This window comes from Novosphingobium mangrovi (assembly GCF_022818885.1).
GTDB lineage: Bacteria > Pseudomonadota > Alphaproteobacteria > Sphingomonadales > Sphingomonadaceae > Novosphingobium > Novosphingobium mangrovi.
The window spans coordinates 164578-221565 of sequence record NZ_JALHAT010000003.1 but is presented as its reverse complement, the minus strand read 5'-3'; the positions used below and the strand labels follow the sequence as shown (position 1 = coordinate 221565).

Annotated in this window: 48 protein-coding genes, 4 pseudogenes and 1 other annotated feature (2 of these 53 cut by a window edge); of the genes and pseudogenes, 22 read left to right on the top strand and 30 right to left on the bottom strand. The window is 65.6% G+C overall.

Annotation, left to right across the window (positions count from 1 at the left end; translation table 11 throughout):
* The 10 genes from MTR65_RS03330 to MTR65_RS03285 form a co-directional block, all read right to left on the bottom strand.
* On the bottom strand, positions 1 to 903 hold the 5' portion of the coding sequence (locus MTR65_RS03330) for a TIGR03087 family PEP-CTERM/XrtA system glycosyltransferase (protein ID WP_243797036.1). 312 nt of this gene lie to the left of the window's left edge; only the first 903 of its 1215 coding nucleotides appear in the window; it begins with the start codon at positions 901 to 903; the stop codon falls past the left edge of the window.
* A 5-nt stretch (positions 904 to 908) separates the two neighbouring features.
* A complete protein-coding gene (locus MTR65_RS03325; protein WP_243797033.1) occupies positions 909 to 1985 on the bottom strand; it encodes a FemAB family XrtA/PEP-CTERM system-associated protein in 1077 nt (358 codons plus the stop codon).
* A complete protein-coding gene (locus tag MTR65_RS03320) occupies positions 1982 to 2860 on the bottom strand; it encodes an XrtA system polysaccharide deacetylase (protein ID WP_243797031.1) in 879 nt (292 codons plus the stop codon). Before MTR65_RS03320 ends, MTR65_RS03325 begins: the two co-directional genes overlap by 4 nt.
* Positions 2857 to 4140: an XrtA/PEP-CTERM system-associated ATPase gene (locus MTR65_RS03315; RefSeq protein ID WP_243797029.1), complete on the bottom strand. Its 1284-nt coding sequence runs from the start codon at positions 4138 to 4140 to the stop codon at positions 2857 to 2859. The genes MTR65_RS03320 and MTR65_RS03315 overlap by 4 nt, the downstream gene beginning before the upstream one ends.
* Before the next feature lie 20 nt (positions 4141 to 4160).
* Entirely contained in the window at positions 4161 to 5876 is a 1716-nt protein-coding gene (locus tag MTR65_RS03310; RefSeq protein WP_243797026.1) for a preprotein translocase subunit YajC, read from the bottom strand.
* On the bottom strand, positions 5876 to 7054 hold the full coding sequence (locus tag MTR65_RS03305; protein ID WP_243797023.1) for a P-loop NTPase family protein: 1179 nt from the start codon (positions 7052 to 7054) through the stop codon (positions 5876 to 5878). The genes MTR65_RS03310 and MTR65_RS03305 overlap by 1 nt, the downstream gene beginning before the upstream one ends.
* Positions 7051 to 8571: an XrtA system polysaccharide chain length determinant gene (locus MTR65_RS03300; protein ID WP_243797019.1), complete on the bottom strand. Its 1521-nt coding sequence runs from the start codon at positions 8569 to 8571 to the stop codon at positions 7051 to 7053. The genes MTR65_RS03305 and MTR65_RS03300 overlap by 4 nt, the downstream gene beginning before the upstream one ends.
* 16 nt (positions 8572 to 8587) lie before the next feature.
* Positions 8588 to 9229 (bottom strand): XrtA/PEP-CTERM system exopolysaccharide export protein, encoded by a 642-nt coding sequence (locus MTR65_RS03295; RefSeq protein ID WP_148626490.1) that lies wholly within the window; start codon positions 9227 to 9229, stop codon positions 8588 to 8590.
* Between the two features lie 180 nt (positions 9230 to 9409).
* Positions 9410 to 10636 carry a pyridoxal-dependent decarboxylase, exosortase A system-associated gene (locus MTR65_RS03290; protein WP_243797017.1) on the bottom strand — a complete coding sequence of 409 codons (1227 nt, stop codon included), beginning with the start codon at positions 10634 to 10636 and terminating at the stop codon, positions 9410 to 9412.
* Positions 10633 to 12195 carry an acyl-CoA ligase (AMP-forming), exosortase A system-associated gene (locus MTR65_RS03285; protein ID WP_243797015.1) on the bottom strand — a complete coding sequence of 521 codons (1563 nt, stop codon included), beginning with the start codon at positions 12193 to 12195 and terminating at the stop codon, positions 10633 to 10635. Before MTR65_RS03285 ends, MTR65_RS03290 begins: the two co-directional genes overlap by 4 nt.
* Positions 12196 to 12219: 24 nt before the next feature.
* On the opposite strand from MTR65_RS03285, the gene MTR65_RS03280 reads away from it, so the two are divergent.
* Genes MTR65_RS03280 through MTR65_RS03265 form a run of 4 tightly spaced genes read left to right on the top strand, consistent with a single transcriptional unit; the run spans position 12220 to position 15049 of the window.
* Complete coding sequence (locus MTR65_RS03280) at positions 12220 to 13251, top strand: GNAT family N-acetyltransferase (protein WP_243797012.1); 1032 nt, start codon at positions 12220 to 12222, stop codon at positions 13249 to 13251.
* Positions 13252 to 13291: 40 nt separating this feature from the next.
* A complete protein-coding gene (locus tag MTR65_RS03275; protein WP_148626486.1) occupies positions 13292 to 13555 on the top strand; it encodes an acyl carrier protein in 264 nt (87 codons plus the stop codon).
* 19 nt (positions 13556 to 13574) lie between these two features.
* Positions 13575 to 14258 (top strand): alpha/beta hydrolase family protein, encoded by a 684-nt coding sequence (locus tag MTR65_RS03270; RefSeq protein ID WP_243797010.1) that lies wholly within the window; start codon positions 13575 to 13577, stop codon positions 14256 to 14258.
* On the top strand, positions 14255 to 15049 hold the full coding sequence (locus MTR65_RS03265; protein WP_243797007.1) for a hydrolase 1, exosortase A system-associated: 795 nt from the start codon (positions 14255 to 14257) through the stop codon (positions 15047 to 15049). Before MTR65_RS03270 ends, MTR65_RS03265 begins: the two co-directional genes overlap by 4 nt.
* Positions 15050 to 15111: 62 nt before the next feature.
* On the opposite strand, the gene trxB is transcribed toward MTR65_RS03265, so the two are convergent.
* Positions 15112 to 16083, bottom strand: a complete 972-nt coding sequence (trxB, locus tag MTR65_RS03260) for a thioredoxin-disulfide reductase (protein ID WP_243797005.1) — start codon at positions 16081 to 16083, stop codon at positions 15112 to 15114.
* 195 nt (positions 16084 to 16278) lie between these two features.
* Between trxB and MTR65_RS03255 the strand changes: the two genes are divergently transcribed.
* Entirely contained in the window at positions 16279 to 17157 is an 879-nt protein-coding gene (locus MTR65_RS03255) for an alpha/beta fold hydrolase (protein WP_243797002.1), read from the top strand.
* Positions 17158 to 17272: 115 nt separating this feature from the next.
* Here the strand turns inward: MTR65_RS03255 and MTR65_RS03250 are convergent, their stop codons facing one another.
* The 5 genes from MTR65_RS03250 to MTR65_RS03230 form a co-directional block, all read right to left on the bottom strand.
* Positions 17273 to 17515: a hypothetical protein gene (locus MTR65_RS03250; RefSeq protein WP_243797000.1), complete on the bottom strand. Its 243-nt coding sequence runs from the start codon at positions 17513 to 17515 to the stop codon at positions 17273 to 17275.
* 31 nt (positions 17516 to 17546) lie between these two features.
* A complete protein-coding gene (locus tag MTR65_RS03245) occupies positions 17547 to 17690 on the bottom strand; it encodes a hypothetical protein (protein WP_226635759.1) in 144 nt (47 codons plus the stop codon).
* A 553-nt stretch (positions 17691 to 18243) separates the two neighbouring features.
* Positions 18244 to 19083 carry an S-formylglutathione hydrolase gene (gene fghA, locus MTR65_RS03240; protein ID WP_243796998.1) on the bottom strand — a complete coding sequence of 280 codons (840 nt, stop codon included), beginning with the start codon at positions 19081 to 19083 and terminating at the stop codon, positions 18244 to 18246.
* A 13-nt stretch (positions 19084 to 19096) separates the two neighbouring features.
* On the bottom strand, positions 19097 to 19474 hold the full coding sequence (locus MTR65_RS03235) for a VOC family protein (RefSeq protein ID WP_226635763.1): 378 nt from the start codon (positions 19472 to 19474) through the stop codon (positions 19097 to 19099).
* A gap of 14 nt (positions 19475 to 19488) precedes the next feature.
* Positions 19489 to 20601 (bottom strand): S-(hydroxymethyl)glutathione dehydrogenase/class III alcohol dehydrogenase, encoded by a 1113-nt coding sequence (locus MTR65_RS03230; protein WP_148626479.1) that lies wholly within the window; start codon positions 20599 to 20601, stop codon positions 19489 to 19491.
* A gap of 155 nt (positions 20602 to 20756) precedes the next feature.
* Here MTR65_RS03230 and MTR65_RS03225 point away from each other — a divergent pair, with 155 nt between their 5' ends.
* A complete protein-coding gene (locus tag MTR65_RS03225) occupies positions 20757 to 21662 on the top strand; it encodes a LysR family transcriptional regulator (protein ID WP_243796996.1) in 906 nt (301 codons plus the stop codon).
* Here the strand turns inward: MTR65_RS03225 and MTR65_RS03220 are convergent.
* Positions 21652 to 23166 carry an EAL domain-containing protein gene (locus tag MTR65_RS03220; RefSeq protein ID WP_243796993.1) on the bottom strand — a complete coding sequence of 505 codons (1515 nt, stop codon included), beginning with the start codon at positions 23164 to 23166 and terminating at the stop codon, positions 21652 to 21654. The genes MTR65_RS03225 and MTR65_RS03220 overlap by 11 nt on opposite strands.
* A gap of 245 nt (positions 23167 to 23411) precedes the next feature.
* Positions 23412 to 24575: an isovaleryl-CoA dehydrogenase gene (locus MTR65_RS03215; RefSeq protein WP_243796990.1), complete on the bottom strand. Its 1164-nt coding sequence runs from the start codon at positions 24573 to 24575 to the stop codon at positions 23412 to 23414.
* A gap of 170 nt (positions 24576 to 24745) precedes the next feature.
* On the opposite strand from MTR65_RS03215, the gene MTR65_RS03210 reads away from it, so the two are divergent.
* Positions 24746 to 25480, top strand: coding sequence for a DUF2238 domain-containing protein (locus MTR65_RS03210; protein ID WP_243796987.1), 735 nt, complete (start codon positions 24746 to 24748; stop codon positions 25478 to 25480).
* A gap of 10 nt (positions 25481 to 25490) precedes the next feature.
* Here the strand turns inward: MTR65_RS03210 and MTR65_RS03205 are convergent, their stop codons facing one another.
* Positions 25491 to 26264, bottom strand: a complete 774-nt coding sequence (locus tag MTR65_RS03205; protein ID WP_243796985.1) for an enoyl-CoA hydratase/isomerase family protein — start codon at positions 26262 to 26264, stop codon at positions 25491 to 25493.
* Between the two features lie 295 nt (positions 26265 to 26559).
* Between MTR65_RS03205 and MTR65_RS03200 the strand changes: the two genes are divergently transcribed.
* Both MTR65_RS03200 and MTR65_RS03195 read left to right on the top strand, forming a co-directional pair.
* Positions 26560 to 27390 (top strand): sulfite exporter TauE/SafE family protein, encoded by an 831-nt coding sequence (locus tag MTR65_RS03200; RefSeq protein ID WP_243796983.1) that lies wholly within the window; start codon positions 26560 to 26562, stop codon positions 27388 to 27390.
* 61 nt (positions 27391 to 27451) lie between these two features.
* Positions 27452 to 28597 (top strand): pyridoxal phosphate-dependent aminotransferase, encoded by a 1146-nt coding sequence (locus tag MTR65_RS03195; RefSeq protein WP_243796980.1) that lies wholly within the window; start codon positions 27452 to 27454, stop codon positions 28595 to 28597.
* On the opposite strand, the gene MTR65_RS03190 is transcribed toward MTR65_RS03195, so the two are convergent.
* Entirely contained in the window at positions 28585 to 29493 is a 909-nt protein-coding gene (locus MTR65_RS03190) for a LysR family transcriptional regulator (protein WP_243796978.1), read from the bottom strand. The two genes, MTR65_RS03195 and MTR65_RS03190, sit on opposite strands and share 13 nt — an antisense overlap.
* Positions 29494 to 29720: 227 nt before the next feature.
* Between MTR65_RS03190 and MTR65_RS03185 the strand changes: the two genes are divergently transcribed.
* Genes MTR65_RS03185 through MTR65_RS03170 form a run of 4 tightly spaced genes read left to right on the top strand, consistent with a single transcriptional unit; the run spans position 29721 to position 34286 of the window.
* Positions 29721 to 31628 carry an FUSC family protein gene (locus MTR65_RS03185; RefSeq protein ID WP_243796976.1) on the top strand — a complete coding sequence of 636 codons (1908 nt, stop codon included), beginning with the start codon at positions 29721 to 29723 and terminating at the stop codon, positions 31626 to 31628.
* Complete coding sequence (locus tag MTR65_RS03180; RefSeq protein WP_226635779.1) at positions 31625 to 31846, top strand: DUF1656 domain-containing protein; 222 nt, start codon at positions 31625 to 31627, stop codon at positions 31844 to 31846. Before MTR65_RS03185 ends, MTR65_RS03180 begins: the two co-directional genes overlap by 4 nt.
* Positions 31843 to 32814, top strand: a complete 972-nt coding sequence (locus MTR65_RS03175; protein ID WP_243796974.1) for an HlyD family secretion protein — start codon at positions 31843 to 31845, stop codon at positions 32812 to 32814. The genes MTR65_RS03180 and MTR65_RS03175 overlap by 4 nt, the downstream gene beginning before the upstream one ends.
* Complete coding sequence (locus MTR65_RS03170) at positions 32811 to 34286, top strand: efflux transporter outer membrane subunit (protein ID WP_243796971.1); 1476 nt, start codon at positions 32811 to 32813, stop codon at positions 34284 to 34286. The genes MTR65_RS03175 and MTR65_RS03170 overlap by 4 nt, the downstream gene beginning before the upstream one ends.
* A 21-nt stretch (positions 34287 to 34307) precedes the next feature.
* Here the strand turns inward: MTR65_RS03170 and MTR65_RS03165 are convergent, their stop codons facing one another.
* From MTR65_RS03165 to MTR65_RS03150, 4 genes are all read right to left on the bottom strand, one after another.
* Positions 34308 to 34856, bottom strand: coding sequence for a superoxide dismutase family protein (locus tag MTR65_RS03165; RefSeq protein ID WP_243796968.1), 549 nt, complete (start codon positions 34854 to 34856; stop codon positions 34308 to 34310).
* 87 nt (positions 34857 to 34943) lie between these two features.
* On the bottom strand, positions 34944 to 36224 hold the full coding sequence (locus MTR65_RS03160) for an FG-GAP repeat domain-containing protein (RefSeq protein WP_243796966.1): 1281 nt from the start codon (positions 36222 to 36224) through the stop codon (positions 34944 to 34946).
* A 32-nt stretch (positions 36225 to 36256) separates the two neighbouring features.
* Entirely contained in the window at positions 36257 to 37438 is a 1182-nt protein-coding gene (locus tag MTR65_RS03155; protein WP_243796964.1) for a TolB-like translocation protein, read from the bottom strand.
* A 15-nt stretch (positions 37439 to 37453) separates the two neighbouring features.
* Positions 37454 to 38431: a sugar phosphate isomerase/epimerase family protein gene (locus MTR65_RS03150; protein WP_243796962.1), complete on the bottom strand. Its 978-nt coding sequence runs from the start codon at positions 38429 to 38431 to the stop codon at positions 37454 to 37456.
* A gap of 166 nt (positions 38432 to 38597) precedes the next feature.
* Between MTR65_RS03150 and MTR65_RS03145 the strand changes: the two genes are divergently transcribed.
* The 5 genes from MTR65_RS03145 to MTR65_RS03125 all read left to right on the top strand — a co-directional run bounded on the left by MTR65_RS03145 (position 38598) and on the right by MTR65_RS03125 (position 47406).
* On the top strand, positions 38598 to 39218 hold the full coding sequence (locus MTR65_RS03145) for a TetR/AcrR family transcriptional regulator (RefSeq protein WP_243796959.1): 621 nt from the start codon (positions 38598 to 38600) through the stop codon (positions 39216 to 39218).
* Between the two features lie 130 nt (positions 39219 to 39348).
* Positions 39349 to 40806 (top strand): Wadjet anti-phage system protein JetA family protein, encoded by a 1458-nt coding sequence (locus tag MTR65_RS03140; protein ID WP_243796957.1) that lies wholly within the window; start codon positions 39349 to 39351, stop codon positions 40804 to 40806.
* Entirely contained in the window at positions 40803 to 41588 is a 786-nt protein-coding gene (locus MTR65_RS03135; protein ID WP_243796954.1) for a DUF4194 domain-containing protein, read from the top strand. Before MTR65_RS03140 ends, MTR65_RS03135 begins: the two co-directional genes overlap by 4 nt.
* Positions 41585 to 45007, top strand: a complete 3423-nt coding sequence (locus MTR65_RS20220; RefSeq protein ID WP_243796951.1) for an SbcC/MukB-like Walker B domain-containing protein — start codon at positions 41585 to 41587, stop codon at positions 45005 to 45007. Before MTR65_RS03135 ends, MTR65_RS20220 begins: the two co-directional genes overlap by 4 nt.
* Positions 45008 to 45288: 281 nt before the next feature.
* Positions 45289 to 47406, top strand: a complete 2118-nt coding sequence (locus MTR65_RS03125; RefSeq protein ID WP_243796949.1) for a TonB-dependent siderophore receptor — start codon at positions 45289 to 45291, stop codon at positions 47404 to 47406.
* 452 nt (positions 47407 to 47858) lie between these two features.
* Here the strand turns inward: MTR65_RS03125 and MTR65_RS03120 are convergent.
* Positions 47859 to 48863 (bottom strand): annotated as a pseudogene (locus MTR65_RS03120) (IS110 family RNA-guided transposase).
* A 96-nt stretch (positions 48864 to 48959) separates the two neighbouring features.
* Positions 48960 to 50146: pseudogene (locus MTR65_RS03115) on the bottom strand (IS3 family transposase).
* Positions 49794 to 49919, bottom strand: a sequence feature (AL1L pseudoknot). It overlaps the preceding pseudogene by 126 nt.
* A 138-nt stretch (positions 50147 to 50284) precedes the next feature.
* Between MTR65_RS03115 and MTR65_RS20300 the strand changes: the two are divergent.
* The 3 genes and pseudogenes from MTR65_RS20300 to MTR65_RS03100 all read left to right on the top strand — a co-directional run.
* A pseudogene (locus MTR65_RS20300) lies at positions 50285 to 50428 on the top strand (hypothetical protein); the annotation flags it as partial.
* 193 nt (positions 50429 to 50621) lie between these two features.
* Positions 50622 to 51665 (top strand): recombinase family protein, encoded by a 1044-nt coding sequence (locus MTR65_RS03105; RefSeq protein WP_327194311.1) that lies wholly within the window; start codon positions 50622 to 50624, stop codon positions 51663 to 51665.
* 59 nt (positions 51666 to 51724) lie between these two features.
* Positions 51725 to 52585, top strand: a complete 861-nt coding sequence (locus MTR65_RS03100; RefSeq protein ID WP_243796939.1) for a helix-turn-helix domain-containing protein — start codon at positions 51725 to 51727, stop codon at positions 52583 to 52585.
* 316 nt (positions 52586 to 52901) lie between these two features.
* Here MTR65_RS03100 and MTR65_RS03095 read toward each other — a convergent pair.
* Positions 52902 to 53261, bottom strand: a pseudogene (locus MTR65_RS03095) (transposase family protein); the annotation flags it as partial.
* A gap of 93 nt (positions 53262 to 53354) precedes the next feature.
* On the opposite strand from MTR65_RS03095, the gene MTR65_RS03090 reads away from it, so the two are divergent.
* Positions 53355 to 54383, top strand: a complete 1029-nt coding sequence (locus tag MTR65_RS03090; protein WP_243796937.1) for an acyltransferase family protein — start codon at positions 53355 to 53357, stop codon at positions 54381 to 54383.
* 175 nt (positions 54384 to 54558) lie between these two features.
* On the opposite strand, the gene MTR65_RS03085 is transcribed toward MTR65_RS03090, so the two are convergent.
* The 3 genes from MTR65_RS03085 to MTR65_RS03075 form a co-directional block, all read right to left on the bottom strand.
* Positions 54559 to 55371, bottom strand: coding sequence for a DNA adenine methylase (locus MTR65_RS03085; RefSeq protein WP_243796935.1), 813 nt, complete (start codon positions 55369 to 55371; stop codon positions 54559 to 54561).
* A 151-nt stretch (positions 55372 to 55522) separates the two neighbouring features.
* Positions 55523 to 56572: a phage portal protein gene (locus MTR65_RS03080; protein ID WP_243796932.1), complete on the bottom strand. Its 1050-nt coding sequence runs from the start codon at positions 56570 to 56572 to the stop codon at positions 55523 to 55525.
* On the bottom strand, positions 56569 to 56988 hold the 3' portion of the coding sequence (locus tag MTR65_RS03075) for a terminase large subunit domain-containing protein (protein ID WP_472977678.1). Its footprint extends 1449 nt past the window's final position; the window shows 420 of its 1869 coding nt (coding positions 1450–1869); the start codon falls outside the window, past its right edge; the stop codon is at positions 56569 to 56571. Before MTR65_RS03075 ends, MTR65_RS03080 begins: the two co-directional genes overlap by 4 nt.

The following is a 56988-nucleotide window of genomic DNA, read 5'->3' as shown; positions in this document are numbered from 1 at the left end:
CGCTTCCAGAAAGGGACGGACATCAGGAACCCGGCCCCAGACCGTGACGCCCTCTTCCTGTCCCAACGCCTGCACCTCGCGCGTGGGGTTGCGGCCCACGATGTGGAGACTTGCCTGTGGGAAATGCTCCTGAACACGCGGCAGGATCTGGCGCGCGGCGCGCTCGACCGCACCAATGTTGGGGGCGTAATCCATCTGCCCGGTAAACACGAGACGCGGGAAGCCTGCTGCGCGCATCCGGGGCTCAGGCTCCACGGCATCCGGCGCGAAGGTCTGTGCATCGATCCCGTTGCCCATGGCGGCCACGCGCGAGGAGGACTGCGGCAAGCGTGTGCGCAGAAGGTCGGCCTCGGCTTCGCTGACTAGCAGCGTCGCATCGCTGCGCGCGGCAATTCGCGCCTCTTCGGCCGCGAGGAGGCGGGCTTCGCGCCTCTCCATCCATTGGCGCGGCCCCTTGTGATCGCGTGCATAGGCCTCGAACTTGGCCGAATCGACATCGACAAGATCGGTCACCACGCGTCCGGCAAAGCCATCCGGGACATAGTGCGCCATCTGCCCGGAGAAGACGAAGATGACCGCAATGTTCGCGTGGGCCAGGACGCGATCGACATAGGCGGCGAGGCGCGGATCGTGAAACGCACGCAGACTGACGGGAACGCCAAGCGCCAGAGCTTCCAGCGCCGCACGCGGAACGCTCTTGGTGCGGGGCAGAAGGCAATGGCTCGCCGCAAGCGCGGCCAGATCCTTCTCGTGGCCCCAATCAGCCGGATCGTCGGCGAAGGTGGCAACGTGAACGGGGGCCAGCCGCGCCAGCGCCTTCAGCACATGATGCGAGCGGATCTTGTCCCCGCGGTCGGGCGGAAACGGCAGGCGATGGGCCAGGAAAAGGATCTCGCCGCGCATCGTGCCTACCCGATCCCGCGCGCAATGAGGGGGCCGAGGCGATTGGCAATGCCCAGCGGCAGGCGCTGCCACAGCCGCACCTGCAGCGCCCGCTTCGCGCTTTGCGGGTTCATATCGCGCATCGCCGCGCCCGGTGCGGTCCAGTTCGCGTAGGTCAACGCGCGCGGCTCGAAGCCCCAGTTGCGCTTGTAGTGGTAGGCGCCGCTGTCGGTCTTGGAGCGACCGAAGTCGAAGCTGTGCATGCCCCGGCGCCGGGCGTGGAGCATGAGTTCGAAATACATGCGCTCGTTCGCGCGCAGCCGCCGTGCAGCCCAGGTCCCGCCGCCCCAGTACGGCATGACGGTGCCCTTGTGATAAAGGCTCAGCACGCTGGCGACCGCCTGCCCTTCATGGCGCACAGTCAGGATGTCGGCGTCCTCGCCAAAGGCCCGGAGCACAGCGCCCAGCAGCTTGCGCGGGAAGACCGGGGTACCAAGATTTCGATAGCTTTCGCAAAAGACGCGGTAATGCTCGGCCAGCGCGTCCTCGCTGCGTCCGACATGGACCTCCAGATCGGCCGAGAGGCTCTTGCGCACCTCGGCACGCTGCTTGCGCGGGATCGCCGTGAGCTCGCTCTCGTCGTCCCCGGCGAGAGGGCGCGCGAAGGTGCAATGCGAGCCGTCCTGATGCGACCAGCCCTCTCCCACTGAGGGAAGCACGCCTCCGCGCAGTTCCACCGTTGGACAGGACAAGCGCACGGCCAGTTCGCGTGCGGCGTCGAAGAACGCCTGCGGATCGCCTCCCTCGTGAACCAGAAGCCCGCCGTCCACCGCAAAACCGCTCGATGCGAGCACCCGTCCAAAGATCGGCGAGGAGATGCAGTCGAGTGGAAGAAGGCCCGAAAGTGCGCCCGCCCGCTCGGCCACCAGAGCCAGCGCCATGTTGCCCGTCGCCTCGGCCACGGTGCAGAACCAGGCCGGACGATGAAAGGGTGTGCCTTGCGGATGGGCCAGCACGAAGTCGTCGATGCGCGCACGTTCGTGCCGGTCAGACAGGTCCGCCAGACGCACCTGTGTGCCGGCCGGGGCAAAGGGCGCGTTCACGCCGCGAGCCTTACGGCGCGCCGACGTTCGGCATCGGCCAGGACGTCCATCCGGCCCCAGCGGAATTCGGCCATCAAGCGCTGCAGCTTTCCCGCCATACGGTGAAGGTTGGTGTAGTGGCGCAGGCGCGAGCGCAGCGGGGCCCCCTCGACGCGGGGCTGGTCGGGATCGGTCTCCCAAGGGTGGAAGTAGAAGACCGCCGGACGCCCCTCGGCGTTGACCTGGCGGATCGCCCAGCGCGTGAAGGCATAGGGAAGAACACGGAAGAACCCGCCTCCACCAGCCGCCAAGCGCCGCGCACCGACTTCGGCGGTGGTCACGGGAATTTCGACAAGATCGCTGCCCGCAATGGGGTGGAAAGCAAAGCGCGGCGCCTCGCGCCAGCCATAGTGATCGTGCACCACGGGCGCCACGCTCGAACTGTAGGCATATCCGGCCTCGGCCAAGACCTCGTAGGCCCAGGGGGTCCGCGCATCGATGGAAAAGCTGGGCGCACGGTACCCCTGCACGGACGCGCCGCTCACATCCTCCAGGACCTTGCGACTGCGCGCCAGATCTTCGCGAAAGGCGTCTGCCCCCAGGCGAAACACGCGTTCGTGCGCCCAGCCATGGCTGGCGATCTCATGCCCGGCCTCGGCGATCCGGCGCATCATGGCGGGGGCGCGCTCGGCGATCCAGCCCAGCGTGAAGAAGGTTCCGGTCACGCCTGCCTCGGCAAACAGGTCGAGCACGGCCTCGCAGTTGCGCTCCACCCGCAAGGGCAGGCGATCCCAGTCGCTGCGCGCGATCACGTTCTCGAACGCCCCGACCTGGAACCAGTCCTCGACGTCGACCGAGAGGCCGTTGATGATGGCCTTTGGCCCCACCGCGCTCATGCCGCGCTGCGCTGGTCTCCGCCGCCCTCGACCCACTCGATCAGCATGGTCAGGACATGGCGCAAGGTCCGCTCCTGTTCGTCGAGCCGGGCTTCCAGCGCCGCCGTTCGCTCATGCGCCTCGGCCAGCTGCGCCTCAAGATGGCCTACGAGTTCGACGGAAGGATCCTCCGCTTCAAGAGCCTGAGCCTCATGGGCCTCAGCCTTGTTGGCGAGTTCGACGACAGCCTGCTGAAGCTCGCAGATCTGGGCGTCGCGATCCGCCAGCGCGCTTTCGATGAGGGCAATCGCGGCGGGTGCATCGATCGCCGCGTGGCCCGCCCTTGCCGCACTCCTGCCCTCCTCTTCCGAGGCAAAGGCAGCATCGTGCGCAATCGCAACCGAGGCAGGTACCCCGTTGTCGAGCGAATGATCGGGATGGTGGTGGGCGGTCCGGGCATCTTCGCCCTCATGGCCATGGCCGATGGTGCCATCGTGCTTCATCTCGTCCAGCACCTGCGTCAGCATGGCGCTGTCGATCCGCGTGCGCTGCTCAACCGATCCGAGCAGCAGAAGGCGGTTGGCGACCTGGTTGATCCGGCGCGGGACACCGCCCGTCGCCTCGTAGATGCCGGAAAAGACGCGCTGATCGAAGCTGGGATTGCCATCCCACCCCACGCAGGTGAGGCGATGTTCGATATAGGCCTGGACTTCCTTGGGCTGCATCGCGGTCAGGTGGTGCGTTGCGATCACGCGCTGGCGCAGCTGCTCCAGGCGGTCGCTTTCCATCAGCGTGGTGCGAAATTCGGGCTGGCCCAGAAGCAGTGTCTGGAGCAGCGGGTGCGATCCCAGCTGGAAGTTCGAGAGCATCCGCAGCTCTTCGAGCGCGGTGATCGACAGGTTCTGCGCCTCGTCCACGATCAGCAGCGAACGGCGTCCCGCACGCGCTTCCTCGTGGAGGAAGGCCTCGATGGCGCCAAGCGCGGAGGCCTTGTCGTGCCCGTCAACCTCGACCCCGAAGGCCCGCGCGACAACATGGACGATCTCTTCGCCATCGAGCGCACTGGTCACCACGTTGGCCGCCGTCATCCGGCCCGGATCGATGGTGGCCATGAGGTAGGCGACCAGCGTCGACTTGCCCGAGCCGACCTCACCGGTGATGGCCACGAAGCCCTCCCCTTGCGCAAGGCCATATCCCAGATAGGAGAGCGCCTTGCGGTGCGTCACGCTCTCGAAATAGAACGCCGGGTCGGGCGTCAGCTGAAAGGGTCTGGCTTCGAGCCCGTAGAAATCATCGAACATCGTGAACTCCTCCCTCGAAGTCAGAAGTTGTAGCGAAGGCCGGCAAGGCCTGTCAGCGACCAGTAGTCGCGCACCGTGTCGAGATCATAGCTCGAACCATCGACCGACACGGCCAGGGTACCGCGCAGGCGCGGCGTGATCATGTGGTAATAGGACGCGGCCAGACCATAGGTCGTGACATCGCCAAAGGTGGTGTCGGTCGACGTGATCCAGTTGACATAGCCGTTGGTCGACCAGCCCGCGTTGCGGCCCAGAGGCCCCGACAGGTAGAGCGAGGCCCAGGTGTTCTCGTCAACCATGCCATCGGCGCTGGCAAGGATGGTCCCCTGCGCGGCGATATACTTGCGTCGGTCATAGCCAAGCCCGATCCCTGCGCTCAGGCGGCCAATCTGCATCGTGTAACTGGCCGCGATGCCGCGCGCGCGGAAGGCCGAAGCGCGCAGCGAGCCCAGAACGCCGGGAAGGCAGTTGCTGCCCTCCAGCGAATTGACGCAGCCCACCAGATCTCCCGTCACCGGATCACGCACCGCCTCGAAATCCGTCGGAAGGTCGTTGAGCGCACGGTTGATCTGCCCCCCGAAGCCAGCCAGGTTGTCGTAGACCGAGACGCTGAGGGTCTTGCGGTCATCGGGCGAGTACGCAAGCTGGCCACCGAAGGTGGTGGAGCCGTAACGGCGCCCCACATGCGCCGAGAACGACGTACGCCGGCTCGGCCGCCACATGACAGCAACGTCCCACAGGATGCCCGAGACATCGTAGGACAGCTGGCGACGCGAACTCTTGTCGGTCACGTACTGTCCGTCGCGCCCGATCACAGGCCGATCCTCGGCATCATAAACCACGTCGCGGTTCGAAATCTCGACATCCTCGTACCCGATGGCGCCGACCACCTGGACGGTCCGGCTCACCGGTAAGGTTACCATCGCGCGCGCCTGCATGTCGCGCACGCGCTGGTCGAGAACGGAGATATCCTCCTGATAGGCGCTCCCGGCCACGGCTAGGCCGACGGGAAGCACTGTGCCCGGCTTGACCCCCGCCTGAAGCTCGACGGACTGGACCACGCTGTCCTCGCTGCGCGTGACGCGCTCACCATCCGGCGTTGGCAGGAAGGCGCTGCCCTGCTCCACCCGCGAATAGCCCGCGCGGTAGCTGCCCTGCAGATCCACAGCGCCCGCGCGCGTAGCCAGGGTCGGTCCGGCGTAGACCGAATAGACCGTGCGCCGGTCGTCCCCGCCTAGATAGCGTGCCGATCCGCCCGAGAAGCTCGACTGCGTGGCAAGGCCGCCCGCCTCAAGCGTCAGGCCCGGCGTCACCGTCGCATAGCCGCGCGCGACGCCGCTCAGGACATCGCTGTCGCGCGCATCGCCCCAACCGATCTGCCGGGCATAGCGGGCCGACAGCGAAAGACCGGTGCGCCGCCCCTGCAGCCCGGCATCGACCCCGACGGCGGCCTGGGTGTAGGTCAGGACGTCGCTGCCTGGTGAAAGCTGGGCGCTGACGATCTGGTCCAGTTCGATATAGGGGCGGATTTCCACGCGGCGTCCGCCCGTGGCCTTCTCGCCCTGCGCGCCGCCCGAAGCCCCATTACCCGACGTGGCCCCGGAACCGGCTCCGTCCTCACCGCCAAGCCCGCCATAGCCCATGGTCTGCGCGGCGGCGCTGCCGGGATGAGCCCCGGAGACACAGGCAAGGGCGAGCCCCAGGCCTGCGTAAGTCAGAAGGGGATGGCCGCGCATCAATCCTTGTATCCGTAGTAGGACCCGAAGCGGCGGCCGCTCGGGCTGAATTGTGCGCCGTTCAGAAGGAGCTGCACGTTGGGGCAGCCATCCAGCAGCTTGATCGCATCGTCAAGAGCCCCCTGCCCGGTCCGGTCCGCCCGCACGATGACGATCGCCTGTCCGACATGCTTGGCCAGTTCGGCGGCGGGTGAGGCGGCCAGCGCGGGCGGCGAATCGAAGATGACGATGCGCTGCGGGGCGCCTTGCGTCAGGCGGTCGAGCACACGCTTCGTCCGCGAGCTCGACAGGTACTCGCTGTCGGTATTGGTGTCCTCACCCGCAGGCAGGACCCACAGACCCGGAATGTCGGTGCCCAGCACGCAGTCGACCACATCGAGCGTCTCGTCCATCAGCGCGTCCATCAGACCGCGTCCACCGGGCAGGCCCAGCATCGAGAGAACCGAGGGCTTGGCAAAGTCAGCATCGACGAGGAGCACCTCACTCTCCTTCTCCGCCGCGATGGAAAGCGCGAGGTTGAGAGCGCAATAGGTCTTGCCTTCACCGGGATGCGGCGAGCTGATGAGCACGCGCTGCGCGGCGGGCCCCGCCTTCTTGCGACGCAGTTCCGCCGCCTGGGGCAGCACCTGCCGTTTGACGATGCGGAACTCTTCGAGAAGCGCCGTCACCGCCCCTTCGGGCACGATCAGGCCATGCTCGGCCAGGGAATCTCGGTCGATGGGGTGGCGCGTCCCGGAAAAGACCACCGGCTCCTCGACCACCTCCGGGACCGGCTCCACCGCTGCAACCGCGACAGGCGCGGGATCGGCGGGTGCAGGCGCAAAGTCACTCGCCCGGCGTCGGGGATGCGGCGCGGCGCTGGCAGGCACGGATGCGGCCGGTTCAGGCTCTCCGCCCGGCTTTGCCGCGTTGTCGTTGCGCACGATCCGGCGCGCCTTGCCGCTTGCCGCAGCCTTGGCCGCAACATCGGCGGGAAGCGGATCGGGGCGCGCGATGAAGCTGCCGAAATCGAAGCGGCGCGCGGCACGCTCGATCAGCGAGGGGCTCTCACTTTCGGAATTGTTCGGCACCTGCGCCGCACCGTCCGCAGACGCCTCGGACGCCGTGTTCGCGTCCTCCGGCGCCATGTCTTCGGCGGGGGTCTTGTCCGGTTCGCTCATCTTGCCTTCCCCGCTCATGCGACCATGCCCCGCTGGACGAACTCAACCATCAGCAGCACGACGAGAAGACCGCCGAGCGCCGCCGTCGCGCCGTAAAAGTACTTGAGCCTGCGCCGCCGCAGCGCACGCGCGCCCTCGGTCAGGTTCTGCGAGATCGCGCCCAGCACGGGAAGGCCCGTGGCGCGTTCCAGACCGGCGGTGGTCGCGAAGACCGAACGCACCTTGCTCAGCGCGAAGGCCGCCGCGCAGCCCCCGCCGACACCTGCGATCAGCACGCCGATCAGCAGTACCGGACGGTTGGGCGCAACGGGCGCACGCGGGGTCGTGGGCGGATCGACGACCTCGAACTTCACCGCCTCGCGCTCGGTCTTGACCTCGCCGCGAATGCGCAGTTCCTCTCGGTCCTGCAGAAGCTTGTCGTATTGCTGGCGCAGCACGTCATAGTCACGCGCGATGCGGTTGGCCTCCGCTGCAAGTTCGGGGTTGGCAATGGCGTTCGCGGTCATCGTGGCGACGTCGGACTGCAAGGCGGCCTTGCGCGCGACCAGCGCCTGGACATTGGCCATGCGTTCGGCGCGGATCGAGACCAGCGAGGCGTAGGCCGGGTTGGGCATCCCTGCACCGCTGTCGCTCTCGGCCGCGGCCGCGCTCTTCAGGGCATTGACCTGGTTGCGCGCGGCGATGACATCGGGATGGTTCTCGGTAAGGCCGCGCCCACGCATCGAGGCGAGATCGGACTGGGCCTTCGCCAGCGCCGCGCTGGCCGATCCCGCGCTGCCGCCCGGCATCGTGCGCGGCGTGCTCGCGATCTGACCGTTGATCGCGGCAAGCGCGCTCTGCGCGGCGGCAAGATCGGCCTCGACCCCGCGCAGCTGCGAACGCGCCGCTTCGAGCCGCTGGTTGTTGAGAGCCCCGCCCTGCGCGAGTTCGGGATGCTGTGCCTCGAACGTGGAGCGCTTGTTCTCGGCCGATTCCAGTTCGCTCTCGCGCTGCTTGAGCTGCTGGTTGAGGAACTGGAGGCTCTCGGCCATCTCACCGCGATTTCCCGAAAGGTTTTCCTCGCGGAAGATGTCGATCAGCTTCTGCGCGACGTTCTGGGCCAGCTTCGCGTTCTCGGCATCGGAGAACGAGGCATTGCTGGCCGTCGCCCGGATCTCGAAGAGGTTGTCCTGCTGCGCGATGACCGAGACGTTCTTGCCCAGCGCCAGGACCGCCGCCTCCATCGCCTTGGGGTCCTCGATGGTGTCGCCAAGGCGCGTCGCGCGCACCACCTTTTCCAGGTTCACCGCGCTCGTCAGCGTCTGGCGGATGCGCTCGATGTCGCGCTTCTTGTCGGCCACACCGATGCCCACCTGTTCGGCCAGGGCATCGTCGAGCTGGATGAAGATACGTGCACGCGATTCGTACGAGTTGGGGATCAGGGCCACAGCCAGCCACCCCACCAGACAGATCGCCCAGGCGCAGGCCAGCGCAATCCAGCGCCGGTGCCAGACGCTGTGCATCGCTGCGAGCAGTTCTTCATACAGCGTGTTCATGGCTGCGCCCTGACCTTCAGAACATGCTCTCGGGGATGATGATGACATCGCCCGGCGAGAGCATCACGTTGGCCTTGCTATCCCCTTCCTTGAGCAGGTCGGAGAGGCGCAGCTTGTATTCCTTCTGCTTGCCGCTGGTCTTGTCGAAGCGGATCAGGCGCGCACGGTTGCCCGCCGCGTACTCCGACAGCCCGCCCACCGCGATCATCGCGTCGAGCAGCGTCATGTTCGCGCGGTAGGGGATCGAGGCGGGCTTCTCGGTCGCACCGACCACGCGGATCTGCTGGCTGAACGTGCCCGAGAAGCTGTTGACGATCACCGAGACGAGCGGGTCCTCAATATACTGCGAGAGCTGCAGACGGATGTCCTCGGCCAGCATCGCAGGTGTCTTGCCCACGGCAGGCATGTCGGTGATGAGGGGCGTGGTGATGCGCCCGTCCGGCCGCACCTGGACCTTGGCGCCCAGTTCCGGATTGCGCCAGACGAAGACGGTCAGATCATCGAGCGGCCCGATGATGTACTCCTCGCCCGGCCCTTCCTGCATCGCCACGAACGTGGCTGGCGGCAGTTCAGGCGCGCTGGTCGTGGCGCAGCCCGAGAGCGCAAGGCTGGCCAGTGCGCATCCGGACACGAGTGTGGCAAGGCGATCAAACCGCATGTCTTCTTCCCTCTGACCCCGTTATGCCTCTCCTGCGCCCGTGTGTTGCGCAAGTTAAGGTTCGGGCAAATTCCACCCTGCCCTATGGCCAGAAAGGGTGAACATTGCGTTAGCCTTACGCACTAACTCTAGCCCCAGTCCCGAAATGGCACAATGGGCCACCCCTCCCTGCAATCGTTGTCAGACAAGCCGCTCCAAGGCTGGCCCCTGCCCCAGGAACGAGGCCGGGCTCGCACTGGCACCATAAGCGCCCGCACAGAACACCGCGACGAGATCCCCAACGTCCGCGCACGGGAAACCGGCTTTTTCCGCCAGCTTGTCGAGCGGCGTGCACAGGCACCCCACAATCGAGGCCTCTTCCTCGACCGGCGCGTCGAAACGCGTGGCAATGGCGACCGGGTAGTTGCGCCGGACCACCGTCCCGAAGTTTCCCGAGGCGGCCAACTGGTGGTGCAGTCCACCGTCCGTCACAAGAAAAGTTTCACCATGGCTCGTTTTGCGATCGAGCACGCGGGTGAGGTAGACCCCGGCCTCACCCACCAGGTAGCGCCCAAGCTCCATGCAGAAGCGCGTCTCTTTGAGGATCTCAGGAAGCTGCTCGAAACGCTGCGCCAGCGCGCCGCCGACAGCCTCCAGGTCCACCGGACGGTCCGGACCGAAATAGGGAATGCCAAGGCCGCCGCCCAGATTGCAGTGAGGGGGCACCTCGCCCACCTCCTCGGCCAGCCGCGCGGCAAGATCGAGCGTCTGGCCCTGCGTTTCGGCAATCGCCGTGGCATCCAGCGCCTGGCTGCCTGCGAATATGTGAAAGCCGCGCCAGTCCGCGCCCGCGTCCAGCAGGCGGCGCACAAGGGCCGGAACGCGCTGCGCATCGATACCGAAGGGCTTGGCTCCGCCCCCCATCTTCATCCCTGAGCCCTTCAGGTCGAAGTCGGGATTGACCCGCACGGCAAGGCGCGGGCGCAGGCCCAGCTTCTGGCCAAGGGCAAGCGCACGGGCCGCCTCGCCCTCGGATTCCAGGTTGAGCGTGACACCGTGGACGATGGCCGCCTCCAGTTCGCGGTCACGCTTGCCGGGCCCGGCGAAGCTGATCTCCCCGCCCGCAACGCCGCAGGCCAGAAGTTCGCGCAGTTCGCCGCCCGAGGCGATGTCGAAGCCATCGACCAGCCCGTGCATCAGCGAAAGCACAGGACCGAACGGATTGGCCTTGACCGCGTACTGCAGCGCGAGGCGTTCGGGCATGGCCGCGCGCAGCTGGGCAATGCGCGCGCGGATACGCTCTGCGCTGTAGAGGAACAGCGGGGTATCTCCGGCTTCCTCGACCCAGTGCGTCACGGGCTTTCCGGCCACGGCCAGCACGCCGTCGACAGCCTCGAACCCTGCAGGGATGGGACCCAGCGGCTTCATGCCGACACCTCGCCGGTCAGGTTCGCACGGATTTCGGCGGCAAGGCCTGCCCGGTCGATCTTGCCATTGGGACCCGTGGGCAGGACCTCGCGCCAGTGAATGACCTTGGGCTGCATGAAATTGGGGAGCTCCTTCATCAGCGCGCGCGGCAGGCGCGCCTGTGCCTCGAACGCGTCCGCCACCGGGCGAACGACAAGGTGGACCGCCTGCCCCAGCCGCGTATCGGGGACGCCCAGCGCGACCGCCTCGGCCACGAGCCCGCTCGCAAGCGCCGCATCCTCGACCTCCTGCGGGCTGATGCGGTTGCCCGCGCTCTTGATCATCGCATCGCGCCTTCCCACGAAATAGAGAAAGCCTTGGGCGTCGCGCCGCACCCGGTCGCCCGACCACACCGCGATCCCGCCGGTGTGCGAGGCGGACGGGGCCGGTCGGTAGCGCTCGGCCGTGCGCGCGGGGTCCTGCCAGTAGCCCTGCCCGACCAGCGGACCGCAGTGGACCAGTTCGCCCTCCTCGTCGTCCGCCGCGACCTCACCGGTATCGTTGATGACCAGAATTTCGGCATGGGGCACCGCCTTGCCCATCGAGGTGGGCCGTTCCTCGATCAACGCCGGATCAAGGTAGGTCGAGCGGAACGCCTCGGTCAGCCCGTACATCGCGTAAAGGCGCGCCTGCGGGAAAAGCCCTCGCAGCCGTGTCACCAGGTCCGAGGTCAGCGCGCCGCCGCTGTTGGTCAGGCGGCGCAGGTGCGCGGCCGTATCGGCGGGCCAGTCGAGCTCGCACACCTGCACCCAGAGCGGAGGCACGGCAGCCAGTGTCGTGATCCGGTGGCGCGCCACGGCCTTCACCAGATCGCGGGGCAGAAGATAGTCGAGCGGGACGACGCAGCCCCCGGCCAGCCAGGTCGAAAAGAGCTGGCTCTGACCGTAATCGAAGGCCAGCGGCAACACGGCGAGCGTACGATCCTGCGCACTGAGCTGCGTGTACTGCGCCACGCTTTCAGCGCCCAGCCACAGGTTCGCATGGCTCAGCATCACGCCCTTGGGCCGTCCGGTCGAGCCGCTGGTGTAGAGAATGGCAGCAAGGTCCGCCGGGTCGGCAGCCGAAGGAGGCAGAGGCGCATCCATCTGCGCGGCCTGCGCCAGCGCGTCGGCTTCCTCAATGCAGCGACAGCCTTCGGGCACGTCGCCCTCCTGGAGGCTTGCCAGGCGGCTTGGCGTGCCCAGCAGCATCGCGGCACCACTGTCAGCCAGAATATGCGCCACCTGCGCATGCTTCAGAAGCGGGTTCACCGGCACATGAACGAGCCCGGCGCGCGCGGCGGCAAGCGGCATGAGGCAGGCCAGCTCGCCCTTCGCCGCCCAGGTTGCGACCCGAGCGCCCGGCCCGGGCACCTCGCGCGCAAGCCAGGCAGCCAGACGCCCGACACGCAATCTTAAGGTCTTGTAGTCCAGCACCGTTTCGCGCAGCACAAGGGCCTCCGCCGATGCCTCCCCCATCTCGATGACATGGTCGACAGGGCGCGCCGGGACCGGCAACGGAGGGGAGAGCGTGGAACGCATGGCGATGGAATTGACCCGCAAATCATGAACATTTCGGTTAGCGCCTCGATCTACCACCAGCCGCTGCGCGAAGTCCAACCCGGCACGCGCCTCGATACCCTGCTTTGTGAAGAGGCGCGCGCGCCCTTCGACCGGTTGTGGTGGTGGCAGGCGCTCGAGCGCCATTGCGGCCTTTCCGGCACGCTCCACGGCGCCCGCGGCGAGGCGGGGGAGGCCCTGCTGGCCCTGCACGAGGCGGCGCCGGGGCACCTTGTCGCGCTCGCCAACTGGTACACCTTCCGCTTCCGCCCGATCGTGCACGGTGATCCGGAGCTGCTGGTCCCGCTTGCCAAGGCGCTCAAGCCCCTCGCCCGCCGGATCACGCTCGACAAGGTCCCGGACGAAGATGGGAGCACCCGCGCCCTTGTCCAGGCCTTTCGTACGGCCGGATGGTGGGTGTTCTGCGAGCCGTGCGACACCAACCACGTGCTCGAGGTGCACGGGCGCGATTTTCCAGCCTATCACGCCGCGCTTCCCGGCCCCTTGCGCACGACCCTCACGCGCAAGAGCGGCAAGGTGCGCACCCAGGTCCTCAGGCATTTCGATGCCGAAGCCTGGGCGCAATACGAAGCTATCTACGCGCAAAGCTGGAAGGGCGAGGAAGGCTTCCCAGCCTTCCTGCGTGCCTTTGCCGAGGCCGAAGGCGCGGCCGGACGCCTGCGCCTCGGCCTTGCCCATGACGCCGCCGATCCGACCGGGCCCGCCATCGCGGCACAGATGTGGAGCATCGAAGGCAACACCGCCTTCATCCACAAGCTCGCCCATCGTGAGAGCGCCCGTGCGCTTTCGCCGGGCTCCGTGCTCACCGCCGCGCTTTTTCGCCAGGCGCTCGACACCGATCGGGTCGCGCTCGTCGATTTCGGGACCGGCGATGATGCCTACAAGCGCGACTGGATGAACGCCGTGCGCCCACGCTATCGTATCGAGGCGTTCCGACCCGGCGCGCTTGCCAACCTGCCCCGGCTTGCGCGCCGCCTTGCCGCGCATCACCTTGCCGCACGCTTCAAGCGCGGCTAGAGGCGCGCGGGAGATAGATATGCCTGTTTTCGAGAGGGCCATGGCAGACACCACCGACCAGACCTTGCGCGCGATCCTCACCGACGTGCTCGGCCTCGCACCCGAACAGACCGCCACCTTCGAGGCCGACACCGGCCTTTTCGGGCACCTTCCCGAACTCGATTCGATGGCCGTCGCTGGCCTCCTTACGGAAATCGAGGACCGCTTCGATATCCTGATCGAGGATGAGGATATCGACGGCGAGATGCTCGAGACCTACGGCGCTCTTCGTGCCTTCGTCTCGGCCAAGACCGCGCAAGGCTGACAGGACCGGGCGGGCACACATGGATTATATCTCCTGGCCCGATCCGACGTTTCCGAGAGAGCCCGCCCACGCGCTCGCCTTCGAAGGCGCAGGGCCGCATCGCCTGCTGATCGTCCCGGCGCTCTTCGATGAGGGCAACCGCCTGCGCCGCCTGACGGTTGAGGTCCAGCGCCGTCTTGCGGGGCGCCACACCATCACCAGCGTTCTGCCCGACCTTCCCGGCTGCAACGAGAGCCTGGCCCCACTGGAGGCACAGGACCTTGCAAGCTGGCGCGGGGCCATGGAGGCCTGCACGGCGCACTTTGGCGCAACGCACGTCCTTACCTTTCGCGGCGGCGCACTGGCTGCGCCTCGCGCCCTCCCTGCGCTCCACTACGCCCCCGTCACAGGCGCCGCGATCCTGCGCCAGATGCTACGCGCGCGCCTTCTGTCCACGCGTGAGGCGGGCCGCACGGAAACGCGCGCGCGCCTGGAAAACCTGGCCCGCACCAAGGGCCTTGACCTCAACGGCTATCGCATCGGCGCGCGCCTCTTCACCGACCTCGAACAGGCCGAGCCACGCGGCGAAGCGCAAGATCTCCCCCAGTCGCAGATCGGCGGTGCCGCTCTCTGGCTGCGCGCCGAACCCGGCGAGAGCCCGGAGCAGGCCGACACGCTCGCGCGCGCCGTGGCCGAGTGGGTGGAAGGGAGCGCCCGGCCATGAGACGGCACCCCATCCTCTTCCCATGCGCAGAGCAGCACCTTGCCGGAACGCTCGACATCGCGGACGGCACCACCGCGCTCCTGATCGTGAGCGGCGGCAACGAGACGCGCGCCGGGGCTTGGGACGGGCAGGCCGCGCTTGCCACCCGGATTGCTGAGGCCGGGTATCCCGTCCTGCGCTTCGATCGGCGCGGCGTGGGCGATAGTGAGGGAACCAACGGCGGTTTCCGCACGAGTGGCCCCGACATCGAGGCTGCATTCCAGGCCCTGCGCAGGCAGTGCCCACAGGTCGCTCGCATCGTCGCTTTCGGCAATTGCGATGGGGCCGCCGCTCTCATGCTGACGCGCGGACAAGGGTGCGACGCCCTCGTCCTTTCCAACCCCTGGACCCTCGAGGGCGAAGAGGAGGCAGCGCCCGCGCCCGAAGCAACCCGCGCGCACTACCGCCAGCGCCTGGCCGATCCCGCCGCGATCCGGCGTCTGCTGTCCGGCGAGGTCCGCCTGGGTGGCCTTATCCAAAGCCTGATCACCGCGCTTCGACCTGCGCCTGCCGTCAGGGGCCTTGTCGGCGAACTGGCGACCGGGATTGCGACCTTTCGCGGACCAATCCGCTTCCTCGTCGCCGAGCGAGACCGAACCGGACAGACCTTTCTGGCGCGCTGGGACAAGGCCGACCCGCGCATCCATCGCTGCCCGGGCGCCTCGCACAGCTACGTCGAGCCCGATGCGCAGGATTGGCTTTTTGCGCAGATCCTGGAGGTCTTACGCGAAACGGGCCGGAACGCAGGATAATACCCGCATTCCGGCCCGCTTTCAGATCGTTAGTGTTAAGGCGTGCAAACGCGCCCGGGCGATCAGCCCTGGACGGTCTCGGTCACGCCCGCGAATTCCTTTTCGGCAAGGTAACGCTCAGCGTCGAGCGCAGCCTGGCAGCCCATGCCCGCCGCCGTGATGGCTTGGCGGTAGGTGTGGTCGCAGACGTCACCGGCCGCGAAGACACCCGCAACGTCGGTCTTGGGCGTACCGGGCGTGACGAGCAGGTAGCCGGTGTCGTCCATTGCCAGCTTGCCCTTGAACAGCTCGGTGGCAGGCGCGTGGCCGATGGCGACGAACGCGCCGTCGGCCTCGAACTCGCTGGCATCGCCGGTCACCGTGTCGGTAAGCGCGAGCGCGCGCAGTTCGCCGTTGTCACCGGCAAGGAACTGGTCGACCTTCTTGTTCCACAGAACCGAAACCTTGGGGTTCGCTTCGAGGCGGTCTTGCAGGATCTTCTCGCAGCGCAGCGAATCGCGGCGGTGGATCAGGGTCACGTTGTCCGAGTGGTTGGTGAGGTAGAGCGCCTCTTCCACCGCGGTGTTACCACCGCCGATGACCACGACCTTCTTGCCGCGGTAGAAGAACCCGTCACAGGTCGCGCAGGCCGAGACGCCCTTGCCCGAAAGTTCCTGCTCGCCCGGAACGCCCAGCCACTTGGCCTGCGCGCCGGTGCAGATCACCAGCGTGTCGCCCTCATAGGTGTCGCCGCCGTCGCCGGTCGCGACGAACGTCGGGCCCGAAAGGTCCACGTCGGTAATCGTGTCCCACATCATGCGCGTGCCCACGTGCTCGGCCTGGGCCTGCATTTCCTGCATGAGCCAGGGACCCTGGATCACTTCACGAAAGCCCGGGTAGTTTTCCACATCGGTGGTGATGGTGAGCTGGCCGCCGGGCTGCAGGCCCTGCACCACGATCGGCTCCATGCCCGCACGCGCGCCATAGATCGCGGCGGAAAGGCCGGCGGGCCCCGATCCGATAATGAGCATGCGGGTCTTGTGATTGGTTGCCATCGGGCGGTCTCCGGAGAAATGCAGGAATCGGGCGAATATCGAGCGGGGGAAATAGGAACTTTCCGGCCCCTTTGCCAAGTCGGGCCGGGAAAGGATTTCGTGGCCTGTCTAAATCGGCGCTTGCCCGCCCCTTCCCGGCGTGCAGGCGGGCGCCTGGGAGTTGACCTTCCTGTTAGGCCGGGCCACCTCTCCTTCATGGACTCCCAACTTGGCCCTACTTCCAACCGTTTCGTCTCGCAGCGCCTGCGTCTGAATTACGTGGAATGGGGCAATCCCGACGCGCCCCCACTGATCCTGCAGCACGGCGGGCGCGACCATTGCCGCAGTTGGGACTGGGTGGCCGAGGAACTGCGCCGGGACTGGCACGTGATCTGCCCGGACCTGCGCGGACATGGCGACAGCGACTGGTCGCGCGAGGGGCACTACGGGATGGACGCCTTCGTCTTCGACATGGCGCAACTCGTTCACACGCTGGGTTACCCGCAGGTCAGTATCGTGGGCCATTCGCTGGGCGGCGCCATCGCCACCCGTTTCGCCGCGCTCTATCCCGAGCGCGTTGCAAAGCTTGTCGCCATCGAAGGGCTGCGTCCGGTCGAGGGCCCCTGCCGCGACCGGGAGCGGCAATCACCTGCAGACCGACTGCGCACCTGGATTGCCAGCAAGCGTGAGGCTGCCGGGCACCCGGCGCGGCGCTACACGACCCGCCGCGCAGCCTTTGAACGCATGCTGGCCGCCAACCCGTTCCTGAGCGAAGCGCAAGCACGCCACCTCAGCATCCATGGCGCCAGCCGCAACGAAGACGGCAGCTGGAGCTGGAAGTTCGATCCCTATGTCCGGATTTCGCAAACCATCGATCTCACCACCCCCGAACTTCACGCCTTGTGGGGAGAGATCACGTGTCCGGTGCTGCTGATGGCAGGCCTCAAGAGCTTTGCGCAGAGCCCCGCCAAGGACGGGCGTATGGACCTGTTCCGCAATGCCCGGCTGATCGAGTACGAGGAGGCTGGCCATTGGGTCCATCACGACCAGCTCAGCCGCTTCGTCGAGGATGTGCGGGCATTCCTGCATGGCTGACAACCGGTGGTCCGGGGTCGTAGACGTGCAAGGAGGGCACACTTTTCAACCGCGTAGGCAGCCTTGTCAGCGCGAGAGACGCGTATTGGCAGCCCGGAGATGATCGCTCTCGAACCTAATTTCCGGAGGCTTGGGGCGAAGCGTCCGCACCGTCGGCATTGCCGGCCACGGCCGAGCCGCCGAAGGGAAGCGCGAAGGCGACAATCGCCAGCCCAAGCCCGAACAGCACCGCCGGAATGACGGCCGCCGCCGCACGAGAGCGCGGCGGTTCATCCTCGCGCGCCTTATATCGCACGCGAACGGAGGTTTCAGACAAGCGGGTGCGGTCAGGGGCCATGTCGCAGTAACGCGCAGGCAACCTTGCGCGTTCCCGCCCGGCACTATCCTGATCAGTGGAGGAGGTAGAAGCCCAGAGCCGCCCAGCATGCCAGACTGAGCACGAAGCCCGCGATCAGCCCGCGCGGATCGTGCTCACCGGCACGGTTCTCCAGGCGCTGCATGGCATAGACCTGACGCGGTCCGGGATCGAACATGATGCTATTCTTGTTTGCGACCTGCACGGTGACATCCCCAAATAGTGGTCGGCATCTTGCGTTCTGCGCAACCGACCTCGTTTTACTCCAAACATCCGAGTGCACTTCTTAGTGTCATCCCGAATGGCCCTTCGACGCCTTGATCTATAACAAGATTACAGAACTTTTTCCAGATCGAATGCACAGAGGCCCAAAAACACCACAAGATGGCCGGATTTCAGAATATTAATTCGTAAATCTAAAATATGCTGACACCGAAGCGTAATAATATCCAATTGTCCAACATGCATGTCCGCACTGCAGCAAGGCGCAACCCTGCACGGATTCTGAGCATTGGCGATGCACGGCCACCGAACTCGCGGCAGGGCACAATTTGCGGCCGTTTTTCGTGCCGCAGAGCAGCAAATGCGGCGAAAACAGGTCGCACGCGGCTTGCCCGGAGCCGAATCAACGGCGCTCCGGGCAAGCATGTGTCAAACGATTCGGCAGTTCACGGCCGGGACAGACAGGTCTGCGTGCCATTCCGATCAAGCACGAGTCCGCGGCGTCCTGCTCAGCTGGAGAGGTGCGCAGCGTGCCAGGCGACGTGTTCGCCGAGGAACGTCGAGATGAAGTAGTAGGAGTGGTCGTAGCCCTCCTGCATGCGGATCGTGGCCGGCATGCCAGCGGCTTCGCAGGCCTCGACAAGAAGCTGGGTCTTGAGCTGCTCTTCGAGGAAGCCGTCGGCCGTGCCCTGGTCGACCAGCAGATGCGGTGCGCGCGCGCCGTCGGCAATGAGTGCGCAGGCATCGTATTCGCGCCAGTGTGCCCGGTCCGCCCCGATGTACCCGGTCAGGGCCTTCTCCCCCCAGGGGCACGCCAGTGGCGAAACGATCGGCGAGAACGCACTGATCGAGCGGAACCGCTCCGCATTGCGCAGGCCGATGGTCAAGGCGCCGTGGCCGCCCATCGAATGGCCGGTAATAGCCTGGCGTGCCATGTCGGCAGGGAACGCTTCCCCGATCAGCGCGGGCAGTTCGCTCTCGATGTAGGAGCGCATGCGGAAGTTGGCCTTCCAGGGCTCCTGCGTCGCATCGACATAGAAGCCAGCGCCCTTGCCGAAATCGTAGGTGTCCTCATCGGGCACGTCCTCACCGCGGGGCGAGGTATCGGGCGCGACGAAGATGATCCCGTGCCGGGCACAGGCTTCGCGAAACTCCCCCTTTTCGGTGACGTTCGCGTGGGTGCAGGTGAGCCCCGAGAGGTACCACAGGACCGGCAGCTTTGCGCCCTCGGCGTGGTCGGGCACGAAGACCGAGAAGGTCATGTCGGTGCCAGTCTCAGCCGAGCGATGCGTGTAGACGCCCTGGATGCCGCCATGGCTGCGGGTGGTGGATACCGTCTCGAGGCTCATGATCTGCTGTTCCTTATGCTGCCACGTGCCAGAGGCAGATCTTGTTGTTGTCCGGGTCGCGCAGGTACGCGCCGTAGCTGCCCGGGAACGCGGCGCGCGGCCCCGGTTCGCCATCGCAGGTGCCCCCGGCTGCAAGACCGGCCTTGTAGGCCGCGTCCACCGCCTCGGGGCTCGCGGCCTTCAGGCCGATCGTGCCGCCGTTGGCGAAGGTCGCGGGCTCACCGTTGGCGGGCACGCCGACGATGAAGTTGGCCGTTCCGTCGGAATACACGTAGGCCGCGCCGTCCTTGATCCCGAAGCCTTCCTTGAGACCATAGGCCCCGAAGACGGCGTCGTAGAAGGTCTTGGCGGTAGCGGCATCATTGGTGCCGACGAAAATGTGGCTGAACATCGTAAAGGGTCTCCTCAGTAAACCACGACCGAGCGAATGGATTCGCCCGCGTGCATCAGATCGAACGCCTTGTTGATGTCTTCAAGCCCCATGACGTGGGTAATCATCGGATCGATCTGGATCTTGCCGTCCATGTACCAATCGACGATCTTGGGCACGTCGGTCCGGCCCTTGGCGCCGCCGAAGGCCGAGCCCTTCCACACGCGCCCGGTGACGAGCTGGAACGGACGGGTGGAGATTTCCTTGCCCGCTTCGGCCACGCCGATGACGATGCTCTCGCCCCAGCCGCGGTGGCAGCATTCGAGCGCGGTGCGCATGACTTCGGTATTGCCGGTGCAGTCGAAAGTGTAGTCCGCGCCGCCGTCGGTCATCTGCAGGACCTTGGCGATCACGTCCTCGCGCTTCATGCCCTTGGTGTTGAGGAAGTCGGTCATGCCGAACTTGCGGCCCCATTCCTCACGGTCGGAGTTGAGGTCGATGCCGATGATCTTGTTGGCACCGGCGAGCTTGGCGCCCTGGATCACGTTGAGGCCGATACCGCCCAGGCCAAACACGACGACGTTGTCGCCGACCTGCACCTTGGCGGTGTTGACCACCGCGCCCACGCCCGTGGTCACGCCGCAGCCGATGTAGCAGGAGGTCTGGAACGGCGCGTCCTTGCGGATCTTGGCGAGCGCGATCTCGGGGAGGACGGTGAAGTTCGAGAAGGTCGAGCAGCCCATGTAGTGGTAGAGCTTCTGCCCCTTGTAGGAGAAGCGGCTGGTGCCGTCGGGCATCAGGCCCTGGCCCTGGGTCGAACGGATCGAGGTGCACAGGTTCGACTTGCCCGAGGTGCAGGTCTTACACTGGCGGCATTCGGGCGTGTAGAGCGGGATGACGTGGTCATCGACCGCGACCGAGGTCACGCCCGCGCCCACTTCGCGCACGATGCCTGCGCCTTCGTGGCCCAGGATCGAGGGGAACAGGCCTTCGGAATCGAGCCCGTCGAGGGTGTAGGCGTCGGTGTGGCAGATGCCGGTCGCCATGATCTCGACGAGGACCTCGCCCTCCTTGGGGCCTTCGAGATCCACTTCAACGATTTCCAGCGGCTTCTTGGCTTCGAACGCGACGGCTGCGCGAGTCTTCATGGGCGGTATCTCCTAGTCTGCCGGATGGCGTTGGCGGGCCTTCTAGCGCGTTGCTGGATTGGCGTGAATGGGGTTGTTTTGCAAAGCATTATAACCATACAGGAATAATCTTTGCAGGAGAACGGCCATGGGGCCAAGGACATGAGGCCACACGCATGAGCGGGGCCTGGGACGGCATCGAAGAATTCGTGAGCGTGGCGCGCGCGGGCAGCTTCACGGGTGCGGCGCGCAGTTTCGGCGCGTCCGTCACGCACATGAGCCGCTCGGTAAGCCGCCTGGAAGCGCGGCTGGGCAGCCAGCTCTTCCACCGCACCACCCGCTCGCTCAGCCTGACCGAGGCGGGGCGCCACTTTTTCGAGACCGGCAGCCGCCTCATTGCCGAACGCGACGATGCCATCGCCGCGATGACGGCGAGCAGTTCGCCGCGCGGGCATCTGCGGATCACCTGTTCCTACACGCTGGGCGAGCAGTTCATCGGCCCGATCCTGCGCGGCTATGCCCAGGAATATCCCGAGATCGCGATCACCTGCGATCTCGACAACGATGTCGTCGACCTCATTCGCGATGGCTATGATCTGGCCATCCGCACGGGCCACCTGGAGGACTCGCGCCTTGTCGCCACCCGCGTCGCCTCGCGCGCGATGGTCACGGTTGCCTCCCCCGGCTACCTGGCGGAGCACGGCGTGCCCCTGCGCATCGGCGACCTCAAGGGCCACGCCTGCCTGATGGGCTCGAACAGTCTGTGGCAGTTCGCACGGGGCGAAACCTTCCGCCCCGAAGGGCGCTGGAAGGCGAACAGCGGGATCATGGTGCTTGAGGCCGCGCTTGAAGGCATGGGGCTGTGCCAACTGCCGCGGTTCTATGCCGCACCGCACCTGCGCACCGGCGCCTTGCGCGAAGTCCTGAGCGCCGAATGCCCCGAGGACGAACCGATCTGGGCAGTCTACCCGCGCCCGAAGCATCTTTCCCCCAAGGTCAGCACGCTGGTGGAGCGGCTGAGAGCCGAACTCCAGGGACGGCTCTCTGGCGAGGATATCCCCGCCACCGCTCTCACCGGGTGAAGCTGTAGGGCTTTTCTTCCCGGAGCCGGGCCTCGAGCGCATCGAGCCCCAGCGCGCGGTCGAAATAGAACCCTTGCGCATACTCCACCCCGAGCCCGCGCAACAGGTGCACCTGCTGTTCGGTCTCGGCGCCCTCCCCGATGACCTCCAGATGCAGGTCCTTGGCGATCTCGATCACCCGCTCGGTCACGTGGCTGGTCGCGGTGTTGGCGCCGAGCGCGTGGACGAAGAGCTTGTCGACCTTGAGATAGTCGAGATCAAGCTGGGCGAGGAAGCTCAGGCTGGAATAGCCGGTCCCGAAATCGTCAATGGCGATGCGCGCGCCCATGGCGCGAATAGCCCGTATGGCATCGCCCGCACGCTCGACATCGATAAAGGCCCGTTCGGTCGCCTCGAAGACGAAATTGCGCGGCGGCAGCCCCGCCTCGGCAATGCGCCGCCCGATCCGGTCCGGCAGAGCCGGGTCGTGCAGATCGTTGGCCGAGAGGTTAATCCCGATATGGAGGTCGGGGCGCAGGGCCAGCAGGTTCGGCGCATCGCGCATGATCAGTTCGAAAAGTCGCTCGGTCAGCGCATGGATGAGCCCGGACGCCTCGGCCACGGGAATGAACTCATCGGGGCCCACCTTGCGCTCCCCATCGCAACGCCAGCGCAGCAGGGCCTCCACGCCCGAAATCCCTCCCGTCCGAAGGTCGATGACAGGCTGGTATTCGACGAAGAACTGGTCGCGCATCAGGCCACTGCGGATGAGCGCGGCGCTGGATGTGCGCTGACGCATGATGCTGATGAGCATGGCGGCCAGCAGCAGCCCGATCAGGATGCCGATCGGCACCAGCATCACGAGCGTCTGATAGAAGAACTGGCGCACCAGAACGCCCGGCACCGCAGCCCCCACGGCTAGATCGTAGCGGTCGTTCTTGAGCAGATAGACGACATGATCACCCGACCAGAAGCCCTTGTCCAGCATGGCCCTGCCTGCAAAGGGCGCAAAGTCGAAGGCGCCCCTGGACATGACCACGCGCTCGCTGCTCCAGGAAATCGCGGCAATGGCCGTCCCTGGCTGCAATTCCACGAAGCTGAGCAAAAGGTCCTTGTGGACGACCGCGACATAGGGCCCGCGGCCGATCACGAAATAGCCGGGTCCTTCGGGCTCGAACTGGACGTCCATCCAGACCTCGACACCGGTGTTCGAGCGGATTGACGGCTCGCCCAGTTCGACATGGATATCCTGATCGATGGAAGAGCAGACTATGGCGTTGTCCCGGACATAGCCGACGGCCTGAAGCAGAGTGGAATCGAGGTCGATGCTGCGCATCCTTGCCAGAGCCGCCTCCGAGCAGGGCGCAACGCCCTCCAGATCCAGCGCGAGGCGGTTGGCCGCCATGACCTGGTCGGCCGCCACCACCACCTTGCTCAGGACGACATCCGCCATTTCCCGGGCGGCTTCCTCGGCACGCGCCTCGGCCTGCTGCCAGGCGACCAGCGCGGCAAGGCCGACAGGCATGAGAACGAGGAAACATGCCGCGGCCAGTATCAGGGGAGAAAAAAGTCTCCGATTGGCCGACGCTGGGGTCACCCACTCACTCCAGGCAAGAAAAAGACACCGGCGCCACTCCTTACCCGATGCAGAACGGGTCTATCAGTGGCGGGAGGCAACTTCAATCTGCGGAGGCCGAGCGTAGACATATTGTATGCAATGCAGAACAAACGGCGAAGTTGCAGGGCACCTCGCCGGTCGCACAGCGCCGGTTATCCCGCCCCGATCAGTTCCCGTCCGATCAGCATACGCCGGATCTCGTTGGTGCCCGCTCCGATATCGAGGAGCTTGGCATCGCGCAGGTAGCGTTCGACCGGCCAGTCGGTCGTGTAGCCCGCCCCCCCCAGCGCCTGCACCGCCTCGCCCGCCACGCGAAACGCGCTTTCACTCGCCAGCAGGATTGCGCCAGCCGCATCGAAGCGCGTGGTGTTGCCTGCATCGCAGGCCCGAGCCACCGCGTAGACGTACGCACGGGCCGATTGCAGCGCGACATACATGTCCGCGACCTTGGCCTGCATGAGCTGGAAGGTTCCGATGGGCGCGCCGAACTGGTGCCGCTCGCGCACATAGGGAATGACGGTATCGAGGCAGGCCTGCATGATGCCCAGCTGCAAGCCGGCCAGCACCACGCGTTCGTAGTCGAGGCCGCTCATCAGCACCTTCACCCCGCCCCCGACCGGGCCGAGAACGTTCGCCTCGGGCACGAAGCAATCGGCGAAGACAAGCTCGCACGTGGGCGAGCCGCGCATGCCCAGCTTGTCGATCTTCTGGCCGATGGAGAAGCCTTGCATCCCCTTCTCGACCAGGAACGCAGTGATCCCGCGCGAGCCCGCATCCGCATCGGTGCGCGCGTAAACCACCAGCGTATCGGCAAATGTCCCGTTGGTGATCCAGAACTTGGTGCCATCAAGACGCCAGCCGCCCGGGACCGCCTCGGCGCGCAGCTTCATGTTCACGACGTCCGACCCTGCACCCGCCTCGGACATGGCGAGACTGCCGACGTGTTCGCCGCTGATGAGCGGGGCGAGGTACTTTTCCTTCTGCGCATCGCTGCCCCAGCGGCGGATCTGGTTGACGCACAGGTTCGAATGCGCGCCATAGGACAAGCCGACCGAGGCCGAGGCGCGGCTGACTTCCTCGACCGCCACGACATGTTCGAGATAGCCAAGGCCGATCCCGCCCCACTCTTCCTCCACCGTGATGCCGTGAAGGCCGAGCGCGCCCATCTCGGGCCAGAGCTCGCGGGGGAACCTGTCTTCGCGGTCAATCTCGGCTGCCATCGGCGCGATCCGCTCGGACGCGAAGCGCGCCACGCTTTCGCGGATCATCTGCGCGCTTTCGCCCAGGCCGAAATCGAAATCGGGGGTCGCTGTCATCTCTCTCCTCTTCCCGCCACCATGAACGGCGACGCATCCTTCGGACCTTGCGGGTGTTGTCCCCGGTATGTCCTGTTGTAGGCTGTCCCTGCATCCGGGACTTTGCGGTGCAGGTCAAGCAACACCTGACACCCAAGACGCTGCACTCGTAACCAAGGTGTGAAATTATCGTGCCAAAGCAGGATCCGATCGCAAAGCCATCGAGCCCCCGCGACGCGCAGCCCAGCAAGGCCGTCCTGGGTACCAACGCACCACCGCGCGTGCAGGTCCTCGTAACCTACCTTTTCCTGGCGATCATGGGCATCGAGCTGGTCACGCTGGTGATCTCCGCGCGCTGGGCCCACGTGTTCCTCGTCACCGGCCTCATGATCGTCATCGCCATTCCCGTCACGGTGCACCGTCGCCTGATCGCCAACGTGCCGGTCGAGATCCAGATCTTCGCGGTCATCTTCGTCTTCGCCACGCTGTTCCTGGGCGAAGTGGGCGACTTCTACGAGAAGTTCTGGTGGTGGGACATCGCGCTCCACACCTGTTCGGGCGTTTTGCTGGGGCTGCTCGGCTTTCTCACGCTCTACATGCTGAACGAGACCGAGACGGTCAGCCTGCACATGCGCCCCTCGTTCCTGGCCTTCTTCGCCTTCTTCTTCAGCGTCGGGCTCGGCGCGATCTGGGAGATCTTCGAGTTCACGATGGACCAGGTCTTCGGGCTCAACATGCAAAAGCCGATGCTGGACGATCCGTCCGGGCTCACCGACACGATGTGGGACCTCATTGTCGATACACTGGGCGCGCTGACCGCCAGCCTGATCGGCCTTGTCTACATGCTTCAGGCCCGCAAGGAGGGACGGCGCGACTGGCTGCAGCGCTTCGTCGACCGCTACCCCCGCTTCTTCAACCACACCTGAGGGCGCGCCCTCACGAGCCGATGAAGTGTGCCGGGCGCCGCTCGAAGACCGAGGCAACGCCCTCCGCGTAATCCGCCGTCGCGCGCAAGGCCGATTGCTCGGCATGTTCGCGCCGCATCGCCGCCACCGCCGCGTTGGCCGTGCCATCCATCAGCGTGCGTCGCACCGCAAGCAGCGCCAGCGGAGCGTTGCCGGCGATCTCGTGCGCCATGGCAAGCGCCTCTTCGCCCACGGTGCCCTCGTCCACCATGCGGTCGACCAGCCCCCAGTCGAGCGCCGTCTTGCCCTTCACGCGCTCCGAAGAAAGCATCATCCAGCTCGCCCGCTGAGGGCCCAGGAGCCGTGGCAGGGTGTAGGTCAGCGCGAAGCCGGGGTGAAAGCCAAGCCGGGTAAAATTGGCCGAGAGCCGCGTGGTCGGGTCGGCCACCCGGAAATCGGCGGCCATGGCAAGGCCCAGCCCTGCACCGATGGCCGCGCCCTGCACCCCGGCGATGATCGGCTTGCGGCGGCGGAACATGCGCTCGGCCTGATTGTAGAGCTTGGAGATCGCAGCCATGCCGCCATTGCCCGCAATCGCGGCGTCCCCGGCAAGATCCGCGCCTGCGCAGAACGAGCGCCCTTGCGAGGTCAGGACCGAGCAGCGCAGCGCCGGATCGCTGTCCACCTTGTAGAGCGCATCGGCAATCTGGCGCATCAGGTCGGGACAGGCGAAGTTGTGGGGTGGCTTGGAAAAATGGATCTTCGCAACGTGGTGATCACGCTCGAGGGTCACATCGATGCTCATCTCTGGTCGGTCTCCTGCCTGACGGCCTTTTTCATGCCTTTGCCGACTTATTCCAGAAAGGTTAGCGCCTGTTCAAGCACGTTCGCGGTTATGAGCCAGCGCATCTCTGTACGGCATCTATCGCGCGATTGCTGCATTGCCGAAATTTAAGGGCTCGCCTGTGCGCAATTCCTTCGACATACTCCACGGCCATGCACAGACGTGACACTCCGCCTCGCCTTGCAGTTCTGCCCATGCCCTGCGTTTCGGGGGAGCGCATCGTCCGCCTGTCCGCGCACTTGCGGTGCAGCGCGGCATGACGGCGGACCTATGGACCTGGGCTTTACCGCTCGTGCTCATGCTGGGAGCAGGTCTGGCCTCGGGCTTTGCCGCCGGGCTCTTCGGGATCGGCGGTGGTTTCGTGGTCGTGCCAGTGCTGTTCATCATGCTGCCGCTGCTGGGGGGGACGCCCGAGAGCCTCGCCCATGTCGCCATCGGCACCTCGCTCGCCACGATCCTCGTGACCTCGCTGCGCTCGGTTCAGGCCCATGCCCGGCGCGGGGCGGTCGACTTCGCGCTGCTCAAGGCCTGGGCGCCCTGGATCGTCCTTGGCGTGGCGGCAGGCGTACTGCTTGCGGCACGGGTCAGCGGCGCCATGCTTGCGCTCATTTTCGGGGCGGGCGTTGCCGTCATGGCGCTCCATTTCCTCTTCCCCATCCTTGCCAACCGCCACTTGCGTGACGAGCTTCCCGGCGGCCTTGCACGCGTCGGGATCGCGGGCGGGATCGGCGCCTTCTCCTCTCTTTTGGGCATTGGCGGCGGCACCATCGCGATCATCGTCATGACGCTGTGCGGCAAGGACATCCACCGCGCCATCGCGACGGCATCGGGCGTCGGCTTCCTGATCGCGGTGCCGGGCACCCTGGGCTTCATCGCCATCGGTCTTGGCGCGCCTGACCTGCCGAGCGGATCGCTGGGCTACATCAACCTTCCGGCCACGCTCGCCATCGTCAGCACCTCGATCATCTCGGCCCCCTGGGGCGCGGCGACCGCGCACCGCCTGCCTGCCGCCGTGCTGCGCCCGGTCTTCGGCCTCTACCTGCTCTTCGTCGCCTTCACCATGGTCCGCAACGGGCTCGGAGGCTGATCTCGCCAAGGACCTGCCCGCACTCGATCCCCCCGTCCATCCCATAAGGAGGAAACGCCCGATGTCCCATGCCTTCACCCGCCGCGCCCTGATCGGCAGCGCGACCGCCGGAACGGCGCTGGGCCTTGCCGCAACGGGCGCCTCGCGCGCGGCGCTGGCCGCCTCGCCGGTTCTGCCGCCCAGCGCAGTTGGCGACCTCTTCGGGCCGCCCACAGGGCTTGCCCAGCTCAGCCGGAACGAAAACCCCTTCGGCCCCTCGCCCAAGGCGCTCCAGGCCCTCACACAGGCCTCCGGCCACGGCGCCTACTACGCCGACCGAGGCGTCGCCTACCTTACCGACATGATCGCCGAGCGCTTTGGCCTTACCCCGGATCACGTCATCGTGAGCTCGGGCTCCACCGAGGTCCTGTGCTGCGCCTCGATGGCGCTGGCCGAGCAAGGCGCGATCCTGTGCCCGGACCTGTTCTGGGACACCACCGTCACGTATGCCGAGAAGAAGGGCGCCAGGCTGAAGCGCGTTCCGCTCGCCCCCGACATGGGCATCGACCTTGCCGCCATGAAGGCCGCGATCACCCCGGACATCGGCCTCATCCATATCTGCAATCCCAACAACCCCACCGCCATGTCGCTCGATGGCGATGCCCTGCGCGCCTTCATCCGCGGGGTCGACCCGGCCATCACCGTCCTTGTCGACGAGGCCTACATGGAGCTGACCGCGCGGCCCGAATACACCTCGATGGTCGATCTCCTGGCCGAACGCGAGAACCTCATCATCTGCCGCACCTTCTCCAAGATCTACGGCATGGCGGGGCTGCGTCTGGGCTACGCGCTCACTTCGCCCGCCATGGTGGAGAAGCTGCGCGGCTATCTGATGAGCTTTGGGGGCAACAGTGCCGGGCTCGCCGCGGGGATCGCCTCCTACCAGGATGAGGCTTTCCTTTCCTATTCCAAGGCCCGCATCCTTGAAGCGCGCGAGGCCATCATGGACGCGGTCGGCGCGGCCGGGCTCACCGCCCTGCCCTCTGACGCCAGCTTCGTCTATGTGAAGGTGCCCGATGCCGATGCCCTGAAGGCCGAGATGGCCAAGGCCCAGGTCGCGATCCGCCCGGCCTACGGGACCTGGACGCACTACTCACGCGTCAGCACCGGCCGCATGGAAGACGTGGCCCGCTACGCCGAGGTGCTGCGCCAGACCTACAAGGCCTGAGGCAGCGCCGCGTCCTCGCGGAACTTCTCGCGGATCAACTCGTGCACCGCCGCGATCCGCGGTTCGCGCAGGACCTTGGGCAGCCAGATCAGGAAGTAGCGGTTGACCGGCATCTCGACCGGCGGCTCGATCTCGACAAGTTCGCCGCTCGCGATGTGCCGTTCGCACAAGTAGCTGGGCAGGACGCACCAGCCAAAGCCGTCCATGACCATGCGCTGGAGGCACCTAAGGTCCTGCCCCATGACGGCGGGCGGAAGTGCATGGCGCGCCAGGCCATTGGCGCCCAGCCAGGTCGAAATGAGCTGCTGCTTGATGTTGAAGGCCAGCACCGGCTCATCGTGAAGCGCCTGGCTCAGATCGGGCGCGGCCATGATCCGCGCGGCCACTACAGGCGAGGCGACCGCGTGCAGGCGCTCCTCGTGCACCATCTCGCTGCGCACATTGCCGTCAAGCACCGGGTAGCCCGACAGCGCCAGGTCGCAATCGTCCTCCAGCACGCCAGCCGCCATCTGCGCGTGGTCCGCGGCCGCGAAGCGGATCTGCATCCCCGCCCGCACCAGTGAGACAAGCCGGGGCACGACCATCTCGGCCAGGAAATCGGCCTGCCCCATGATCCGCACGATGCCGGTCTGATCCCGTGAGCGGGCCCGGGTGCGCGCCAGGACGGCCTCGGCCATGTCGAGGGTATCGCCTAGCCCTGCGGCCATCTCGTCGGCAATCACCGTCGGGCGCACCCCCTTGGCGTGGCGCACGAAGAGCGCATGGCCGATCGCGGCCTCAAGCGCAGCGATATGCTGCGAGATTGCAGGCTGGGTCAGGCCCAGGCTGCGCGCAGCACCGCTAAGCGATTGTTGCCGGTAGACTTCCACGAAACTGCGCAGTTGTGTCAGGGCCATGACCTCACATAACGCAACTTATGGATAATCCCAAATCATCTAATATCCCTTAGGAGTAAAAACCGCATATTGGGCACCTCGCCCATCGCGGACGGATGATTGATCCCCCCTCCCCCACGTTCATCCGATCGCGATGGGCATTCTCGCCTTACCCTCGCACGCGCGCCCGACCGACCACCCCATCGCCCCTGCCGGACACCGTCGCCTCCCCGTTGGACCCCCGCCCGATGACCTCGCCCCGCTGGCAGGCTAGTTTCTTTGCCCTGAAGACCACGCTGGCCGCGCTCATGGCGCTGTGGATCACGCTGTGGGTCGGACTGGAGCGTCCGTTCTGGGCGATCACGACCGCCTACATCATCTCCAGTCCACTTTCCGGCGCAACGCGCTCCAAGGCGATCTACCGCGTGCTCGGCACCTTCGTGGGCGCGACCGTGGCCGTGGCGCTCGTCCCTGCGCTCGTCGACTGGCCGCCGCTCCTGTGCCTCGCCTTCGCGCTGTGGGTCGGGGGGACGCTGGCGATCTCGCTGCTCGACCGTTCGCCGCGCGCCTACACGATGATGCTGATGGGCTACACCGCGCTCATTGTCGGCTTTCCCGCGGTGGACCAGCCCGAGGCCGTGTTCGAGATCGCGACCGCGCGCGTGACCGAGATCGTGCTTGGCATCACCTGCGCGACGCTCACCCACAGTCTGCTCTGGCCCCAGTCGGTGGGCAGGACGATGGGCCTCAAGCTCTCGGTCTGGTGCCGCGATGCCCGCGCTTGGCGCGCCGAGATCCTGGCCTCGGACGGGTCGGGCGATCCCCGCGAGGGGCGCCGCAGGCTGGCCAAGGACGCGATGGACTGCGTCATCATGGCCACCCACATCCCCTTCGACACCTCGCACTGGCGCGACGCCAGCAGTTCGGTCCAGGCGATGCTGCGCCGGATCCTGCTGCTGCTGCCCGCGCTTTCGGGTCTCGCCGACCGCCAGCGCGCGCTCGACGAGCTTGCGACCCGGCCGGACGCGAGCCCGGAATGGCGCGACCTCCTGCGCCACAGCCATACCTTGCGCGAAGGCCAGACCGCGCAGCTCCTTGACGAATGCGAGGCGATCCTCGCCCACGTCGAGGACCGGCGCAAACCCAAGCCGGTCGACAAGCTGGAGAACCGCGCGGTGATCGCGCTCCACGCCGACTGGGTCTTTGCCATGCTGGCGGGGCTCGCCGCGGCGATCTCGATCCTCATCTGCTGCGCGATCTGGATCGGCACGGGTTGGGCCGACGGCGGGGTCTCGGCGATGATGACGGGCATCTTCTGCTGCCTCTTTGCCGCCCTCGACAATCCGGTGAAGATGATTTTGAGTTTTGGCGGGGCGATCATCGTCTCGCTGATCCCGGCCGCCTTCTACCTCTTCGTGCTGATGCCGCCGGTCGATGGGTTCATTCCCCTCGCAATCCTGCTTTTCCCGGTGCTGTTCGCGGCGGCCTGGATCATCCCCCATCCACGCTATGGCCTGATGGGGGGCGCGTTCATGCTGGGCTTTGCCAATGCGCTGGCGCTGCAGGAGAGCTACCACGCCGACTTTGCGCGCTTCCTCAACGGCAATGCCGGGCAGGTGCTGGGCGTGCTCGTCGCGGCGATCGTGACGGCGGGGCTGCGCTCGGCGGGCGTGGACCGGATCGTGCGGCGCCTGCGCCGCAATCTCCACCGCGATCTCGTCAGCCTCGCCTCGGCACGCGTCGCGCCCAACCCGATGGCCGCCCTGGGGCGCACGACCGACCGCATGGCGCTCATCACCGAGCGCCTCGGCGATGCGACCGACGAGGCCACCGCAACCTTGCGCGAGGTGCGCATCGCCGAGAACATCGTCACCATCCAGCAGGTGCGCACGAGCGCCGAGCGCAAGCTCTCGCTCGCCCTCGCGCGGGTCCTGCGCGACGTGACACGCACCTACCAGGAGCCCGCGCGGCCCGCGCCCCCGCGCCTGCTTGCCCGGATCGATGCGGCCATGCGCCTGATGCTCGCCAAGGGGCCGCCGGTCGCGCACCGCCAGGATGCCCTGCCCGACCGTACCGATGGCCTGGGCGCGCTGGTGGCCCTGCGCCGCAACCTCTTCCCCGAAGCCGCCGATTTTCGAAGGGATGCCCTGACGTGACGCCGGACTATCTGCTGGGCGTCATCTACGTCGCCGCCGCCCCGGTCGAGGCCTGCATCGCGCTCGTCCTCACCTTCCTCTTGCACCGCCTGCTCTCCACGCTGCGCCTCTACCGCTGGATCTGGCACGGGGTGCTTTTCGACACCGCTCTCTTCGTCGTCGTCTGGGCCGCCCTGGTCCTTGTCCTTCCCCCGCAGTTTGCCGGATACCACCCATGAGCCCGTCATCCACCGAACGTCGCCGCAAGGTCATTTCCATGGCCATCACGGGTTCGCTCGTGCTTGTCTCGATCTGGGCGGGCATCTCGCTGTTCCGCTACTATCAGGACGATCCCTGGACCCGGGACGGGCGCATTCGGGCCGACATCGTGCAGATCGCCCCTGACGTCGGCGGGCTCGTCACCAAGGTCTATTTCGACCACGACGATCCGGTGAAGCGCGGCGACATCCTCTTCGAGATCGACCCGGCCCGCTACACGCTGGCCGTGACCGAGGCGAAAGTCGCGGTGCGCCAGGCCGAGGCCGACCTCGACGCGGCCCGCTCCGCCGCGCAAGGAGTTGAAGCGAGCCTGGCCGAAGCCCGCCGCGAGGAAAAGCGGGACACCAGCCTGTCCGACCTTCTCCCCAGCGAGACAACCGAGCAGACCCAGACCCGCGCCCGCGAGCTGACCGCGCGCGCCGCACAGGCCCACGCCGCCATCGAGCAGGCCGCCGCCCGTCTCGCGGCCGCGCGCAACGCGCTCGATCTCGCCGAACTGAACCTCAAGCGCACCCACGTGGTCGCGCCGGTGAGCGGCTACATGTCGGACTTTGCCCTGCGCGTGGGGAACTACGTGAGCGCGGGCAGTCCGGTGCTCGCGCTCGTCGACACCTCCACCTTGCGCGTAGAAGGCTACTTCGAGGAAACCAAGCTGTCCCATATCCACTTGGGCCAGAAGGCGCTGATCCGGCCGATGGGCACCGACGAGCCGATGCACGGGCACGTCTTTTCCATCGCGGCGGGCATTAAGGACCACGACCGCACCGACAGCCAGGACCTCCTGCCCGCGATCAACCCCTCCTTCAGCTGGGTGCGCCTGCCCCAGCGTATCCCGGTGCGCATCCATATCGACGATGCACCCAGGGACCTTGCGCTGATCTCGGGGCGCACGGTCTCGGTCAGCCTCGAACTGGACGACGAGCAGTGAGACGCCTGCGCTTTCGCTCACTGGGCGCTCTCGCCAGCATCGCCGCGCTGGCCGCCTGCACCGTGGGGCCCGATTACCACCTGCCCGAGAACGCCGCCATTGCCCGGCCCGAGGCCAAGGCCCCGCTCACCTCGGGCGCACTGACCGTAGCGGACGAACTGCCACCGCGCTGGTGGTCGCTTTACGACGATCCGGTGCTCGACGCGCTGGAAGAGCAGGCGCTCGCGGCCAATACCGAGCTGCGTTCCGCCGGCGCCAACCTCGCGCGCTCGGCCGCTATGGTCCGTGCGACCAAGGGCCTGCACGATCCGCAGGTGGCGGTCGACGCCGAGGTTCAGCGGGCGCGTCTTTCGGGCGAGAGCTTCCTGCGCTTCGAGACGATCCCGATGAACAATCTGGGCATCGGCGAGGCCAACGTCTCCTACCAGCTTGACCTCTTTGGCCAGATCCGCCGCCGGGTCGAGCAGGCCGAGACCGAGCACGAGGCTACCGAGGCACTGCTGGAGGCCGTGCAGGTCACCGTCGCGGCCGAAGTCGCGCGCGCCTATGTCGAGGTCTGCGGCGAGAACGAGGCCGTGGAGCTGGCCGAACAGGCCGTCGCGACACGCGAACACATCCTGAGTGTGCTCGAACGGCTCCACGCCGCCGGCAAGATCGGCACCCCCGAGGTCACCCTTGCCGAACAGATGCTTGCGCAGGCCCGTTCGCAGCTCCCCGGACACCGCGCCCGCGTGCGCGCCGGGCTCTATCGCCTCGCCTATCTCATCGGCAAGACGCCCGCAGAGTACCCGCACGAGGTGGAAAGTTGCAAGGCTCTGCCCAAGCTGGACCGTCCCCTTCCCATCGGCGACGGCGCCTCGCTGCTGGCGCGCCGCCCCGATGTGCGCGCGGCCGAACGCACGCTGGCCTCGGCCACGGCCGGGATCGGCGTCGCCGAGGCCGACCTCTACCCGCACATCGCGATTGGCGGCGGGGGCGGCACCTTCGGTCTCCTCGCCGACGTGGGCAAGGCAATGGCGGGCCACTGGTCGATCGGCTCGATGCTGAGCTGGGTCTTTCCCACCCGCCAGCAGCGCGCGCGCGTCACGCTGGCCAAGGCCGGGGCGGACAAGGCGCTCGCCGATTTCGACGGCGCCGTGTTGGGCGCCTTGCGCGAGACCGAGACCGCGCTCTCCTCCTACCGCGAGGCGCACAACCGCGCCGTCGATCTGGAGGAAGCCTTGGAGAAGGCCGAAACGCTCGACGCGCAGAGCAAGCGTCTGTTTCGCGCAGGTAAGACCGGCCTTCGCGATGACCTCACCAGCAACGCCTCTCTCATCGCCGCACGCGATGCCGAGCGCGAGGCCAACGACGCGGTTGCACAGGCGCAGATCAACCTGTTCCTGGCGCTGGGCGGGGGCTGGACCGATCAGAAGGCGAGCGAGGCCCTCCCCGAGGAAGGCAGCGAACTGCCGCCCGAAGCCGGAACCTGACCTCGCCCAGCCGATCCGCCGTTACTTCGGCGCGCTGAGGACGGCGCAGGCAACGCGGCTGCCCGCCGCGCCCGAAGGCTGGCTGGTGTAATCGTCCGCGCCCTCGTGGATGACGAGCGCCGAACCGTCGCCATCATGGATCGAGGTTTCGCCCGCCATCAGCGTAACGCCGGTGTTGAGCACCTGGGTCTGGAGATGCCCGTCCGCGCCCACGGTCTGATTGGGCATGTCACCGCCGTGGGGGCCACCCTCGACCATCAGGCCATGGCTGCTGCCTCCCGGCGCGAAGTGGCCGCCTGCGCTCTTGAAGCCCACCGCGGGATCGCAGGTGCCACTCTCATGGATGTGAAAGCCGTGCGCACCGGGAGCAAGGCCGGTCACGTCCGCCTTGATGAGGACTCCCGCCGGGGTCTGTTCAAGGTCGACCCGGCCCACACTGGCCCCGGACGTGTCGATGACCGCAGCGCTCACCTTGCCTTCGTGATGCTCGGCCAGCGCGGTGGTCGCGGCGAGCGGGGAGAGGCTGACGGCCAGCAGGGCCGCGGCGGTCACGCGAGGGGAGGTGAACATGAAAAGGCTCCTTTGCTCAGACATTCGAGGTCCCCACCCCGGCTACTTGTATAAGTCTACGCGTGAGCCTTCACGCCGGTTCCCGTGCTAGTTGGCCGGCTGACCAAGCTTGGGGAACGGCGCCTTCTTCACCGTGTCGCGGTTAGTGAGGAGCAGGCGCGCCTGCGTGCCCCACTGGCCGATGAAGAGGTCATCCTTGCCATCGCCATCGAGATCGCCCTTCGCCATGCTCCAGCTGCGCCCGGTGGTCTCGCTCGGCATCATCGCCAGGGTGACATCGGTGAAGTGGCCCTTCCCGTCGTTCTGCCAGGCGCGCACCTGCAGCGGCACGAATCCCGGAACCTGGATGGCCGAGACAACGATGTCGGGCGCGCCGTCATGGTTGAAGTCGACAATCTCGCCGCCCCAGCTGGAAAAGCGATGCTGCGGAAGATTGCCCTTGGTCGCGTCGCGCCAGTGGCCCTTCCCATCGTTCAGTAGGAGGCGCGTCTGCGGGTCCTTGTCCCAGCCGTGGTTGTTGCTGGTGAGATTGAAGTACAGGATGTCGGGCAGACCGTTGCCGTTGGCGTCGAAGACGTGAACCTCGCGCGTCTCGGTGGGCACGTCCTGCTCCAGCCGGTCGGTCGCCTCGGTGAAGTGGCCGGTGCCATCGTTGAGGAGCAGGCGGTTGGGGCCGTCCTGCTGCGCGGTCACGATGTCGAGCGCGCCATCGCCGTTCATGTCAGCGAGCACGATCCCCTGCGTGCCCTGCTCGTTGCCGGGCAGGTGACTGACCGAGGCGTCGATGAAGTGGCCGGGATTCTCGGGATCGTTGAGCCACAGGAAGTCCCTGGCCGAGCCCGCCCCCTTCTCATTGGTGTTGCCGATCACGATGTCGGGCAAACCGTCGCCATCGACATCGCCGATGGCGAGCGCGTTGCCCTCGCTGTGGCTGGGCAGGCGATCGCTGGCATCGGTGAAGGTGCCGCCCGGTCCGCCCAGGAAGAGCTGATGCACGCCATCGTCCTCGGCCACGAAGACTACGTCCATCCAGCCATCGCCATCAAGGTCGGCCGCTGCGACATGCTCGCTGTCATGGACGATGTTGCCGAACGCGCCCTTCTTCCAGCTGAGCGTGCCATGCCCATCGTTGAGATAGAGCCGGTTGACCCCGTATTCGACCGCGACGACGACATCGAGATCGCCGTCCTTGTCGACATCGACAAAGGTCGCATCAAGCGCGTGTAGCCAGGGATCGAGCGGCACGTTGACCCGTGTCGCATCGACATACTCGGCCGAACGCGGCTCCTGCGCGGCGAGTGGGCCTAGCCACAGGACAACAAGGCCCGCGGCGGAAAGCGAAAGCAGGCTGCGCATGGCGATCTTCATGGAATGCTCCGAAATAATGTATCGGACGGGGCTCATTGGGCCGCCCCGAACGTGCCGATGTAGAGGCCGCCCTGCCCGGCGATCTCGGGGCTCTCGCGCGGATCGACGGCGTAGGCGATATGGACGCCATCGGGCGAAATGACCGACTGGCGCGCGGTAGCAGTGGTGTCGCCCATGGAGGTCAGGCGCCGGGGCTCCTGCGAACCGTCGATACGCACCATGTAGAGATCGAAAGGGCGATCAAAACCGACGTTGGCGCCATGGGGCGCATAGTCCTCCAACTCCTCCGGGCTCGGCAGATCAAGCCCGGTGCGCGTGGCCATGAATGCCATGAACCGCGCCGGGTGGCTGCTGAGCCCGCGCCACTTTCCATCCGGGTCCGAGGCGCGGTTGGATTCTTCCAGACCATAGCGCTCGTCAGGAAACAGGTGCGTTTCGGTGTGTGCGGGGCTGGTGTAGAGCGGCGTGATCGCGCCGGTCTCTACATCCACCTTGACCATCTCGTCGTCGAGCACGTCGCCCTTCTCGAAGATGGTGTAGAATGTGACGTAGCGCCCTTCATCCATAAAGCCGTAGGCTTCGGCGACGGTCATGCCTTCCGGCTTGTCGGGCGAACGCGCATCGTAAAGCACCCGCTCCTCGCTCAGTACCGGCTTGCCTTGGGCCCACGACAATTTTGCCATGGTCAGGAGCGAGTTGTTGTTCGCTGCATCTCCCCAGGCGATGCGCACCGCGCCGTCTGTATCGGGCGTGCGGGTAATCGCGATCTCGCCAAAGCCCTTGGCGCCGATGGGCAGGAGCGGACCCAACCCGGAAGACATCCAGTAGAGCTCCTGCCCTCGCACCGGGGTCCCATCCGCGGCAGGACGGCGCGGGGCCAGGATCAGGAAGCTGCCATCGTAGAGATAGTAGATCCGCGTCACGTCCTTCTGCCCGCCCAGATGACAGGTCAGGCAGCGTACTTTGCCCGTCGCCGGATCGAGTTCATGGGCCGGGGTGTTACGGCTCTCCGCCTCGGTGAAGGCGATTTTCGTGCCGTCGGGCGACCAGTCGGGACGCGTCCCCCAGTCTAGCACCCGCTTTGCCGAAAACGGGGCCGCCATGTAATCAGGATGCGCGGTCTCCGGGTCCTGCGCATGAGCCTGCGGCGCCAGCGCGGCGACAGTGACCGGAAGAGCAGCGGCCCGGATCAGGCGACGGATCGGGTTTGGCATGGTCGGCACGGCTCCTCAGGACGGCTGCACTGCGGGCGCTGCGCCCAGATAAGCCGCGCTCTTGGCCAGCGAGGTGAAGCGGTCGGTGGTGAACGGAGGCTCCTGTTCGACATAGAACTGGCGCACGCCCGCCGCGTAGGCCGCGGGCAGGAGACGCCCCCAGTCGAGGCTGCCCGCCCCCACTTCGGCCGGGTCCTGGCGAAACGCGAAGTTGGGTTTGGTAGTGGCGTGGATGTCCTTCACGTGGGCCTGGCGCACCCGGCCCGCGTAACGCGTGACGAAGTCCACCGGGTCGATCCCCGCCGCCGCGACCCAGCCAAGGTCGACCTCGAGCCCGACGAGATCGGGATCGGTGCGCTCCATCAGGATCTCCCAGCCGGTCCGGCCCGTATCATCGACCGGGCCGAACTCCACATTGTGGTTGTGGTAGGCGAGCTTCACCCCGTGCCGTGACAGCGACGCCGCGCGCTCGTTGAGGAGATCGGCGGTGCGTTCCCACACGTCCGCACCCTGGCTGTGGACGGCACGGTAGAGGAAATCGCCAAAGGGTTCATCCTCGCCCCGGCTCGCATCGCGCGGGAAAATGAACATGGGCAGGACAACGTCGCGCACGCCCAGGACGCCGAGATCCTCGACCAGCTTTTCGGTGTCGGCCTCGGTTCGGCCGATCAGTGCATCCCCCAGGTGAATGCTGGTGATGGCAAGACCAGCTTCGTCCGCCGCCGCGCGCAGGTCGTGCGGCGTATGGCCGTGTAGCCCTGCCAGCTCGAGCGAGCGGAAACCGATGGCGGAGAGCTTGCGCAAGGTACCCCGGATGTCCTCCCGCGCCATCGCATCCACGGTGTAGAGTTGCACGCCAAGCGGCAGGCCGTGGTCGGAGAGGAAGGGACGCATATCGGCAGGCTCCTTGGCGCGCAGGCGGCCGGGAATGGCCAGCGCCGTAGCGCCAATGGCCATGGCGGCCAGCATCTGGCGGCGGTGAAGACGGTGCATGGTGATCCCCCTTTTTCGCGGCGCGACCCTTCGCGCTTGGTGAGGGTGGTATGGCGCGGCAGGGACGCTGGCAACGAATTTTTCACGCCATTAAATTTTCTATCGCCTTGCGGAAAGAGCCCGTGCGCCCTCTCGATAATCGGGGCCGGCGTGCTAGAGATCCCCCATGCCCGACGCCGCCGCTTCCCCCCTTGATGCCCGCACGCCCCGGCGCCGTGGCTACGCCAAGGGCGCAGCAAAGCGCGAAGCGATCCTGCGCGGCGTGATGGAATTGATGAACCGCGCGGGGTACACCCGCCAGTCGCTGCGCGACATCGGCGAGGCACTCGGCATGGAGCCCGCCCATATCCTCTACTATTTCGCCAACCGCGAGGACCTGCTGCAAAGCGTGATCGAGCTTTGGGACAGCGATTCGATCCCCTCCTTGCGTGAAACGGGCACCCGCGCCGCGCCGCCAAGCCTGGACCTGTTCGTGGAGGCCGTGAGCCGCAATGTCGGCGCGCCGGGCATGGGCCACCTCTTCCTTGCCTTCGCCGCCGAAGCGGTCGACCCGGAGCACTCCGCCCACGCCTTCTTCAAGCAACGCGTGGATCGCGTGCAGCACGATCTGGCTGAGGCCATCCGCGAGGGCCAGTCGCGCGGCGATATCAAGCCCGGTCTCGATCCCGACCAGAGCGCGCGCCACCTCATGGCGCTGGCCGATGGCCTCCAACTCCAGGCCCTGCTCCAGGCCCGAGGCGACGTGATCGCAGACCTGCGCGCGGCCATAAACGCCCTCGCCGCCTGAGCCCACCCCTGCTCAGGGGTGTTCACAAGCTGGCGCGCACGGTTGCAGCACCGCAGCTTGCCACTTATGCCCCTGCCCCTTCACACCGGCGTCCTTTCCATCCCGGAGCGGGCGCCCAGATGGGACTTCGATGCAGACCGAGAGCAACGAACATCGGGAGAAAGGCACGCGCGATGCCCTGTTCGGGCATTTGCCTCCCAGCCTCTTTGCCGTTCTCGCCTCCCCCGCCCGGCGTGACTATGCGCGGCTGATCCTGTGGGTCTACCGGGCCTTCTTCGGCGAGCACTACACGAACCCCGTGCGCAAGGACGACCTCGTCGCCTTCATCGCGACACAGATCGACCGCCTCTCCGACATCGCCGACGACTTTGCCTCCGACGCGGCAAACGCGGACGCCAGCCAGAACCCGCTCAAGGTCTACGTCAAGCTGCGCCAGGCCGGATGGCTGGTCGAGCACTCGCGCGGCTATGTCGAGATGGTCGATCTCGACGCTTCGGTTTCGATGCTGCTCGAAACATTGAGCGCCATCGAGGAAGGCGAAGCGGTCCATTTCGGCGGCACCATCGCCGCTCTTGAAAGCGTGATCGAGCGGCTGGGCGATGACCCCTTCGACAAGGCCTCCTCGCTCGCCGATGCCGCGCTGCGCGCGCGGCGTTTCCAGCAGCACCTCTCCGCCATCATCGGCAATCTGCGCGCGCATGAGCAGCGCATCGTCTCCGATCCGCAGCCCACGCAGATCCTCGCCCGCTTCTTCGACTTCGTCGAGGACGTGCTGATCGCCGACTACCGGGTCATCAAGACCACCAACAACCCCTTCCGCCACCGCAACCGGATCATCCAGATGATCTCGGACTACGAGCACGACGCCGAAGTCGTGGCCGCCTTTGCGCAGGGGTATCAGGCGCAGGGCCTGGCGACGAACCCGGAGACCGCGACCTCACGCGTGCGCCAGCATCTCGACCAGGTGAAGCGCATCTTCGATGCCGCCGAGGAACGCCTCGACGACATCGACGCCTTCCGCAGCCGCCTCGAACAGCGCATCGCGCGCACCGTCAGCTACATGAACGAGATCGACGGCTCGAGCCTGCTGCGCGTCACACACTTGCTGCGCGACGCCTCGGCCCTGCCGCTCGAATGGGACGATGCGGTGGAGGTTCCGTCCGAACTCACCGATCCCGTGCGCCACTGGGGCCCGGACAGTCTCGCCGCGCCAACCGCCCGGCGTATCGTCGCGCCGCCCAGCCCCGTGCGCACATCCACGGTCGATCCCGCAATGGTCGCCTACGACCATTCGCAGAAGGCCTACCTCCTGCGCCTTGCCGTCACCCCGCAGAAGATCGCCGACTACGTCGAGCGCAACCTCGGCGAACGTGACGCGCTCGACGCCGACGCCTTCGGCATTGAAACCCCGGAGGAAGCGCTGCTGCTGCAGGGCGCGCGCCAGCTCGACATGTACGCCAGCAAGGACCTCTCGCGGCGGTTTCGCGTGGTCCATGATCCGGGCCGCGTGGTCGAGACCGACTGGTCCGCCTTCACCGCCTTTCGCATCGAACGTCTTTCCCCTGAACCTGCGAGCAACGAGCAATGAACGGCCCCACGCTGTACGATCTTGAAGAGCTTCTGGAGCACCCGCAGAACCGCGACCTCTCCAAGGAGATGATGGTGCGCGCGGCCGACCGCCTGCTTTACCAGCAGTGCCTGTTCCGCGACGACCACAACGCGGCCGGGACCTATGACCTGCTCGTGCGCCACCGCGTCTACTTCGCAGGGCTGTTTGACGCGCTGGGCCGCGATCTGGTGGTCCGCCCGGACGAGATGATGGTCGAACTGCGCCCGCAGGAGAGCCTCACGCGCACGATCCTCTCGCTCGACGAGACGATCCTCCTGCTGGCTCTTCGCGCCACCTTCGAGAACGGCGTCCTCACCATGAACCAGGAGGAGTTCGGCCACGTCGAGACGACCTCGATGGAGGTCATGGAGCGCTACGACCAGTGGGTCGCGCGCACCCGTCCGCCGTGGTCGCGCGTGCGCCGTATCCTCGACAGTTTCCGCCGCCGCCGCTTCATCGACCTGGGCGATGAAATCCCGCAGGAAAACGGCATTGCGATCACCATCCGCCCCTCGATCCGCAGCGTGACGGGCGATGCCTGGCAGACCCGCATCGAGGAATGGATGGAGGCCACCCGCGCCCGCCTCGAGACCGAGGCCGCGCAGGACGAGCCCGAGCCTGAGGTCGAGGCCGATGACGTCGCCGCGAACAAGGCCGCCGAGGCTCAGGCGCCTGACGCCGAGCCGGAAACGGACGCCACCACATCCGACGACGCCCAATCCGAAGACGGGGACGACACCTCGCAGGAGACCACCTCGTGATCACGCTCAGCCGCATCAACCTCATCAACTGGTACACCTTCGAGCGCCTCTCGGTGGACCTGCGCGGCAGCACCTCGCTGATCGGGCCTAACGGCGCGGGCAAGTCCTCGATCCTCGATGCGATCCAGGTCGTCCTCACCGGCAACAACCGCAACTACTTCCAGCTCAACGCCAGCGCCAACGTCACCGCAGGCCAGACCCGCAAGGTGGGCGAGAACCGTTCGGTCTTCGACTACTGCCTCGGCCGGGTCGCCGGTGAGACGCTGCGCACCAATTGCCTGAGCTACGTCAGTCTCGTCTTCGAGCGCGAGAGCGACGGCTACTGCTGGACGGTCGGCATCGCGATGAGCGCGGTCGAGGGCGAGCAGACCGAAACCGTGCTGGGCGCCTTCATTGCGCCGGGCCAGTCGCTGCGCGACGCCGACTTCATCGAGGAGAGCGAGGACGGCGCGTCCTACGTGCTGCCTTATGCCGACCTCGTCACCCGCCTGCGCACACAGGAGGGCTTCGAGAACTTCGGCCACCGCCCCACCCACTTTACCCGCCGCGTCCTTTCGGTGCTCGGCGGCAAGGGCCACCACGCCGACCCTGAGAAATTCCTCAAGGCCCTGCGCAACGGCCTGCGCATCCGCGAGATGAAGTCCGCGACCGAATTCGTGCGCGAGTTCCTGCTCGATCCCGCCGGGCTCGATGTCGATGGCCTGCGCAAGTCGGTCGCCACCTGGCGTGGCCTCCTCAAGAAGATCGACGACCTCGAAGTCCAGAAGAAGCAGGTCACCGAAGCCATCGCGGCCTACCGTGAACTGGACGAGAAGGTCTCCGAGGAAACCCGGATGCGCTGGATTGCCAGCAAGGCCGAGCGCGACCGTCTGGAAGAGCACCTGCGCGTCGTCACCGGCCAGCACGAGGCCAAGCTCGCCGAGCAGGACCTCGTCGACCGCCGCGTCGTGCGCACCCGTGAAACGGTGGGCCGCCTGCGCGAGGAAATCCGCGACATCTCGCGCGCGCTCGACAACGACACCCGCGAACAGGCGATCCGCGAATTTCGCGATCTCAACCTGCCGATCGCCGAGCGCGCCTTCACCGAGGCCGATGGCCAGTACCAGGCCTACTTTGCCGCTATCGGCGCGGTCGCCGGGCTCGCCGACCGCATCGTGCGCACCTATGCGGGCGAGGAATACCGCCACGCCAGCGAAGCGCTCGAAGCGCTGAAAGCCCGCATCGCCGATGGCGCGGCGCTGTCCGCCCGCGACATCGACCAGATCGTCGCCCAGCTCCTGCCCCCGCTCGAACGCTACGTGACGAGCGCGCAGGACGCGCGCGAAGCGCACCTCGCCAGCTTGGCCAGCCTGCGCCAGCAGCTACGCGAGAACCGTGAGCAGCTCCAGGGCCTGGAGCGCGGCGGCGCGCTGATCGAAGGGCCGACCGCGCGCCTCATCGACTACCTCGACGAAAACGGCATCACCGCCCGCCCGATCTGCGAACTTGTCGAAGTCATCGACGAGCGCTGGGTCGAGGCCGCCGAGACCTTGCTGGGCGCCGCACGCGACGCGCTGGTCGTTGACCCGGCCGACGCGCAACAGGCCATCGGGCTGCTGCGCAAGCGCCGCCGCGACTTCCCCGGCACCCAGATCGTCAACACCACCAAGACACGTGGCGACTGGAAGGAGCCCGACGCGACGAGCCTGGCCGCGATCATCGCCACCGATGACATCCACGCCCGCGCCTTCGTCAACCGCCGCCTCAACACCGTGCGCCGCGTCGAAACCGAACGCGAACTTCTCCAGTATGACCGCGCCGTCACCGAGGACTGCCTCTACTCCTCGGGCGGCTCGATCGAGAACCGCCGGCCTGCGCAGGTCCATCGCCTCGGCAAGGAAGCCAGCCGCAAGAACCTGCCGATGCTGGAGGAGCGCGTTGCCGAGCAGGAACGCACGCTGGAACAGACCAGCACGCAGGCCAACCGCCTCAAGGACCTCATTGCCGACATCCAGCGCTTCCTCGAGATTGCCGCCGGGCGAAGCCTGGCCGACCTCGAACGCGCGCGGCAGGACGCCGGAGAAGGCGTCGCCCAGATCGAGGACAATATCCGAACCCTCGAAGGCGAACGCCCGGTCGAGATCCGCGAGCGCCTGGAAGCGCTCAAGGTCGACCTTGCCGCCTATGAGGAAGAACTGGAGGAAGACGAACGCACCCAGCGCGTGACCGGCCACCACGTCGGCAGCGCCAGCGAAAAGCTGGCCGTCGCGCAAGAGGAATTCGCCAAGGCCGAAGCCTCCTTTGCCGAGCGCGACACGCTGGCCGAACTCGCCCGCGAGGATGCCTTACGCGATTTCGCCTACCTCATGGAAGAGCACCGCAAGGTCGTGCCCGCCGTGCGCAACGCAGCCCAGGAACAGGCGGCCCGCGCCCGCGCCCGCGTGACGCAACTCCTCGGCCAGGCCCCGCAGAAGGCTTATGCCTATGCCCACGATGCGGGCATCGTCGAGCAGTTCGATAAGGAAGCTCCCCACGAGGTCCAGCTCGCCTGGCTCGAAAAGCAACTCGGCGCGATCATCACCAACACGCTGGGCGAATACCGCGAGCAGGCCGAAGAGGCCCGCGCGTCGATCGAGACCTCGCTCAAGACCGACATGCTGGTGAAGCTGCACGACCGCCTCGAAGGCGCCAAGCGGCAGATCCGCAACATCAACCGCAGCCTGCAGATGCGCCCCTTCCACGGCGAACTCTACCGTTTCGAGGTGAAGCCCGACCGCTTCTTCGCCGAAATCGTCGAGATCGCGCGCCTCGTCCAGCTCAACAGCATCGATGTCAGCACCCTCTTCGACGAGGGTGCGAACGAGATCGAGCCGAGCCTGATGAAGGGCGTCGAGCGCATCAAGCGCATGATCGACGAGGGCGAGAACGTCGAGCAGATCAGCGACTACCGTAACTACCTGCAGTTCGAGCTGCTCACCACCACGCTCGACGGCGAGCGGGTCACCTCCGACTACGCCAAGCGCCAGGGCAGCGGCTCGGGCGGCGAGAAGCAGGTGCCCTTCTACATCGCCATGGCCTGCGCGATGGCCAATGTGTGCCACGGCGCGGAAGACAACCGCGACCGCCTGGGCTTTGGCATCATCCTCTTCGACGAAGCCTTCAACGCGCTGGACGGCGGCAACGTCAACAGCTGTCTCGCACTCCTGCGCGAGTTCAACCTCCAGGTCCTGGCCTGCGCCCCGATCGAGAAGCTGGGCGTGTTCATGGAGCAGATGGACACCGTGCTCTCGATCCGCCGCGTGGGGACGACCACCATGCTCTACGCGGACTACCTGAAGGACGAAGGCCGCCGCAAGTTCCGCGAGGCGAACCCCGCGAACGAGCCCTTCGACCTGTTCAAGGAGCGTTTCGCGAAGGACGACGCCCTCGCGCAATCCTGAGCACCTCGGGCCGCCGGGCGGTTTCCGTCCGGCGCGCTCCGCGCAAACCGCCTCCCCCGCCCACAGGCAGCCGCACCGCCCGAACACCGCTGGCCTGCCTTGAAACCTAGGCTTATCAGATGCTTCGCGCGCGGCATTGCGCGATCGCGGGTCCAGACTTGCGCGCCCATCCCGGCCCCCTCCACGGGCCGTATCGCCCCCAAACTTCTTTATTATTGCAACTGATTATCAATCACGTTAGTGCGCCCGCTTATTGAGATCAATTTGCAAAAGGGCCTAGCATGAAACTCGTCCGGTCGCTCGCCATGTGCGGCGCTGCGCATTTCGCCGTTCTCCAGCCGTCGCTTGCCATGGCCGAGGACGCCGCCCCGGACACCCCCGCGAGCGAGGACAGCATCATCGTGACCGCGGGCGTTGCCGGCACGAAGACAGAAACCCCGCTGGTCGAGATTCCCCAGCCGCTGACGGTCATTACTTCGGAGCGCTATGTCGAACAGGGCGCGATCAACATCAGCGACACGGTGAAATACGCAGCCGGCGTCCTTGCCAATCCCTACGGACGCGACACCCGCGTCGATGGCTTCACCATCCGCGGCCTTGATGCCCTCCAGTTCCGCGACGGCATGCGCGATATCTTCAGCTACTACGCAAGCATCACCTCCGACCCGTACAACTTCTCGCGCGTGGAAATCGTGCGCGGGCCAGCCTCGGTGCTGTTCGGACAGGGCTCGATCGGCGGGCTTGTGAACCTTGTTTCCAAGACGCCCGAATTCCGCACCGGCGGCGAAGCCAGCCTCGTCTATGGCAGCTATGACCGCAAGGAGGCGATGGCCGACCTCAACCTGCAGCTGGCCGACAACCTCGCCATCCGCGGCGTGGGCCGCGTGCGCGACGCCGACACCTATGTCGATCACGTGCCCGACGACCGCGTCATGTTCGCGCCCTCAATCCGCTGGCAGCCGACGCCCGACACCGACATCGTGCTCAACGGCCTCTACCAGGAGGACGACACTGGCTCGACCTCGCAGTTCCTGCCGATCGCGGTCACCATGGGCGCCGATCAGGAGAGCACCGCCAACCGCCTCGATCCCTTCACCTTCATCGGCAAGCCAGGCTGGGACCGCTACGACGGCCGTTCGCTCCAGGGTGGCGGCGCGATCACGCACCGCTTCTCGGAAGCCGTGCAGCTGAGCATGAAGGCACGCTACATCGACAGCGACCTCACTTACTATTCGCGCTACGCCGACAGCTACACCAACCCCACCAACCCATTCCTGCCTTATGGCAACGACGGCCGCACGATCGGGGTCTCGATCGGTGCCAGCAAGGCACGCATGAACGTCTTCTCGACCGACAACAACCTGCGCTTCGATTTCAGCACGGGCGCCAATATCGAGCACCAGCTCCTGGTCGGGGTTGACTACAGCTGGAACAAGGTCGGCCGCATCGATGTCTATGAAAGCGAGCTGATCGACCTTTACGACATCGACTACGAAGCCATGCGCGAGGTCGAAGCCACCGGCTCCTTCTCCGACACCAGCCAGAAGCAGCTGGGTATCTATGTGCAGGACCAGATCCGCTTCTTCGACCGCGTCTCGGCCGTCATCGGCGCACGCCGTGACAGGGTAACCTCCTCCAACGGCAATACCGACCACGCGACGACCTTCCGCGCGGGCCTCATCGGCGAACTCGTGGCCGGAATCTCGCCCTTCTTCAGCTACACCGAGAGCTTCCTCCCAGTCGCAGGCCGCATCAACAACGCCGATGGCACCTACGGCGATCCCTACGCGCCGCAGACCGGCCGCCAGTTCGAGGCCGGCCTCAAGTGGCAGCCCGAACGGGGTACTCTCGTCACCGTCACCGCCTTCCATATCAAGGAACGCAACCGTGTCCTCTACCTCGCCAACGGCGCGACCAGCCAGTCGGGCGAACTGACCACCAAGGGCGTCGAATTCGAGGCCAGCCACACCCTGCCCGGCAACTTCGAATTGCTCGTAAATTACGGTTATAACGAACTGGAATCCGAGACAAACAGTAGCCTCAACTACATGCCGCGCCACACCGCGTCGGCCTGGTCGACCAAGACCTTCAACGTCGATGACGAAGCGGCCCTGAAGCTGGGAGCCGGCGTCGTCTACACCGGCAAGAGCCGCTCGACCGGGCCTCTCGATCCCTATGGCCTCGACCCGGAGATCCCAGCCGGAACGCTCTACACCGTGGTGACGCCTTCGCGCACGACTGTCGACGCCATGGCCGAGATCGACTGGCGCAACTGGCGCTTTGCCCTCAACGCGACGAACCTGCTCAACAAGTCATTCTATGCCTCGTGCCTCGCACGCGGCGACTGCTTCGTGGGCGCACCGCGCAACGTCATGGCAACGGTCAGCTACCGCTTCTGACAACATTCCGGGAGGGGAAGGCAGAAGGTCACTCCCGGCCCTGCCCTCTCCTCCCCATGAGACCGGTTTGGCCAGGTCGGGTTTAGTATCAAATGGGCACATCCTCGCGCTCCGGGACATCGAAGCCATAGGTGCGAAAAGCGGCCTGCACGTCCTTTCCGGTAACTGTGATTTGGCAATAGCCTTCGGGTGTGCCTAGGCTCAGGATCTGCAATTGCAGAGCTTGGTGGTGCGATCTCTTGAGGGTTTCATGGATTTGTCCGCACTGGCCGAACCGGAAGCTGGTCGTGCTGGGTCGGGTCTCACAGAGGCGAACGTTGCATTGACTCGACGCGGGCTTGTTGATCCATCTGAGCACCTTCGTAAATCGTCCGTCCCTGCGTTCCCTCGCGGTACACCGCCCTCTGATCAGCTTTGACGTTTCACCGCTGGCAAACACATTCTACGCTACCTCATGCCTGAAACAAAGTGCCGGCGCGCAGCATGGCGTGCATGATCACCGCGAGGCGGCGTGCAAGCGCGACGCGGGCCTTCTTAAGACCTCAGCGCTTGGCGATCTTCTTGGCCCATGTTTTCAGAGCAAAGGTCTCTCGGCTGCGGGTGAGGATCGAGTTAGCCGCCTCGTAGAGCAGCTTGCGCACCGTGCCATCGCCCTGTTTGGTGATCCGGCCCGTCCAGTCGAGTTCGCCCGATTGGTGGCGTCTGGGCACCAGGCCGAAGTAGGCGCCGGCATTGCGCGATTGTCGGAAGCGGCCTGCCTCATCCACCGCCGCGGCAAAGGCAATGGATGTCTGCACACCAACGCCTAGGATCGTCATGAGGATCTCGCAGGCCTGTGACTGGCTGGCGATGACGCGCAACCGGCGATCCATTTCCTTGATCTGCTCGACCAGTTCAGCGCGAACAGCCAGCAGAGATGCAATGGCCTCGCCCGAGCCGGGAATGTGGGCAGCCTGTATGATCCGCTCAAGGAATGCCTTCCCCTGTCCCGGACCGGGGTGATAACCGAATGTGGTACAAAGACCGCGGATCATGTTGTCGAGCCGCACACGTGCTTCGACCAGATGGCCACGCGCGGTCATCACGCTGCGCACGCCATGCGCTGCCGGGGATTTGACGTGCACCTCCTTGTAGAACCCCGTCCGCACCAGCTGTGCGAGCCCGGCGCATCGTGCGGGTCTCTTGTTCGCCTTCATCGCCTTCAGGCTCTGGAGCGCCTGGCGGGCATCTATGCATACAATCGGCACGCTGATTTCGCGTAGGCTCAGGCAGATCGCTGGCGACATGCGCCCCGTCTCGATCACTGCACGCTCGATTGGGCCATAGCGCTCCAGCATCGCCGCGATCGCCTCCGGAGAACTCTCCGTTTTCTCCGACACGAGCTTCCGACCGTTTTCGTCAACGATGCAGACCTGCGTGCCTTCCATCGACAGATCCAGTCCGGCATAATGCTTCATGGCTGCTTCTTTCCTTCAGGATTCGACAACCAGAATTGTGCGCCTCAACCAAGGCCTGAAGCGCCCCGGGGTTTTCCGGAGGCAGTTTGGTTTGAGTCAGGCGACCATATCGAGGGTTTCGAGGGCCGCATAGTAGTTCGCTTCGGCCTCGGCGGGCGGGATGTAGCCGATAGGGCCGAAGAGGCGGTGGTTGTTGAACCAATCCACCCAGCGCAATGTCGCCATTTCCACCGCAGATACGCTTGGCCAGGAACGCTGGCACCAGATGACCTCAGCCTTGTAGAGACCGGTGATCGTCTCGGCCAAGGCGTTGTCATAAGAGTCGCCGACGCTCCGGACCGAGGGGACGAGATTGGCTTCGGCAAGGCGCTGTGTGTAGTTCATGGCGAGATATTGAACGCCTCTGTCGCTGTGAAGGATCAGGCCATCATCCGGGCCCGGGCCGGCGGGCATGGATGGCTTGCTCCAGGGCATCGAGGACAAAGCCGGCCATGGCCGACGTGCTGACCTTCCAGCCTACGATCCGTCGCGAATAAGCATCGATCACGAAGGCGACATAGACGAAGCCGACCCAGGAAAGGACGTACGTAAAATCGACAACCCACAAGGCATTGGGCCGCGAGACGCAGAACTCCCTATTGACCTTGTCCAGTGGGCATGGCGCCTTGGGATCGCTGATGTTTGTCACCGCCATCTTGCCTCGCCGTATGCCGGCAAGCCCCATGCTGCGCATGAGGCGCTCGAAGGTACACTTGGCAACTGCGAAGCCTTCGCGGCGTAGCTGATGCCAGACCTTGCGCGCCCCATAGAGGCTGTGGCTGTCCTTATAGACGCGTTTGATCTGACGGTAGATCTCTTCGTCCCGACGCGCACACTCGGGTCGCCTGGACGGATCAAACAGGCGTGAAGCATGTTCGTGATAGGAGGACGGGGCGACTGCCAGCTCTCGGCAGATTGGCTCGATACCCAGGTCCTGGCGATGGGCGTCTATGAACGCCATCATCATCTCTCGCGGCGCCAGTGGTTCAGGCTCGCTCCGCCATCGCAAAATATGCAGACGCCTTGCGGAGGATCTCGTTGGCCCAACGGAGTTCCTTCACTTCACGTTCGAAAGCCTTGATCCTGGCCTTCTCATCGGCCGCAAGCGCCGCTGGCCCCACTCGTCGGCTCGCCTCCTCGCGGCACCAGCGGCGCAGCGTCTCGGCCGTGCAGCCAATCTTGGCGGTAATCGAAGACATCGCCTCCCACTCCGAACCGTAATCGGCGCGATGTTCGCCAACCATACGCACTGCACGATCGCGGATCTCAGGTGATAACTAGTCCGGGCTCTGCTCAAAACGAAAGCTCCTTCTCATAAATCGGAGCCTCCGCAAAACCCCGGGCACTTCAAGGGCAAGTTCGACCTGATCGTGACCGAGGCCATGGACCGCCTCTCGCGCGACGTCGCCGACATTGCCCAGTTCCACAAGATCGCGCAGTTCCAGAACGTCTCCATCCACGGTGTCCACGACGGCGGCGACGCTGACACCATGCGTATCGCCCTCGGCGGCCTGATGAGCCAAATGTTCCGCGAAGGGAACGCACAGAAGGTCAAGCGCGGCATGCAGGGGCTCATCAAGGCCGGCATGTCCGCCGGGGGCCACGCTATGGCTATCGCGCCGTGCCAGGCGAGACCGGGATGCTGGAGATCGTCGAGGACGAGGCACGCATCGTGCGCAGGGTCTTCAAGGAGGTTGCGGAAGGGAAGTCCCCAGCGCGATCTGCTACGACCTGATCCAGGACGTGGTGCCCGGCCCACGCGGCAAGCTCTGGCAGCCCAGCAGCCTCAACGGCATGGCTTCGCGCGGCGCAGGCATCATCCGCAACCGCCTCTACATCGGCGAGCTCGTCTGGAACAAAGTGCGCATGGTCAAGGACCCGCAGACCGGCCGGCGTGTCTCCCGCCCCAATCCCGAGAGCGAATGGCACCACGCGCCAATGCCGGAGCTACGCATCGTCTCGGATGAAGAGTTCTACGCGGCGCACGCAGCGATCCGCCAGATAAAAAGTCCCGAGAACCCGAACAAGGCCAAGCGCCCCACCCGCTTCCTGTCCGGCCTCCTCAAGTGCGGAGCCTGCGGTTCCGGCATGTCGGTCAAAGGAATGGACAAGGCGAGCCGGCAGCGCATCAACTGCTCGGCACACAAGAACAGCCGATCGTGCCCGGCCCCGCACACCTTCTACCTGGACCTGATCGAAGAGCTCGCGCTGCAGCTCGTGACCCAGCACTTGAACAACCCGGACGAGCTGATGACCTTCGCGAAGGCCTACGAGGCTGAGCGCAAGGCGCTACTTCGTAACCAGTTCGCGGAGAAGGACGAGCTCGACAAGCGGCTCATCAAGATCGAGAAGGACATAAGATCGACGATAGACTTCTTGATTGAGGGCATCGGAGACAAGCATGAGCTCGGAGCACGCACAAACGAACTCGCCGCCGAGAAGGCCGCTATCAGGGAGAGGCTCGCCCAGATCACCGCAAGTGAGCCTAAGGTCACTTTGATGCCTGCCACGGTCGAGAAGTACGCAAAGGCCCTCAAGGAGGGACGCCTAGACAAGTGCCCGGAGCCAGTGCGCATGTTCCGAGACGTAATAACCGAAGTCGTCGTCTCGCATGACGCAAACGCGCCGTATAAGCTGCATGTGAAGGTAAATGGCCACTATGGGCAGTTCACTGCTGAGACCGCTAGTAAGGCCACAAATAGTGCTGTGGGCCTTACGGTGGTAGCGGAGGAGGGACTCGAACCCCCGACACGCGGATTATGATATCATCATAAACACCTGACTTAAATGCATTTTTCCGCCAAGCGCGGAAATACCCCCCCTTGAAAAATCAATGGCTTACAAGCGAAACGCCAAACGAAAATTCGCAGCAGACGACTAGCTCTAAGCGCGCGGGCGAAGCGACCTGGCGCCGAAGCTATGACATCCAGGATCCCCGCGCCCAGGTCTCGACGATCTACTGGGAACGCACCACGAAGAACGAGAACGCGCTTCGCTTCTTCGACACCTTCTCGAAGACAGTCACACGCTATGCCAGCCACATTCGCGAGAACGGCAAGCAGCTGCCGATCTCCATGAACGCGCGCGCTGTGCTGGATGCCCTGCTCGGCTGCATGGACGGCAAAACTGGGCGCTGCGACCCCAGCCTCGACACAATCGCCAAGCGCTGCCATCTTTCGCGCCGGACTGTGGTCAGGCAGCTCCATGCCCTCCGTGACCAGAACATCATCAACTGGGTCCGCCGGACGATGAAGACCGGCAACGCCCCGGGCGAAGGCCCGCGGCTCCAGCAGACCAGCAACGCCTACTTCATCGACATGATTAAGCTTCCCATCGAGATCGTAAGGACATTACGTCAGAAGCTTGGTTCGAAGCTCAGAGAGGTGAATAAGCACATGGAAGGATCGGGCCCAGTCCCCTCCCGCATGGCCACCAAGGCAGAGCGCATGGTCAAAGTCCTTACCGGGTCATTCTCTACTGGTGGCCGGGAAGAACGTGCTCATCGCCGCGCTCTAGCTGCCGATTCAGCCGATGATCGCCTCGCGCGAATGTATGGCGACGACCTCGATGCGCTACGTGAACACCAGGAAATGCTCAACACATCGTCTGGTCCTAGTGCGAGTGCCAAGCTGGCATTGTACCCCCTGTCCAGAACTAGAAGAGAAAAGGACAGAGGACGCTGACGCGCCCTCTGGCGCTAAATTTGTTGTTGCCCATAGCCCGAAAGGGCCAATCACTCCCCCAGCGAAGCGCCAAACGAACCGGCGCGCGGGGGCGGCTGCGCCGCCCGGGGCATCCGAGGGGCAAGGAGCAAAAGCCGTGCCAAGAAGTGGCCGTCTGCGTAGACCGATATTGTGCGTAATGCTGCCCTGAGGCCCAATCGGCACCTCACCCCGCAGAAATTAGCCACAAACCGCACATTCCAATGTGCGCAATAGGCTAACCCCATGCGTAATATCCGCCCCAAAAGCGTGGAGGCGAGGCGTGGGGGCAGTGGCGGCGTGTGGGGCCTTCGACCTTCTTGTCCGCGTCATATCCACTGGGGCCGCCCCCTCTCGGTCGTTTGCACGCCCTGGCTATCGATGATGCCCGCATTGGGAGAGGCTGCGCGCCTCTCGATTTCTCGCAGGCTCATGACCAGCAGCGTGCGCATAACCTCAATCAATCCCGCGTTACGCCAGGCCGAGAAGTAGCGCCAAACCGTCGAGTTTGCGCATATTCGTACTGCGACGCCGCCCCTCCGTGTTTTACCGGGAAAATCAACGACGCCACCAGCGCCCACTCCCTATCCATCATGCCGCTTGGATACCGCAGTCCTTTGCGGCTATGTTCCTCTTGATTAATGCCAGTCCATGCCATTAAGCACTCCCTCTCCCACGAGGACGGCGCCAACTATAAAACGGTGACATTGGTCAACAATTCTCGTGTGTAAATCTAAGGCGGGGGCACAACATGACGGCGAAACCCATTATCAAACAGCTGCACGGGTTGCGCGGCGTGGCAGCTATGAGCGTAGTATGTGGCCATTTCTCGCCCATCCCCACAGTTCCTGCGATCGGCGTGGTTCTGTTCTTCATCATCAGCGGCTTTTTGATCGGCAAGCTCTACTTGGAGAAGGACTTCACCTTCTCCAGCGTGTGGACCTACGCGGTCGGAAGGTTCGCTCGCGTTTACCCCCTGTTCGCGCTGGTGGTGATCTCGGTCGGGCTGCTGAACTATCTGGAGCCATCCGCCGATATTTTCGCCCTTAGCGCGGACCAGATCGTGCCGCACCTGCTGCTTGCCGGGGCCGGGCACACAATCTGGACTATCTCGTCCGAGTTCCAGTTCTACGCCTTCTTCGTGCTGATCTGGTATGCCTACGCTAAGGCCCGGTTGCCCGCGATGACAATTCTGGTGCCGCTGCTGATAGCCGCAATTGGCGTGGCGCTCTGGCTCGGTACTTCCGCAGGACGGATCAACCTATTCGGCTACCTTCCCATCTTCGTACTCGGCCTGATCACTGCTCGCGTGACGGACAACCCTCCCGAAGTGCTTAAGCGCTGGGCAAGTGCTGCACTGGTCATCGCCGGCCTCTGCTATGCCGTCGCTTTTTTCGCCGTGCCATTCATCTACGATCCGCGATGGATATACGTGGATCCCATTTCTATCCTGATCTGTGCCACCATCTTGGGAGCGTGCATCATGGCGGGGGATTGCTTGATCAACCGTGTACTGAGCACCAGAGTGCTGGTCTGGCTGGGCGAGATCTCGTTCAGCATCTACCTGCTCCACCGCGTTGCGCAGTGGCTTACCGAGCACACGCTGGGCAATACTTTGTCAGATCGCTACACCACACCGATCATGATCGCGTTGACCATAGGCATGGCTGAGGTGACCAACCGTTTTGTAGAGAAGCCCGCGCGGGCCTTCCTGGTTGGGGTTGGTCGAAAGATCCAAGCGGCCATCGTGCCCCAGGAGCAAGCGCCGGCGTCGAGCTGAGCGATAGGGCGCGGGCCAAGGCATTAGCCTTGCAACCTATCCAGCGTCGCGGTGAACAGCGCGATGCGTGCCTGTGCCTACGCCTTGTACTGCTCGATCCATTCCACTGCTGCTGCGAGATCGTCGGCATTCGCCCCACGGCGGGCCGCGCCACGCGCAGCCCGCCCCTTTGCGATCAGTTTGTGATGATCACCTCACCCACACGCTTGGCCTTGTCCGCACCGCCGATCGTGTAGGTGAGCTCCTCCTCCCGGAAGTCAAAGTCCGCGAAGATCCGGCGCACGTCCGAGTGGTCGTTCAGCGAGAGTACGAACCGGCCACGCAGATTGCGCAGCTGCTGCGCCATCAGCTCGAACTGCTCGCGGCCGAACAGATCCCGACCATAATCGCCCTCGCAGCCATAGTAGGGAGGATCGAGGTAGAAGAGCGTGCCCGGCCGGTCGTAGCGCGTGATGAAGTCCGACCAGGGCAGCCTCTCGATCACCACACCGGCCAGGCGCTCGTGCACCGCCTCGATCATGGGTGCGAGCTTGGTCACGTCGAAACGCGCGGGCGTCTCGGGTGATACGCCAAAGCCGCGGCCCCTCACCTTCCCGCCGAACGCCAGGCGCTGCAGATAGAGGAAGCGAGCCGAGCGCTGCAGGTCCGTCAGCGAGGACGGCTCCATCGCCAGCAGCTTTTCGAAGCCTGCGCGACTCGTGATCTGCCAGCGCAGCATGTCGAGGAACGCCACGTAGTGGTGCTGGATTACCCGAAAGAAGGTGGAGACGTCCTCGGACCAGTCGTTGATGACCTCGGACCTGGCCCGCTGGTCGCGGCGCAAGAAGACGCCGCCCATGCCCACGAAGACCTCGGCATAGGTGCGATGCTCGATCGAGTTGATCAGCGCGACCAGGCGCTTGGCCAGCTGGCGCTTGCCCCCGATGTAGGGCGCGAGAGGGCGCACCGGATCGACCGGCGTGAGTGAGAATTCAGGAGTCGACAACACGATACATGTTCCATATTTGTCCCCGCGCCGAGTCGGCAGGCGGGATGGTCTCCGAGGCGGGACCGATCGGGATCATGACGAGCTGTGATCGTCGGACTTTGGGCGTTGGCGCGCCCGGTCCCCCGCCTACCGGCGGGCGATTTATCAGATGTCAGGTGGCCGGGGTGAGCGGCATGGCCAGCGCGGGCCGCTCGAAGCGCAGCGCCTCCACGCCCAGCCAGTCGTTGACCTCGCGCATGCGCTCCTGGATCGGCACGATCTCGGCCTCGTAGAAAATCGCGGCGGCATCCTTCACATTGCCAAAGCCTGCCGTGTTCTTGGGCACGACAGCGATCAACTGGGGCGGCACGCGGTGTGCGGCCATCAGGTCCTCGGCCGTCACCTGCTTGATGTTGAGGAATTCGTCCTTCGCGCCCACCTCGGCGATCGGCAGGAGGCGGATCGCGTCCGCCTTGCCCTTGGGCGAGTGGATGAACAGGTTCTTGAAGTTGCCCTGCCCCTTGGCCCCGCGCAGCGCCTTGCGGATCGCGCTGGCGCCCTCCTCGCTGATCCCCTCATCGCCCAGGTACAAGATGAAGCCCGCGTGGCTGCCGTTGTTGTAGTAGCGACGCCGGAAGATCGTGGCCGCCTCGTTGAGCAGACCCGACTGCAGTGCCGAGAGGTATTCGGGCATCCCATAGATCTCCTGCATGGGATCAGGCTCGAGCAGCTGGTGCACGCGGCCGCGCGGCATCTCGGTCGCGTCGTGATAGGACCAGGCGCGCGGCACCCACCAGAACTGCCCCGGCTCCAGCCCGCGCCGCATGTAGGCGGCCGGAAGCGGCTTCAGCGCCAGCGGCGCGCCCCGGCGGTTGTCGACGCGCTCCAGATAGGCGTTGCCCATCACCAGCCAGTCCAGCGCCCAGCGCGCGAAGTCGCTGCGTGAGAGCATGGCCGTGGGCAGGTAGCTCGCGGCCAGCAGGTTGCGCTTGAACAGGATCGAGCTCTGGTGCTGCGGGCTCATCCGATAGGCGCGGCCCAGGCCCTGGGGCGACACCGGCGGCTCGTACCAGCGATTGTTGTGCGCCACCTCGAACAGGTCGAAGATGGCGCCTGCATCCAGCACGCTCTCCGGTTCGCCGAACGTGAAGGCTTCCGCCCCCGCGCTCGCGCCTGCCTGCATCTGGTCAGCCTTCGCCTTAGCGGGCAGCGTCTCGCTCATTCGTAGATCTCCACTGTGGTCGTGCCGCCCGGCGCTTCGGTGATGTCCAGGGGCTCGAAGAAAAGGGCGTGCATGGTCGCAAAGGCGAGGTCGGCATGGCCCACGCCGCCGCTGCGGCTCGCGACGTAGGAGACGCCGTGTTTCGTCACCTCAGGCTTGATCGCCATGAAGGCGGACATCATGTCCTGCCAGGCCGCGTCGAACTCCAGGCGCCCGGCGCTGATCACGTTCTTGGCCTTCAGCACCATGCTCGACTTGATCTGCACGTTGTAATGGTAGGCGGTGACGGTCGGGAACCACTTGCGCACCAGCTGCTCAACCGCCTTGCCCGCGCCGGTCGTGTCGATGCCGATGCGGGTCACGTTGTACTTGCCGCACATCAGCTTGATCGCCTTGGCCTGGGCATCAAACTGCAG

Coding starts and splice junctions, on each gene's coding strand:
- MTR65_RS03265 (WP_243797007.1), top strand. CDS start 14,255: ATGAGACGGCACCCCATCCTCTTCCCATGCGCAGAGCAGCACCTTGCC.
- MTR65_RS03270 (WP_243797010.1), top strand. CDS start 13,575: ATGGATTATATCTCCTGGCCCGATCCGACGTTTCCGAGAGAGCCCGCC.
- MTR65_RS03155 (WP_243796964.1), bottom strand. CDS start 37,438: ATGCCAAACCCGATCCGTCGCCTGATCCGGGCCGCTGCTCTTCCGGTC.
- MTR65_RS03310 (WP_243797026.1), bottom strand. CDS start 5,876: ATGCGCGGCCATCCCCTTCTGACTTACGCAGGCCTGGGGCTCGCCCTT.
- MTR65_RS03235 (WP_226635763.1), bottom strand. CDS start 19,474: ATGTTCAGCCACATTTTCGTCGGCACCAATGATGCCGCTACCGCCAAG.
- MTR65_RS03220 (WP_243796993.1), bottom strand. CDS start 23,166: ATGCCTGTCGGCCTTGCCGCGCTGGTCGCCTGGCAGCAGGCCGAGGCG.
- MTR65_RS03290 (WP_243797017.1), bottom strand. CDS start 10,636: ATGAAGCCGCTGGGTCCCATCCCTGCAGGGTTCGAGGCTGTCGACGGC.
- MTR65_RS03175 (WP_243796974.1), top strand. CDS start 31,843: ATGAGCCCGTCATCCACCGAACGTCGCCGCAAGGTCATTTCCATGGCC.
- MTR65_RS03315 (WP_243797029.1), bottom strand. CDS start 4,140: ATGTTCGATGATTTCTACGGGCTCGAAGCCAGACCCTTTCAGCTGACG.
- MTR65_RS03190 (WP_243796978.1), bottom strand. CDS start 29,493: ATGGCCCTGACACAACTGCGCAGTTTCGTGGAAGTCTACCGGCAACAA.
- MTR65_RS03165 (WP_243796968.1), bottom strand. CDS start 34,856: ATGTTCACCTCCCCTCGCGTGACCGCCGCGGCCCTGCTGGCCGTCAGC.
- MTR65_RS03185 (WP_243796976.1), top strand. CDS start 29,721: ATGACCTCGCCCCGCTGGCAGGCTAGTTTCTTTGCCCTGAAGACCACG.
- MTR65_RS03245 (WP_226635759.1), bottom strand. CDS start 17,690: ATGTTCGATCCCGGACCGCGTCAGGTCTATGCCATGCAGCGCCTGGAG.
- MTR65_RS03320 (WP_243797031.1), bottom strand. CDS start 2,860: ATGAGCGCGGTGGGGCCAAAGGCCATCATCAACGGCCTCTCGGTCGAC.
- MTR65_RS03090 (WP_243796937.1), top strand. CDS start 53,355: ATGACGGCGAAACCCATTATCAAACAGCTGCACGGGTTGCGCGGCGTG.
- MTR65_RS03225 (WP_243796996.1), top strand. CDS start 20,757: ATGAGCGGGGCCTGGGACGGCATCGAAGAATTCGTGAGCGTGGCGCGC.
- MTR65_RS03205 (WP_243796985.1), bottom strand. CDS start 26,264: ATGAGCATCGATGTGACCCTCGAGCGTGATCACCACGTTGCGAAGATC.
- MTR65_RS03285 (WP_243797015.1), bottom strand. CDS start 12,195: ATGCGTTCCACGCTCTCCCCTCCGTTGCCGGTCCCGGCGCGCCCTGTC.
- MTR65_RS03140 (WP_243796957.1), top strand. CDS start 39,349: ATGCAGACCGAGAGCAACGAACATCGGGAGAAAGGCACGCGCGATGCC.
- MTR65_RS03295 (WP_148626490.1), bottom strand. CDS start 9,229: ATGCGGTTTGATCGCCTTGCCACACTCGTGTCCGGATGCGCACTGGCC.
- MTR65_RS03150 (WP_243796962.1), bottom strand. CDS start 38,431: ATGCACCGTCTTCACCGCCGCCAGATGCTGGCCGCCATGGCCATTGGC.
- MTR65_RS03160 (WP_243796966.1), bottom strand. CDS start 36,224: ATGAAGATCGCCATGCGCAGCCTGCTTTCGCTTTCCGCCGCGGGCCTT.
- MTR65_RS03300 (WP_243797019.1), bottom strand. CDS start 8,571: ATGAACACGCTGTATGAAGAACTGCTCGCAGCGATGCACAGCGTCTGG.
- fghA (WP_243796998.1), bottom strand. CDS start 19,083: ATGAGCCTCGAGACGGTATCCACCACCCGCAGCCATGGCGGCATCCAG.
- MTR65_RS03230 (WP_148626479.1), bottom strand. CDS start 20,601: ATGAAGACTCGCGCAGCCGTCGCGTTCGAAGCCAAGAAGCCGCTGGAA.
- MTR65_RS03125 (WP_243796949.1), top strand. CDS start 45,289: ATGAAACTCGTCCGGTCGCTCGCCATGTGCGGCGCTGCGCATTTCGCC.
- MTR65_RS03135 (WP_243796954.1), top strand. CDS start 40,803: ATGAACGGCCCCACGCTGTACGATCTTGAAGAGCTTCTGGAGCACCCG.
- MTR65_RS03280 (WP_243797012.1), top strand. CDS start 12,220: ATGAACATTTCGGTTAGCGCCTCGATCTACCACCAGCCGCTGCGCGAA.
- MTR65_RS03195 (WP_243796980.1), top strand. CDS start 27,452: ATGTCCCATGCCTTCACCCGCCGCGCCCTGATCGGCAGCGCGACCGCC.
- MTR65_RS03200 (WP_243796983.1), top strand. CDS start 26,560: ATGACGGCGGACCTATGGACCTGGGCTTTACCGCTCGTGCTCATGCTG.
- MTR65_RS03080 (WP_243796932.1), bottom strand. CDS start 56,572: ATGAGCGAGACGCTGCCCGCTAAGGCGAAGGCTGACCAGATGCAGGCA.
- trxB (WP_243797005.1), bottom strand. CDS start 16,083: ATGGCAACCAATCACAAGACCCGCATGCTCATTATCGGATCGGGGCCC.
- MTR65_RS03305 (WP_243797023.1), bottom strand. CDS start 7,054: ATGAGCGGGGAAGGCAAGATGAGCGAACCGGACAAGACCCCCGCCGAA.
- MTR65_RS03215 (WP_243796990.1), bottom strand. CDS start 24,575: ATGACAGCGACCCCCGATTTCGATTTCGGCCTGGGCGAAAGCGCGCAG.
- MTR65_RS03145 (WP_243796959.1), top strand. CDS start 38,598: ATGCCCGACGCCGCCGCTTCCCCCCTTGATGCCCGCACGCCCCGGCGC.
- MTR65_RS03275 (WP_148626486.1), top strand. CDS start 13,292: ATGGCAGACACCACCGACCAGACCTTGCGCGCGATCCTCACCGACGTG.
- MTR65_RS03255 (WP_243797002.1), top strand. CDS start 16,279: ATGGACTCCCAACTTGGCCCTACTTCCAACCGTTTCGTCTCGCAGCGC.